General features: G+C 47.1%; 42 protein-coding genes, 3 tRNA genes and 1 pseudogene. 36 read left to right on the forward strand and 10 right to left on the reverse strand.

Annotated features, from left to right (window positions below):
- Positions 1 to 284 precede the first annotated feature (284 nt).
- The 8 genes from JJQ88_RS18795 to dnaA all read right to left on the reverse strand — a co-directional run bounded on the left by JJQ88_RS18795 (position 285) and on the right by dnaA (position 10565).
- Positions 285 to 1370 carry an HD-GYP domain-containing protein gene (locus JJQ88_RS18795; protein ID WP_210367579.1) on the reverse strand — a complete coding sequence of 362 codons (1086 nt, stop codon included), beginning with the start codon at positions 1368 to 1370 and terminating at the stop codon, positions 285 to 287.
- A 101-nt stretch (positions 1371 to 1471) separates the two neighbouring features.
- Positions 1472 to 4030 (reverse strand): DNA gyrase subunit A, encoded by a 2559-nt coding sequence (gene gyrA / locus JJQ88_RS18800; protein ID WP_210367580.1) that lies wholly within the window; start codon positions 4028 to 4030, stop codon positions 1472 to 1474.
- 123 nt (positions 4031 to 4153) lie between these two features.
- Positions 4154 to 6061: a DNA topoisomerase (ATP-hydrolyzing) subunit B gene (gene gyrB / locus JJQ88_RS18805; protein WP_481748321.1), complete on the reverse strand. Its 1908-nt coding sequence runs from the start codon at positions 6059 to 6061 to the stop codon at positions 4154 to 4156.
- 69 nt (positions 6062 to 6130) lie between these two features.
- Entirely contained in the window at positions 6131 to 6379 is a 249-nt protein-coding gene (remB, locus tag JJQ88_RS18810) for an extracellular matrix regulator RemB (protein WP_210367581.1), read from the reverse strand.
- A 10-nt stretch (positions 6380 to 6389) separates the two neighbouring features.
- Positions 6390 to 7508, reverse strand: coding sequence for a DNA replication/repair protein RecF (gene recF / locus JJQ88_RS18815; protein WP_210367582.1), 1119 nt, complete (start codon positions 7506 to 7508; stop codon positions 6390 to 6392).
- Positions 7509 to 7527: 19 nt separating this feature from the next.
- Positions 7528 to 7743 carry a S4 domain-containing protein YaaA gene (yaaA, locus tag JJQ88_RS18820; protein WP_210367583.1) on the reverse strand — a complete coding sequence of 72 codons (216 nt, stop codon included), beginning with the start codon at positions 7741 to 7743 and terminating at the stop codon, positions 7528 to 7530.
- Positions 7744 to 7897: 154 nt separating this feature from the next.
- Positions 7898 to 9034, reverse strand: a complete 1137-nt coding sequence (gene dnaN, locus JJQ88_RS18825) for a DNA polymerase III subunit beta (protein ID WP_210367584.1) — start codon at positions 9032 to 9034, stop codon at positions 7898 to 7900.
- A gap of 184 nt (positions 9035 to 9218) precedes the next feature.
- A complete protein-coding gene (gene dnaA, locus JJQ88_RS18830) occupies positions 9219 to 10565 on the reverse strand; it encodes a chromosomal replication initiator protein DnaA (RefSeq protein ID WP_210367585.1) in 1347 nt (448 codons plus the stop codon).
- Between the two features lie 590 nt (positions 10566 to 11155).
- Between dnaA and rpmH the strand changes: the two genes are divergently transcribed.
- From rpmH to JJQ88_RS18885, 11 genes are all read left to right on the forward strand, one after another.
- A complete protein-coding gene (gene rpmH / locus JJQ88_RS18835) occupies positions 11156 to 11290 on the forward strand; it encodes a 50S ribosomal protein L34 (protein ID WP_013059930.1) in 135 nt (44 codons plus the stop codon).
- A gap of 92 nt (positions 11291 to 11382) precedes the next feature.
- Entirely contained in the window at positions 11383 to 11745 is a 363-nt protein-coding gene (gene rnpA, locus JJQ88_RS18840) for a ribonuclease P protein component (RefSeq protein WP_210367586.1), read from the forward strand.
- A gap of 162 nt (positions 11746 to 11907) precedes the next feature.
- Positions 11908 to 12684: a YidC family membrane integrase SpoIIIJ gene (spoIIIJ, locus tag JJQ88_RS18845; RefSeq protein ID WP_210367587.1), complete on the forward strand. Its 777-nt coding sequence runs from the start codon at positions 11908 to 11910 to the stop codon at positions 12682 to 12684.
- A complete protein-coding gene (gene jag / locus JJQ88_RS18850) occupies positions 12681 to 13301 on the forward strand; it encodes an RNA-binding cell elongation regulator Jag/EloR (protein WP_210367588.1) in 621 nt (206 codons plus the stop codon). The genes spoIIIJ and jag overlap by 4 nt, the downstream gene beginning before the upstream one ends.
- 593 nt (positions 13302 to 13894) lie before the next feature.
- On the forward strand, positions 13895 to 15280 hold the full coding sequence (mnmE, locus tag JJQ88_RS18855) for a tRNA uridine-5-carboxymethylaminomethyl(34) synthesis GTPase MnmE (protein ID WP_210367589.1): 1386 nt from the start codon (positions 13895 to 13897) through the stop codon (positions 15278 to 15280).
- Between the two features lie 55 nt (positions 15281 to 15335).
- Positions 15336 to 17228, forward strand: a complete 1893-nt coding sequence (mnmG, locus tag JJQ88_RS18860; RefSeq protein WP_210367590.1) for a tRNA uridine-5-carboxymethylaminomethyl(34) synthesis enzyme MnmG — start codon at positions 15336 to 15338, stop codon at positions 17226 to 17228.
- A gap of 30 nt (positions 17229 to 17258) precedes the next feature.
- The gene (rsmG, locus tag JJQ88_RS18865) at positions 17259 to 17975 is read left to right on the forward strand and encodes a 16S rRNA (guanine(527)-N(7))-methyltransferase RsmG (RefSeq protein WP_210367591.1); all 717 of its coding nucleotides are present in this window, start codon (positions 17259 to 17261) and stop codon (positions 17973 to 17975) included.
- Positions 17976 to 18271: 296 nt separating this feature from the next.
- A complete protein-coding gene (noc, locus tag JJQ88_RS18870) occupies positions 18272 to 19144 on the forward strand; it encodes a nucleoid occlusion protein (RefSeq protein ID WP_210367617.1) in 873 nt (290 codons plus the stop codon).
- Between the two features lie 279 nt (positions 19145 to 19423).
- Positions 19424 to 20185, forward strand: a complete 762-nt coding sequence (locus JJQ88_RS18875; RefSeq protein ID WP_210367618.1) for a ParA family protein — start codon at positions 19424 to 19426, stop codon at positions 20183 to 20185.
- Entirely contained in the window at positions 20178 to 21023 is an 846-nt protein-coding gene (locus JJQ88_RS18880) for a ParB/RepB/Spo0J family partition protein (protein WP_210367592.1), read from the forward strand. The genes JJQ88_RS18875 and JJQ88_RS18880 overlap by 8 nt, the downstream gene beginning before the upstream one ends.
- 251 nt (positions 21024 to 21274) lie before the next feature.
- Positions 21275 to 21985 (forward strand): DUF554 domain-containing protein, encoded by a 711-nt coding sequence (locus tag JJQ88_RS18885; protein WP_210367593.1) that lies wholly within the window; start codon positions 21275 to 21277, stop codon positions 21983 to 21985.
- An 84-nt stretch (positions 21986 to 22069) separates the two neighbouring features.
- On the opposite strand, the gene yyaC is transcribed toward JJQ88_RS18885, so the two are convergent.
- On the reverse strand, positions 22070 to 22702 hold the full coding sequence (yyaC, locus tag JJQ88_RS18890; RefSeq protein WP_210367594.1) for a spore protease YyaC: 633 nt from the start codon (positions 22700 to 22702) through the stop codon (positions 22070 to 22072).
- A 243-nt stretch (positions 22703 to 22945) separates the two neighbouring features.
- On the opposite strand from yyaC, the gene JJQ88_RS18895 reads away from it, so the two are divergent.
- The 25 genes from JJQ88_RS18895 to rlmH all read left to right on the forward strand — a co-directional run bounded on the left by JJQ88_RS18895 (position 22946) and on the right by rlmH (position 47429).
- Positions 22946 to 23860, forward strand: a complete 915-nt coding sequence (locus JJQ88_RS18895) for a mechanosensitive ion channel family protein (RefSeq protein ID WP_210367595.1) — start codon at positions 22946 to 22948, stop codon at positions 23858 to 23860.
- A 13-nt stretch (positions 23861 to 23873) separates the two neighbouring features.
- Complete coding sequence (locus tag JJQ88_RS18900; RefSeq protein ID WP_481748320.1) at positions 23874 to 24068, forward strand: DUF951 domain-containing protein; 195 nt, start codon at positions 23874 to 23876, stop codon at positions 24066 to 24068.
- 72 nt (positions 24069 to 24140) lie between these two features.
- Positions 24141 to 26141, forward strand: a complete 2001-nt coding sequence (locus JJQ88_RS18905) for a molybdopterin-dependent oxidoreductase (RefSeq protein WP_210367597.1) — start codon at positions 24141 to 24143, stop codon at positions 26139 to 26141.
- A 170-nt stretch (positions 26142 to 26311) separates the two neighbouring features.
- Positions 26312 to 27412, forward strand: coding sequence for a redox-regulated ATPase YchF (ychF, locus tag JJQ88_RS18910; RefSeq protein WP_210367598.1), 1101 nt, complete (start codon positions 26312 to 26314; stop codon positions 27410 to 27412).
- Between the two features lie 135 nt (positions 27413 to 27547).
- Positions 27548 to 28066, forward strand: a complete 519-nt coding sequence (locus tag JJQ88_RS18915) for a phosphatase PAP2 family protein (RefSeq protein WP_210367599.1) — start codon at positions 27548 to 27550, stop codon at positions 28064 to 28066.
- A 437-nt stretch (positions 28067 to 28503) separates the two neighbouring features.
- The gene (gene rpsF / locus JJQ88_RS18920) at positions 28504 to 28791 is read left to right on the forward strand and encodes a 30S ribosomal protein S6 (RefSeq protein WP_210367600.1); all 288 of its coding nucleotides are present in this window, start codon (positions 28504 to 28506) and stop codon (positions 28789 to 28791) included.
- 67 nt (positions 28792 to 28858) lie between these two features.
- Positions 28859 to 29347 carry a single-stranded DNA-binding protein gene (ssb, locus tag JJQ88_RS18925; RefSeq protein ID WP_210367601.1) on the forward strand — a complete coding sequence of 163 codons (489 nt, stop codon included), beginning with the start codon at positions 28859 to 28861 and terminating at the stop codon, positions 29345 to 29347.
- Between the two features lie 53 nt (positions 29348 to 29400).
- Complete coding sequence (gene rpsR, locus JJQ88_RS18930; protein ID WP_210367619.1) at positions 29401 to 29637, forward strand: 30S ribosomal protein S18; 237 nt, start codon at positions 29401 to 29403, stop codon at positions 29635 to 29637.
- Positions 29638 to 29940: 303 nt separating this feature from the next.
- Entirely contained in the window at positions 29941 to 30879 is a 939-nt protein-coding gene (locus JJQ88_RS18935; RefSeq protein ID WP_210367602.1) for a YybS family protein, read from the forward strand.
- A 30-nt stretch (positions 30880 to 30909) separates the two neighbouring features.
- Complete coding sequence (locus tag JJQ88_RS18940; RefSeq protein ID WP_210367603.1) at positions 30910 to 32886, forward strand: DHH family phosphoesterase; 1977 nt, start codon at positions 30910 to 30912, stop codon at positions 32884 to 32886.
- On the forward strand, positions 32883 to 33332 hold the full coding sequence (gene rplI, locus JJQ88_RS18945; protein WP_210367604.1) for a 50S ribosomal protein L9: 450 nt from the start codon (positions 32883 to 32885) through the stop codon (positions 33330 to 33332). Before JJQ88_RS18940 ends, rplI begins: the two co-directional genes overlap by 4 nt.
- Before the next feature lie 219 nt (positions 33333 to 33551).
- Positions 33552 to 34916, forward strand: a complete 1365-nt coding sequence (dnaB, locus tag JJQ88_RS18950; RefSeq protein WP_210367605.1) for a replicative DNA helicase — start codon at positions 33552 to 33554, stop codon at positions 34914 to 34916.
- 217 nt (positions 34917 to 35133) lie between these two features.
- A complete protein-coding gene (locus JJQ88_RS18955; RefSeq protein ID WP_210367606.1) occupies positions 35134 to 36423 on the forward strand; it encodes an adenylosuccinate synthase in 1290 nt (429 codons plus the stop codon).
- A 909-nt stretch (positions 36424 to 37332) separates the two neighbouring features.
- Positions 37333 to 37408 (forward strand) — tRNA-Lys (locus JJQ88_RS18960).
- A gap of 15 nt (positions 37409 to 37423) precedes the next feature.
- Positions 37424 to 37495, forward strand: a tRNA-Glu gene (locus tag JJQ88_RS18965).
- Positions 37496 to 37529: 34 nt separating this feature from the next.
- A tRNA-Phe gene (locus tag JJQ88_RS18970) sits at positions 37530 to 37602 on the forward strand.
- Positions 37603 to 37993: 391 nt separating this feature from the next.
- Positions 37994 to 39469, forward strand: a complete 1476-nt coding sequence (locus tag JJQ88_RS18975; RefSeq protein WP_210367607.1) for a peptidoglycan DD-metalloendopeptidase family protein — start codon at positions 37994 to 37996, stop codon at positions 39467 to 39469.
- Between the two features lie 233 nt (positions 39470 to 39702).
- Positions 39703 to 40413 (forward strand): response regulator YycF, encoded by a 711-nt coding sequence (gene yycF, locus JJQ88_RS18980; RefSeq protein ID WP_210367608.1) that lies wholly within the window; start codon positions 39703 to 39705, stop codon positions 40411 to 40413.
- Between the two features lie 9 nt (positions 40414 to 40422).
- Positions 40423 to 42249 carry a cell wall metabolism sensor histidine kinase WalK gene (gene walK / locus JJQ88_RS18985; protein ID WP_210367609.1) on the forward strand — a complete coding sequence of 609 codons (1827 nt, stop codon included), beginning with the start codon at positions 40423 to 40425 and terminating at the stop codon, positions 42247 to 42249.
- On the forward strand, positions 42246 to 43571 hold the full coding sequence (locus JJQ88_RS18990) for a YycH family regulatory protein (protein WP_210367610.1): 1326 nt from the start codon (positions 42246 to 42248) through the stop codon (positions 43569 to 43571). The genes walK and JJQ88_RS18990 overlap by 4 nt, the downstream gene beginning before the upstream one ends.
- Positions 43552 to 44343: a two-component system regulatory protein YycI gene (locus JJQ88_RS18995; RefSeq protein ID WP_210367611.1), complete on the forward strand. Its 792-nt coding sequence runs from the start codon at positions 43552 to 43554 to the stop codon at positions 44341 to 44343. Before JJQ88_RS18990 ends, JJQ88_RS18995 begins: the two co-directional genes overlap by 20 nt.
- 6 nt (positions 44344 to 44349) lie before the next feature.
- Positions 44350 to 45144, forward strand: a complete 795-nt coding sequence (locus JJQ88_RS19000) for an MBL fold metallo-hydrolase (RefSeq protein ID WP_210367612.1) — start codon at positions 44350 to 44352, stop codon at positions 45142 to 45144.
- A 193-nt stretch (positions 45145 to 45337) separates the two neighbouring features.
- Positions 45338 to 46567 carry a S1C family serine protease gene (locus tag JJQ88_RS19005; protein ID WP_210367613.1) on the forward strand — a complete coding sequence of 410 codons (1230 nt, stop codon included), beginning with the start codon at positions 45338 to 45340 and terminating at the stop codon, positions 46565 to 46567.
- 120 nt (positions 46568 to 46687) lie between these two features.
- Entirely contained in the window at positions 46688 to 46849 is a 162-nt protein-coding gene (locus JJQ88_RS19010) for a CxxH/CxxC protein (RefSeq protein ID WP_210367614.1), read from the forward strand.
- Between the two features lie 100 nt (positions 46850 to 46949).
- Positions 46950 to 47429: a 23S rRNA (pseudouridine(1915)-N(3))-methyltransferase RlmH gene (gene rlmH, locus JJQ88_RS19015; protein ID WP_210367615.1), complete on the forward strand. Its 480-nt coding sequence runs from the start codon at positions 46950 to 46952 to the stop codon at positions 47427 to 47429.
- A gap of 328 nt (positions 47430 to 47757) precedes the next feature.
- On the opposite strand, the pseudogene JJQ88_RS19020 reads toward rlmH, so the two are convergent.
- A pseudogene (locus JJQ88_RS19020) lies at positions 47758 to 48381 on the reverse strand (IS3 family transposase); the annotation flags it as partial.

Raw genomic sequence — 48381 nt, forward strand, 5'->3', positions numbered from 1 at the left:
GTTGGCTCATGATCTTCATAAGAAGCCATGATGATTATTGTTTGTTGACGCTTGTTTGTTTAGTTTTCAAAGAGCAATTGTTACTCCGTCGCCCGGAAGCGACTTTATTAATATATCATTTTCAAACTATCAAAGTCAATAACTTTTTTTAAAAAAACACGACAAAAGCATTTTTTTCATTACTGACTTTGAAGATTATATCAAGCAAACGCCTATTATGCAATACTTTTTCAAAAAGAATCGCTTATAAAATCGCAATTCAAAAGCCAACCCTAAGGGCCGGCTTATTGGAGGACTTCTTCAATATACAAGTGCCTGTTTTGTTCCAGTGCGATAATTTGTTCCGTATCCAGCAGCCTGATCAGCGGCCTTGTCGGAGTTGTTTCGGAGGCGAAGAGGACTTCGGCATCATGACCATCGGATAGCCGAACCTTGCTTCCGATCGAAAAATTCATGACCGCTGTACTTAGTGCACTCAATACACCGATATCGAATTCACCGAACAAGTCTTCCTGGATCATTTCGAGGACCTTGAATGGGGAATTCTTCGGTTTATAGATCCTTTCTGATGTCATGGCATGGAAAGTATCGGCCACAGTAATGATCTTTGCGGATGGATCGATGCGATTTGCTTTTTCCCCAAACGGATACCCGCTTCCGTCGAGCCTTTCATGATGCTGCAGGATGGCCACCTTCGCACTTTCCTTCAACAGCGGGCTATTCTTGACCATTTGATAACTGAAGGTGGGATGTTTCTTGATTTCCTCGTATTCCTCTTCAGTCAGGGTCGATTCTTTGTTCAGGACAGCCTGGCTTATCTTTGCCATCCCACAGTCTGACAGGCAGCCTGCAAGGGCAACCTGGGTGATGTCTCCCTTACTGTGATTGAGTTTTTTGGCAATGAACGCACTTATGATCCCCACAGCGAGGGGGTGGTCATATAGATAATCCGCTTTCGTTGAGTAATGATGCAGATAAAGAATCGTCGAAGAGCTGAATTCAGGATGCTCGATCAGTGGAAGGATAATGCTTCTGACTTTCGAGACATCCATTTGTATGCCAGATTGCCATTTAATGAATTCTTTTTTGAATTCCTGCTTTTTGCGTAAAAATAAATCGATAAAGCTCAATTCACCCGGAACAGGTGCGCTCGTATCCGCTGTTTCCTTTCCAGTACGCGGAGCATAAAACGGTTCACCGTTTACCATCGTTTTTTCAACTTCAACTTCCTTTATCAGAAAAGCCTTAAGCACTTCTATCAGTTGATTGGTTAGCACAGTTTTCTTATTGATGATTGGCCTGTTGGTCCTGCTTACCACATCAGCCATGAGGATACAGCCCTCTTTCAGATTGTTGACATTTACGCGCAAGGCTTTTCCACCTCTTAACTCTAGTTTCTCACTTTCACTTTCAATTTTACTTTATTTTACCAAAAAAGAGGAACACAAATTTGTGTTCCTCCAAATGTTTTTTATTCATTGTCGGTTTCTGGCAGAGCTTCCGATGAATTTTCACTGGTTGCAGGTTCTGCGCCATCTTCATGTGCAGGCCCGTCACCGCCCTCTTCATCAGGATCGATTTCATCGAACTTCTCTTCTTCTTTTTCGACTTGCGCAACGGTCGCAACAAACTCATTTTCCGTCTTATCCAGGGCAATCAGCTTAACCCCCTGAGTATTCCGGCCGGTCACGGAAATCGAACCAACAGGAATCCGGATCAAGACCCCACCTGTGGTGATCAGCATCAAATCTTCCTCGCCGGTTACGACTTTCACTGTCACGAGGTCACCGTTCCTATCAGTAATGTTGCAAGTCTTGATTCCTTTTCCGCCACGGCCCTGCCTCCTGTATTCTTCTGCAGGGGTCCGCTTGCCGAAACCATTTTTGGTGACGACAAGGATCTCAGAGCCTTCTTCCAGGACTTCCATGCCAACGACTTCGTCCCCTTCAGAAAGCGCGATGCCTTTTACGCCCGTTGCGGTACGGCCCATTGAACGGACATCGGTTTCAGGGAAACGGATCAGGAGACCGTTCTTCGTGCCGATGATCATTTCTTTGTCGCCATCTGTAAGGCGCACGGAAATCAATTCATCGCCTTCCCTCAGGTTCAGGGCAATCAAGCCGTTGTTCCTGATATTCGCAAAGGAGGTAAGCGGCGAACGTTTGGAAATCCCCTCTTTCGTTGTGAAGAAAAGGAACCAGTCGTCGACGAATTCCTCGATTGGAATGATCGCATTGACCCATTCTCCCTTTTCGATTTCAAGCAGGTTGATGATCGGGATTCCCTTAGCAGTCCGGTTGAATTCCGGGATTTCGTAACCCTTCGAACGATAGACCTTGCCCTTGTTCGTAAAGAACAAGATCGTGTCGTGCGTCGAGGTTGTGATCAGATGTTCAACGAAGTCATCTTCATTCGTTCCCATCCCCTGGATGCCCCGGCCGCCACGGCGCTGCGCCCTGTAAGTTGACACAGGCAAACGCTTAATATAGCCATTGTGTGTCAGCGTGATGACAATGTTTTCGCGAGGGATCAAGTCTTCATCCTCGATCATCTCCAGCCCTCCGGAAACAATTTCAGTACGGCGCTCATCATTGAAGCGCTCTTTGATTTCCGTCAGCTCTTCGCGGATGATTTCAAGCACTTTTTCATTATCTGCAAGAATGGCTTTTAATTCGGCAATCAACTTCATCAGGTTCTGGAATTCTTCTTCGATTTTTTCGCGTTCCAGGCCTGTCAGCCTTTGGAGACGCATATCCAGGATCGCCTGGGCCTGCTTCTCAGAGAGGCTGAACTGTTCCATCAAGCCTTCCTTGGCGATTTCAGTCGTCCTCGAGCTTCTGATCAAGCTGATGACTGCATCAAGATTATCAAGGGCAATCCGCAATCCTTCGAGAATATGAGCCCTTGCTTCAGCTTTCTTCAAGTCGAATTCTGTCCTGCGGCGGATCACGACAACCTGGTGGTCAAGGTAGTATTTCAAACATTGCTTAAGGTTCAGCACCTTCGGCTGCCCTTCGACAAGGGCCAGCAAGTTGATCCCGAAGGTTGTCTGCAATGCCGTTTGCTTATAAAGGTTATTCAATAGCACATTTGCATTCGCATCTTTGCGGACTTCAATGAAGATCCTCATCCCATTGCGGTCGGATTCATCCCTCAAGTCGGTGATGCCATCGATTCTTTTATCGCGCACGAGCTCTGCGATTTTTTCGATCAGCTTCGCTTTATTGACCTGATATGGAAGCTCACTGACAACGATGACTTCTTTTCCGTTTGTTTTCTGTTCGATTTCAACTTTTGCCCTAAGCGTGATGGAACCGCGGCCTGTCTCATAGGCCTTGCGGATCCCGCTTCGTCCGAGGATCAGCCCGGCGGTAGGGAAATCAGGGCCTTTGATGATTTCCATCAGCTCCTGGATGGTAAGGTCAGGGTCCTTGCTGATTGCGAGGACGCCATCGATCACTTCTCCAAGCTGATGTGGCGGAATGTTCGTCGCCATCCCGACGGCAATTCCCGACGTACCATTGACAAGGAGGTTAGGGAACCTCGACGGCATGACGACCGGTTCTCTTTCAGCACCGTCATAGTTATCTTGGTAATCAATCGTATCCTTGTTGATGTCACGAAGAAGTTCCATCGAAATCTTTGACATGCGAGCTTCTGTATATCGCATCGCCGCGGCTGCATCGCCATCGACCGAACCGAAGTTTCCATGCCCATCTACGAGCATGTAACGGTAGTTGAAATCCTGTGCCATGCGGACCATTGTATCGTAAACCGCCGAGTCACCGTGCGGGTGATACTTACCGATTACTTCGCCGACGATCCTCGCTGATTTTTTATAGGCTTTGTCCGCATGCATACCAAGGTCATGCATGGCGTAAAGAATCCTTCTATGCACTGGCTTCAGGCCGTCACGCACATCCGGAAGCGCACGAGCGACGATAACGCTCATGGCATAATCCAGGAAGGATGAACGCATTTCCTGGCTAATATTAACCTCTTTCACACGATAATTGGGTGTTTCAGCCATTTTTAAGAGGAACCTCCTTTAGGAACTCTGTTCAAGCAATCGCCATGGCCCGCAGAAAACCAGTCCCATAGCGACTTAAGAAAAAGCAGGATAGAGGGAGAAACCACCTATCCTGGCCGTATATTAAATATCTAGGTTCTTGACGTAAATCGCGTTTTCTTCGATGAAATTGCGGCGAGGCTCTACCTTGTCTCCCATCAGGATTTCGAACGTCTCATCTGCTTCGATGGCGCCTTCAAGGCTGACCTGGAGCAATGTCCGCGTTTCCGGATTCATCGTTGTTTCCCAAAGCTGTTCCGGATTCATCTCGCCAAGACCTTTGTAGCGCTGGATTCCCGGCTTCGGCTGCTGCGGCAATTCAGCAAGGATCTCGTCAAGCTGCTTATCATTATAGGCATATTCGATTCGTTTGCCCTGCTGGATTTTATATAATGGCGGCTGGGCGATATAAACATAGCCAGCTTCGAGAATTTGCCTCATATATCTGTAGAAGAATGTCAATAATAACGTACGGATATGGGCACCATCCACATCGGCATCAGTCATGATGACGATCTTCTGGTAACGCGCTTTCGAAATATCGAAGTCCTCGCCGATTCCCGTACCGACGGCAGTGATGATCATCCGGACTTCGTTATTGGATAAAATTTTATCAAGGCGGGACTTTTCAACATTCAGGATTTTACCCCTGAGCGGCAAGATTGCCTGAAAATGACGATCGCGGCCTTGTTTCGCTGATCCGCCCGCTGAGTCACCCTCAACGATATACAGTTCACTGATTGAAGGATCCTTTGATGAGCAATCGGCCAATTTCCCCGGCAAGCTTGAAATTTCCAGCGCACTTTTCCGCCTTGTCAGTTCGCGCGCTTTCTTGGCGGCAAGCCTTGCCCGTGCTGCCATCAAGCCCTTATCGACGATTTTCCTTGCGACTGTCGGGTTCTCGAGCAGGAATTTTTCGAAATGGTCGGAAAACAGAGTATCCGTTACGGTACGGACTTCTGAATTCCCTAATTTGGTTTTCGTCTGGCCCTCGAATTGAGGATTCGGGTGCTTGATGGACACGATTGCTGTCAGGCCTTCACGCACGTCTTCCCCTGAAAGGTTGGCGTCATTTTCCTTGAAGATGCCATGCTTGCGGGCATAATCATTTATGACACGGGTCAGCGCAGTCTTGAAGCCGGCTTCATGCGTACCACCTTCGTACGTATGGATATTGTTCGCGAACGAATAGATATTCCCCGTGTAACTATCGTTGTACTGGATGGCAACTTCAACCGTGATGCCTTCCTTTTCGCCCTCAATGTAGATCGGGTCTTCATGGAGGACTTCCCGTGTGCGGTTCAAGTGCTCGACATACGATCTGATTCCGCCTTCGTAATGGTACTCATTCTTTTTATCCTCAACCCGCTTGTCTTCAATCGTGATACGGATTCCCCTGTTCAGGAATGCCAGTTCACGGATACGGGTAGCAAGTGTTTCGTAATCGTATTCAATCGTTTCTGTGAAAATTTCCGGATCCGGCTTGAAATGGACGGTTGTGCCAGTATGGTCCGTTTCACCGATTATCTTCAATGGATCTCCTACCGCGCCACGTTCGAATTTCTGGTAATAGACATTGTCATCACGATGGACAAACACTTCAAGATAGGTGGACAGGGCGTTAACGACTGATGCACCGACACCGTGCAATCCGCCTGATACCTTATAGCCTCCGCCGCCGAATTTCCCGCCGGCATGGAGGACCGTCATGATGACCTCAACTGCAGGCTTGCCCATTTTTTCATGGATCCCGACAGGAATTCCCCGGCCGTTATCCCTGACCGTGATACTGTTATCTTCCTCGATTATGACATTGATCTCATCACAGTAGCCAGCAAGCGCCTCATCAATACTATTATCAACGATTTCCCATACTAGATGGTGCAATCCTCTTGCACTCGTTGAACCGATATACATTCCCGGGCGTTTGCGCACTGCCTCGAGGCCTTCAAGCACTTGTATCTGGTTTTCGTCGTACGCTTGTCCCTGCATGGATTGCTCCATTGCCATATCGATCACCTACACTTTCCGTTATCCTTCTTTTGCATATACTAATCTATATTAAAACTCCTGGACTGATGATTTCATGGAGCGTTTCTTTAAAGTCCCTGATGCCAATGGCGAAAAATAAACAAGATCGCCAGTGACGACGATGGATTTGGCTGCGCCCTTTGCCAGATGGACGGCTTTCTTCTGCTGCCGTCCAATGAATTCTTCCATGAACGGAGAAGATTTTGCGCTGTCGATATCCAGGATTGCGATAATGTCCCGTGTCCTTACCAGGACTTCTTCGCCAACATGCAAGTACATTACATCCACCTCACTGGATTCTCGCCATATTTCCCGCTTCCACCCTGAAGGCAGCCGCTTCCTTCAGCGTCTGATGGTCGATTCCATCCACGCTCGTTGTCGTCACGAAGGTTTGGACTTTTCCCTGGATGGTGTTCAATAAGTGGGATTGGCGGTAATCGTCTAGTTCAGACAGCACATCATCAAGCAGCAGGATCGGATACTCGCCAATCTCGGCCTGGATCAGTTCGATTTCTGCCAGTTTCACCGACAACGCGGTCGTCCGCTGCTGGCCCTGCGATCCGAAGGTCTGGACATCGCGCCCATTCACAAAAAATTGCAGATCGTCCCGATGCGGACCGAACATACTCGTTCCACGGTCGATCTCCCTGTTTTTCACTTTCGCGAATTTTTCCTCATAGACTGCTATCATTTTCGACAAATCATCCCCTTCTGATACGTCTGCAGAAGGTTTATAGACAATTTCAAGGCTTTCGAGCCCTCTTGAGATGCCCTGGTGGATCGGCAATGCCCACTTTTCAAGCAGTTTCAGGAACTCGAATCTCTTTTCGACAATCTTTGCAGCTGACTGGATGAATTGTTCCGTCAGGATTTCTAGCATCGTCATATCAGTGCTTTTCTTGATTTGCAGCTGTTTGAGGTAATGGTTCCGCTGCTGCAGGATTTTGTTGTACTGGCTCATTTCATGCAAATAGACTGGAGATACCTGGCCAATCTCCATATCAATAAAACGGCGCCTAACTTGAGGACTCCCCTTTACTAGGTGAAGGTCTTCAGGCGCGAACATGACAACATTCATATTGCCTACATATTGGCTGAGCTTCCGCTGTTCGAGATGGTTCACCCTTGCTCTTTTTCCTTTTTTGGAAATGACCAGCTGCATGGGCAGCGAGCCGCTGCTTTTTATGATCCGTCCTTCTATTTTAGCATATTCCTCGTCCCAGCGAATAAGATCTTTATCATTGGAGGTCCGATGGGACTTGGCCATTGCCAGGACATAGATCGATTCCATCACATTCGTCTTTCCCTGCGCATTCTCCCCAAGGATCACATTCACCTTGTTTTCGAAGGGAATCTCGAGCTCAGGGTAATTCCGATAATTTTTCAATTTCAGATCTTCTATATACATGGACAGTCCATCCTCTGAATTATTGCGTTATGAGGAACTCCCCAAAACCGGGGATCCTCACTTGGTCCCCCGCACGAAGCTTCCTTCCTCTTCGCTGGTCCTGTTCACCATTGATAAAAACATCATGCTCGCTTAAAAACCATTTCGCCATTCCGCCTGATTGGATGACATCGGCTAGTTTCAAAAATTGGCCGAGGGTTATATATTCCGTATCGATTTTGATTTCTTCGTTCACGTCCTCACCCTTTTCTTCCAAAAAGACTTAATACTTTATTCTACTAAATTTTTACCAGGGAAACAAATATTCTAAATAGCCGCTCCAATCATAAAAAGGCCACCAGCGTCGAACTGGTGGCTCTATTCTAATCCGTGGCTGCATTTTCAAATGCTTAGTAGGTCCTTACTGGCAGGATCAGCTGCAGGATGGAATCATCATGCATTGGCCTGATGATGAATGGCCTCATCGCGCCGGTAAAGCTGATTTGGATCTCTGTACCTTCAAGCGCCTTCAAGGCATCCATCATGTATTTCGCGCTGAAGGAAATTTTCAGGTCTTCTCCTTCAATCGACTGGCTCTGGATTTCTTCCACAACTGTTCCGATTTCCGGTGTATTGGAAGATACCTCGATCGCCCCTCCCTCGATTATCGAGAACTTGACGACATTGTTCCTTCCTTCCCTCGCAAGCAAGGAAGCGCGGTCGATTGCATGCAGGAATTCCTTTGTATTCACAACGACATCCGTCTTGCTTTCAGTTGGGATTAACCTGGCTGTGTCAGGGTAATTCCCTTCAAGCAGCCTAGAGAAAAACAATAGATGTTTCGCCTTGAACAATACCTGGTTTTCAGTAATGACGATCTCGACAAGATCCGAGCTGTCATCAAGAATCTTGCTCAATTCTGTTAGGCTTTTTCCCGGAATGACAACATTATAGTTTTCGGAATTCTCTGCTTCCAGCTTCGCTTTTCTTAACGCAAGCCTGTGGCTATCTGTTGCAATACAGATCAATTCATTATTTTCGACCTTCCAGTTTACACCTGTCAAGATCGGGCGTGTTTCTGAGGTGGACACTGCGAACACAGTCTGGCGGATCAGGCTTTTCAGCAAATCAGTAGGAATCCTGAAAACATGTTCCTCCGAAATTTGCGGAAGGTGCGGATATTCCTCGGCATCCAGTCCGTTCAGGTTGAATTCGGACTTCCCAGAACGGATGACAGTCTGCAAATGGTTGTGGACTTCGATTTCCACAGTGTCTGTAGGCAGCTTCTTGACGATTTCGCTGAAAAAACGGGCCTGCAGTACGATCGATCCGGTCCGTTTTATTTCGACGATTTCATCGCCCGCCTCTTCCTTTGGAATGAAAGATTCGATTGAAATATCGGAATCGCTGCCTGTCAAGGTCACTCCATCCTCTGAAGCGACAATCTTGATTCCTGTCAAAATCGGGATCGTCGTTCTGCTTGTTACTGCCTTCATAACATCCTGGACGCTTTGCAGCAATGAATCGCGTTGGATTATAAATCTCATTTTTTTAATCCTCCGTTAAGTATATTTTCTCTGCGAAAATCATATAATTATTATGTTTTTAAAATAGTAGAAGTACTAGTAGTGCCTGTGGATTTGTGGATAAGTCGATTGATCAAAGGAAACACAGTCTATCCACATGTGGACAGACTGTGTGCAAACAGCGGATAGTTATTCACACTTTTCCTTATACTCTTAACTGTTCATTTATGTCTTTAAGCTGTCTTTGCAGCTGAGCATCGCTCGTGATCAGCTTCGAAATTTTCTCATGGGCATGGATGACGGTCGTATGGTCGCGGCCGCCGAATTCCTCCCCGATCTTAGGGAGTGAGAAATCAGTCAGTTCCCTTGATAAGTACATGGCGATCTGCCTTGGGAAAGCCACGGATTTGGTCCGCTTCTTTGCCTTGAAATCCTCCAGCTTCACATTGAAATGCTGACCGACTACCCGTTGGATATCAAGGATCGTGATCACCTTCGGCTTGGAGCTTGGGATGATATCCTTCAGGGCTTCCGCGGCAAGATCGGCGTTGATGTCCTTATTGATCAATGAAGAATAAGCGACAACCCGGATCAACGCTCCCTCCAGTTCGCGGATGTTGGAATCAATCTGGTTTGCGATATACAGCATCACTTCATTCGGGATATCGAGCCCTTCTGCTTTCGCTTTCTTCCGCAGGATCGCAATCCTTGTCTCCAGGTCAGGAGGCGTGATATCGGTGATCAAACCCCATTCAAATCGGGATCTCAGCCTGTCTTCCAAAGTCGGGATCTCTTTTGGCGGCCGGTCGCTCGAGATGACAATTTGCTTGCTTTCCTCATGCAATGTATTGAATGTATGGAAAAATTCTTCCTGCGTTTGTTCTTTTCCAGCCAGGAATTGAATATCATCTATGAGCAGGACATCGACGTTCCTGTATTTGTTTCGGAAATCGCCTGCTTTATTGTCACGGATTGAGTTGATGAATTCATTCGTGAATTTTTCGGATGATAAATAAACGACCTTGGCATTCGGATTATGGTCCTGCACGTAATGCCCGATCGCATGCATCAAGTGGGTTTTCCCGAGCCCGACTCCCCCGTAGATAAATAAAGGGTTGTAGGCCTTTGCCGGCGCTTCCGCCACTGCTAGTGAAGCGGCATGGGCAAACCTGTTCCCCGATCCTATGACGAAAGTATCGAATGTATACTTTGGATTCAGCATACTGACAGGGAATTCAGGTGTTTCTTCATCCTTCTTGATCCTCTTTGGCGGCAGCGGAAGATCCAGATCTTCCTCCTTTTGATTCTGGGGAATAATGAATTTCACAGAAAGTTCTTCGCCGGTGATTTCATACAGGATCCCGCTGATTAACTGGGAATAGCGTTCTTCAAGCCAATCACGCGCAAATTCGTTCGGTGCTGTGATTGTCAGTACATCACCCTGGAGAGTATGTGCTTTTGTCGATTTCAGCCATGTTTCGAAACTCGGCTTGCTGATTTTTTTCTCGATTTTCGCGAGAGCATTATTCCAGAGGTCTGTGATATTCTCCAACAATTGTCCCTCCTTTTCTGTCGGTTTCATAAAAAACCAGGTTATACAAGCTGTACAACCCCTTTGATTTATAAATATACGAAACTATTAATGTGGAAAAATATATAATAAGGAAACAAAGGAGGTTTTCGACATTATCCACGGATTGTGGACAAAGTTTTACAACAGGCCTGAATAACCTATCCACAGGTTATCCACACTTTGTGGATAATAACATATGCATGGTTAATTTATTAAGAGTGAAAACACAAATATAATACCAAATAATCTGGCTTGGCGCAACGCCTTTTCATACATTATCCACAATCCCTTCCCGATGTGGAGTATAATTGTCCACAGGCAGTTAGATTGTGTAGAAGTTGTCAAAACGGGCTGTGGATAAAGATAGAGCCTGTCGATTTTTGTCCACAGGCAAATGATTGAGCGGAAAAAAATGATTTTTTAGGTGGATCACCTTCCGGGATAATCAAGTATTTTCCTTTCACAGGGACAGGCAGTTTTTTTCATAGGCACTTGACAATCGAATACTCGCATCTTTATAATTACAAAGACTGTCTGTTACAGCTATTCCTCAGGGAGGTGTCACATATATGAAACGCACTTATCAACCAAATAAACGCAAACACAGCAAAGTTCACGGATTCCGTGCCCGCATGAGCAGTGCGAACGGCCGTAAGGTTCTTGCTCGTCGTCGTCGCAAAGGAAGAAAAGTATTATCAGCGTAGGCCACTGAAATGTCAGTGGTCTTTTTTCTCTTTGGGCACTACTAATTTTGAGGGAAAGATGAGATCCACTGGGAATTGAAGGTGTTATATAGATGAAAAAAGGGTTCAGAGTGAAAAAGAACAAAGAATTCCAGGAGGCTTTTAAGAAAGGGAAATCTTTTGCCAACCGCCAATTCGTCGTTTATGTGATGAAGAGACCTGGGCAGGAAAATTTCAGGATCGGTCTTTCGGTCAGCAAAAAAATCGGGAACGCGGTTGTCCGCAACCAGATCAAGCGCTATATCCGCCAGTCCTTCCATGAACTGCAGGATCGTGTACATACAGGGAACGATTACATCATCATCGCGCGTAAGCCGGCAGCTGAAATGGGCATGCATGATGTCAAAGCGAGCCTTGAACACGTGCTGAAGGTGGCCAGGGTTTTGAAGAAGCCGAGAGCTGTCGATAATGATTGAAATGAAAATCATCATGATTTGCATTTTTTAAAAGCGCTTCCGCTTAAAAGATGTTAAAATACTGTTGATTGCATTTTGCCGGTATTCTTAGGCAGACGATGCTTAATTTGGACAAACAATAAAAATATAGAAAACGTTGCTGCAGTTAGGAGGAAATAGAGTTTGAAAAAAAGAATATTATTGGTAATGGGCTTGCTTTTGGTGGTGACCCTACTGACAGGCTGTACGGAGTTTGACCAGCCGATCACGCCTGAGAGCAAGGGTTTCTGGAATGAATACATCGTTTATCCACTATCCATGCTGATCGTGAAAGTGGCTGAGATGCTCGGCGGCAGCTTCGGCTTTTCGATCATTGTTGTCACGCTGATCATCCGCCTGGCGATCCTGCCGCTGATGATCAAGCAAACCAAGAGTTCGAAGGCAATGCAGGCATTGCAGCCGGAGATGCAGAAGCTGAAAGAGAAATACAGTTCAAAGGATCAGAAAACACAGCAAAAGCTTCAGCAGGAAACAATGGCTCTTTTCCAAAAGCACGGGGTCAATCCACTCGCTGGATGCTTCCCGCTTTTAATACAAATGCCGATCCTGATCGGTTTTTACCATGCAATTTCAAGAACGAGGCAGATTGCCGAGCATAACTTCCTGTGGTTCGACCTTGGCTCACCGGATCCGTTTTACATCCTGCCGATTGTCGCGGGTATTACGACTTTCATCCAGCAGAAAATGATGATGGCTGGCCAGGAAAATAATCCGCAGATGGCGATGATGCTCTGGCTTATGCCGATTATGATCGTTGTGTTCGCGATCAACTTCCCGGCGGCCCTTTCCTTGTACTGGGTAGTCGGAAACCTGTTCATGATTGTCCAAACCTATTTTATTAAAGGGCCGGATCTGAAGAAGACAACAGCTGCCGGCAATGCGGGAGGAGCAAAGAAGTGAAACAAGTAACTGCTACAGGACAAACTGTCGACGAAGCAGTAGAATCAGCTTTAGCTCAATTAAACACAACAAAAGACCGCACAGAGATCAACGTAATTGATGAAGGCAAAAAAGGATTGTTCGGCCTGTTCGGCACGCGTCCTGCTGTCGTCAAGGTAACCGTCAAAATCGATGCCATCGAGGAAGCGGTGAAATACTTGAAGTCAGTTGGGGAGCAGCTGGGCGCACCAATCGATGTTGATGTCAAAAAGGACGGGAAGCACGTTCACTTTACATTATCAGGCGAGAAAATCGCGCTGCTGATTGGCAAGCGAGGCCAAACGCTGAATTCCCTCCAATATTTGACACAGCTTGTCATGAACCGGTATTCCGAACAGTTCTCCATTGTCCTGCTCGATGCCGAAGACTATCGCAAGCGCCGGAACGAAACACTCATCCAGCTTGCTGAACGCCTGGCGCAAAAAGCAATCAGGACGGGCAAGAGTGTTTCGCTCGAACCGATGCCTTCGTATGAACGCAAAGTGATTCATACTGCATTGATGTCCAACAACAAAATCAAGACCTATTCGGATGGCACAGAACCGCACCGTCACATTGTGATCACGCCATCGAAATAATCAGAAGGGAAGACCCGGTCCATGAACCGGGTCTTTTTTCGATGCTTTTTTCGGGTGGTGACGCCCTTTCAGCTTTGCTCTTTTTTATACGTTGATGCTTATCTCAGCAATGATGCTTTTTTTCAAGTGCTGAGCTTTTCTCCACGCTGATATCTTTTGCGGATTGATACCTTTATCTTTGCTGAAATTCAAGCTTTTGAACCGGAAAAAAACGATCTGTTTTTTCCAGTATCCCAGGATTTCGGCAAATGTTTGGGGGATTATGAAAATATTTATTCGCGGAAACAAGTTTTTTTTTGCGGGGTTTCGACAAATATTCGCTGAGACTCCCCTCGATTACCAGCATCTTTCCTTAACTCCCCGTCTGAAAAGTTCTCCACAGGCCTGCCAAAATACTTTCCTCCTCGGGTTTTATTGTTATTCACATGTGGATAAGTTAAAATTATAGATATTTAATTTTGTGATTGTGGATAATTTCAGTAAGTGTTTCTTTTTTAAAATATGATGATGTGGTATTCTATTAATTTGTAGAAAACAAACTTTATCATTGTTGAGTAATAGATGAATTTTTCCGAAGAAGCGGGGTGAAAGACATGGAATTTGATACAATTGCGGCGATTTCTACGCCGATGGGAGAAGGAGCGATTGCGATTGTCCGGTTGAGCGGTGACCAGGCTTTCGATATTGCGGATCGTCTGTTCAGAAGCCCTGGAGGCAAGAAGCTGGAAGATGCAGAATCGCATACGATCCATTACGGCCACTTGATCGATCCAAAAAGCGGACAAGTTGCCGAAGAAGTGATGGTTTCGGTGATGAGGGGGCCGAAAACGTTCACGAAAGAGGATGTAGTTGAAATCAATTGCCATGGGGGTCTTGTTTCTGTAAACCGCGTTCTCCAGCTGGTGCTTAATCAGGGTGCGAGATTGGCTGAGCCGGGTGAATTTACAAAACGGGCTTTTTTAAATGGAAGGATCGATTTATCCCAGGCGGAAGCTGTCATCGACCTGATCAGGGCAAAAACGGACCGGGCAATGAATATGGCCCTTGGCCAGATGGAAGGGCGCCTTTCAAGGCTGATCCAGAAGCTTCGCCAGGAAATTCTCGAGGTGCTCGCCCATGTCGAGGTGAACATCGATTATCCAGAGTATGACGATGTCGAAGAAATGACCCACAAAATGCTATTGGAAAAAGCGAATTACGTGAAGGCTGAACTGGAAAAATTGCTTCAGACATCCCAACAGGGGAAAATCCTGCGCGAGGGCCTGTCGACCGTGATCGTCGGCCGCCCGAATGTCGGGAAGTCGTCGCTGCTGAACAGCCTTGTCCACGAAAACAAAGCGATCGTAACAGACATCCCGGGGACAACGAGGGATGTCATCGAGGAATATGTCAACGTGCGGGGTGTGCCGCTAAGGCTCCTTGATACGGCAGGGATAAGGGAAACAGAGGATATTGTTGAACGGATTGGTGTGGAACGTTCCCGCCAGGTCCTGAAGGAAGCGGATTTGATCCTGCTCGTTCTGAACTATTCGGATGAGCTTTCGGAAGAGGATCGGAACATTTTCAAAGCAGTCGAAGGCATGGATGTCATTGTCATCGTCAACAAGACGGATCTGCCGCAGAAGATCGATATGGAGGAAGCCAGGATGCTTGCGGAGGATTACCCGCTAGTGACGACTTCGCTGCTCGAAGACAGGGGAGTAGACGAGTTGGAAGAAGCGATTTCTTCCTTATTCTTCTCAGGCTCGATTGAAGCTGGCGATCTTACGTACGTTTCGAACAGCCGCCATATTGCTTTGCTGAACCAGGCTGTCCATGCGATTGAAGAAGCAATCAGCGGGGTGGAAATGGGAACGCCGATCGATATTGTCCAGATTGATTTGACTCGATCTTGGGAGCTGCTTGGGGAAATCATCGGCGAAAGTGTCCACGAAAGCCTGATTGACCAGCTGTTCTCTCAATTTTGCCTAGGGAAATGATTTTTACAGGAAAATAATCAGCTGCGGCTGATGAACAACAAAAGGAGGCAGCAGGATGCAGCAATATGAAGCCGGAAATTATGATGTGGTTGTTGTCGGTGCCGGCCATGCAGGTGTTGAGGCAGCCCTCGCGGCGGCACGGATGGGTGCGAGCACGCTGGTTGTGACCATCAATCTTGACATGGTTGCTTTCATGCCGTGCAACCCGTCGATTGGAGGACCGGCGAAGGGAATTGTCGTCCGGGAAATTGACGCACTTGGCGGTGAAATGGGCCGCAATATTGATAAAACCTACATCCAGATGAGGATGCTGAATACAGGGAAGGGGCCAGCGGTAAGAGCGCTGCGTGCCCAGGCGGATAAACTTGAATACCAGAAAGAAATGAAGAAGACGATTGAAAATGAACCGAACCTGACAATTTTCCAGGGAATGGTCGAAAGCCTTGTCGTCGAGGACGGAGTCTGCAAAGGGGTCGTCACGAAGACGGGAGCCGTCTATCGGGCAAAAACAGTCGTGATCACGACTGGTACGTATTTGCGTGGCGAGATCATCCTTGGCGAGTTGAAATATTCAAGCGGGCCGAACAACCAGCAGCCTTCGATCAAGCTTTCAGAGCACCTCGAAGAGCTTGGCTTCGATCTTGTCCGTTTCAAGACAGGGACACCGCCGCGTATCCTCGGCAGCACAATCGATTATGACAAAACGGAAATCCAGCCTGGTGACAAGGTCCACCGCGCTTTTTCCTATGAAACAACGAAATATATCACCGACCAGCTGCCATGCTGGCTGACCTACACGAACGCGCGCACCCATGAGCTGATCGAACAGAACCTTCATCGTTCCCCGATGTATTCAGGGATGATCAAAGGCACCGGCCCTCGTTACTGCCCGTCAATCGAAGACAAGGTAGTCCGTTTCAATGATAAGCCGCGCCACCAGATTTTCCTGGAACCGGAAGGAAGGAACACGGATGAAGTCTACGTGCAGGGGCTTTCATCAAGCCTGCCAGAGGATGTCCAGCAAAGGGTCCTTCACACGGTCCCAGGCCTTGAAAATGCTCAGATGATGCGTGCCGGCTATGCGATCGAGTATGATGCGATCGTGCCGACACAGCTTTGGCCGACCCTCGAAACGAAGAAGGTCAAGAATCTGTACACTGCAGGCCAGATCAATGGGACATCAGGTTATGAAGAAGCAGCAGGGCAGGGGCTGATGGCCGGCATCAATGCCGGACGCCGGGCGCTGGGCAAGGAAGAAATCATTTTGAGCAGGTCGGAAGCCTATATCGGTGTCCTGATTGATGACCTTGTGACGAAAGGGACAAATGAACCGTATCGTCTGCTGACATCACGTGCGGAATATCGCCTGCTTCTTCGCCATGACAATGCCGACCTCCGTCTGACAGAAAAAGGATATGAGCTTGGTTTGATCTCAGAAGAACGCTACAGCAAGTTCCAGGCGAAAAAGGAAGCGGTCGAAGCGGAGAAAAAACGCCTTCGGTCCATCATCATCAAGCCTACAGAGGAAGTCCAGGAATTAATCCGGTCACTCGGAGGCAGCGCATTGAAGGATGGGACTCGTGCGTCTGATTTCCTTAAGCGTCCCGAAATCACATATGGACACATCAAGAGTCTTGTCCCACCGGAAAAAGAGCTGGAAGTTGAGATCGAAGAACAGACAGAAATCCAGATCAAATATGAAGGATATATCGAGAAATCGCTTCAGCAGGTAGAAAAACTGAAGAAAATGGAAGATAAAAAAATCCCCGAAAATATCGATTACGATGCGATATCCGGGCTTGCAACCGAAGCGCGCCAGAAGCTGAAGGAAGTACGTCCGCTTACGCTTGCCCAGGCCTCAAGGATAGCAGGCGTAAACCCTGCGGATATCTCGATTATGCTTGTTTACTTGGAGCATGGAAGGATCGCGCGCATTTCCAGCAACTGATTCCCAAGCAAAGACAGAAAGGGTTGGCTTATGAACACAGACCAATTTAAAGCATTGCTCGCCGAAAAGGGGATTTCCCTTTCTCGGCAGCAAATGGAGCAATATGAAACATACTATCAACTGCTCGTCGAGTGGAATGAAAAAATGAATCTGACGGCCATTACTGAAAAACCAGAAGTGTATTTGAAGCATTTTTATGATTCAGTTTCGGCGGCCTTTTATTTCGATTTCAATAAGCCGCTCAATTTGTGCGATGTTGGGGCGGGGGCGGGATTTCCAAGCATTCCGCTGAAAATTGCCTTTCCGGAAATCAAAGTATCGATCGTTGATTCACTGAACAAGCGAATCACTTTCCTGGAGCAGCTGTCAAAGGAACTTGGCCTTGAACAGACCGCCTTCATCCATGACCGTGCTGAGACGTTCGGAAAGAATCCCGCACACCGGGAAAAGTATGATGTCGTCATGGCACGCGCGGTTGCAAGAATGTCGGTGCTTAGCGAGCTTTGCCTGCCGCTTGTGAAGGTTGGCGGTACATTCATCGCCATGAAGGGCAATCAGGCAGGCGAAGAACTGCAATCTGGGGAAAAGGCGATCAAGGTTCTCGGCGGAAAGCTTGAGTCCGTCCATTCTTTCACCCTTCCGGTGGAAGAAAGCGAACGAAACATCCTGCTCATCAAGAAGCAAAAGCCAACCCCTAAACAATATCCAAGGAAGCCAGGTACTCCGAACAAAACACCGATCGAATAAACTGTTATTTTAGAAACTAGTTGGGCATGACGAAAGGTAATAGGAATTGCTTTCTTCCATGGGCTGCTGGATTGCGGGAAGGGAGCGGATTCCCATCCGACACGGTAATGGATTCGGAAAAAGCGCTCCAGTGCCCGGGCATTCCCAAAGGGAAAGATCCTAGCCTGCCGGGGTGCTTGCGCTTGTTTTGTCCTATTTTGAATCTTGAATTTAGTTTATAATAGAGTCAATAGGCAGGAACTTGTCATTTTTATAGAGAATATGTAATAGGGAGTTCATAAAGGTGGTGTAGGGTGATGAAGCCTTCTCTTTCGCGCTTTTTTGGCCTAGGGGAAAAGGAAGAACGGACCGATGCGGAAAAAACGGTTGAGAATATCGACGACGTGGAGAACGAAGAAATCAAAAAGATTCCAATTGACCAAATTATTCCAAATAGATACCAGCCGAGAACTATTTTTGATGATGAAAAAATTGAAGAATTGGCCCGTACCATTCACATACATGGCGTGATCCAGCCAATCGTTGTCCGTGAATTCGAGCAGGACAAGTATGAAATCATTGCCGGGGAGCGGCGCTGGCGGGCAATGAAGAAGCTTGAGTGGGAAGAGGTTCCCGCGATCATCAAGAATCTGTCGGATTCAGAAACAGCATCCGTTGCCTTGATTGAGAATCTTCAGCGGGAAGAATTATCGCCAATCGAAGAGGCAATGGCTTATGGGAAATTGCTGGAAATTCATGATCTTACCCAGGAAGCTTTGGCACAAAGACTGGGAAAAGGGCAATCAACTGTTGCCAACAAGCTAAGACTTCTTAAACTCCCGCAGGAAGTCCAGGAAGCGCTGTTGAATAAGGAGATTTCCGAACGCCATGCGCGTGCGTTGATCCCGCTCAAGGATCCACAACTCCAGGTCCTGGTCCTGGGAGAGATTATTGAAAAATCACTCAATGTCAAGCAGACGGAGGAACGGGTCGTCAAGCTTTTAAACCAGGGAGAAGAAAAACCAAAGCCTAAGCGCAAGGCATTCAGCAAGGACATGAGGATTGCAGTCAATACCATCCGCCAGTCCCTTTCGATGGTGTCGGACAGCGGCATCAAGCTTGATTCGGAAGAAGAGGAATTTGAGGAATTTTATCAATTCACGATTCGCATTCCAAAAAAGAAATCATGATGGAAGCAGAGTGGGGGACATGCCGTTCCCCGCTTTTTTCATTTAATCAAGAGATCTGCCGCCATTCTTGGGAGCGGGTTGACAGCCTATGGATACAGGTTTTTTTGCAAAAAACAAACGAATGTTACGGAATATGTCTTTTTCAGAAAAATTCTATCAACGTTATTATTTCATGATAAAATAGGATACATGATTGCTTTTTTGCCGTTTTCTGAATGGAAAGCCGCAGAAGCTTAATGGTTTGGAAAGCGATCGATGGTTTCGAAAGTAGGTGGAAAAGTGGGAAGGATTATTGCGATTGCGAACCAAAAAGGAGGGGTCGGCAAGACGACTACCTCGGTGAATCTGGGCGCGTGCCTTGCTTACATAGGAAAAAAAGTATTGATGGTAGATATAGATCCACAAGGAAATGCGACAAGTGGAGTCGGGATCGAAAAAGCGGATGTGGAGCATTGCATTTATGATGTGCTTGTTGATGATGTGGAAGCCAGGACAGTGGTCCATCCGACAACTGTAGAAAACCTGTATGTCATTCCCGCAACAATCCAGCTTGCCGGAGCGGAGATTGAGCTTGTGCCGACAATCTCACGCGAAGTGCGGCTCAAACGGGCATTGGAGGAAGTGAAAGGGGATTTCGATTATATTTTGGTCGATTGCCCGCCATCCCTTGGCTTATTGACACTGAATGCCCTGACTGCTTCGGATGCTGTTATCATTCCGGTCCAGTGCGAGTACTATGCGCTCGAAGGGTTGAGCCAGCTCCTCAACACGGTCCGTTTGGTGCAGAAGCATCTGAACCAGGATTTGAAAATCGAAGGCGTGTTGCTGACGATGCTGGATGCACGGACCAATTTAGGGATCCAGGTCATTGAGGAAGTGAAGAAATACTTCCAGGATAAGGTGTACAAGACTGTCATCCCGCGGAACATCAGATTAAGCGAAGCTCCGAGCCACGGGGAACCGATTATCATTTATGACCCGAAATCCCGAGGGGCCGAGGTTTATTTAGAACTTGCAAAGGAAGTGGTTGCAAATGGCTAAAGGCCTAGGAAAAGGATTGAATGCTTTTTTCAAAGAAATCGAAAAAGAAGAGAAGGTCCAGGAAATCAATGTCAAGCATATCAGGCCGAATCCTTACCAGCCACGAAAAGTCTTTCAGCCCGAAGCGATAGAAGAATTGAAGCAGTCGATCATCGAACACGGCATCCTTCAGCCAATCATCGTCAGGAAGACGATCAAAGGCTATGAAATCGTCGTTGGCGAAAGACGTTTCCGGGCAGCGAAAGAGGCAAAGCTTGAGAAAATCCCGGCTGTTGTCCGCGAACTGGACGAACAGCAGATGATGGAGCTTGCCGTACTTGAAAATCTGCAGAGGGAAGACCTCAACCCAATCGAAGAAGGAGTAGCCTACCAGACACTGATGGACAAGCTGAAGCTTACCCAGGAAGAACTGGCAAAAAGGCTGGGCAAGAGCAGGCCGCACCTGGCCAATCATATCAGGCTGCTGTCCTTGCCTCCGCAAATCCAGCAGCTGATTTCCGACGGAAAGATTTCAATGGGACATGGTCGGGCGCTGCTCGGCTTGAGAAAAAAAGACAAGCTTCCGCTTGTCGTTGAAAAAATCATGAAAGAAGGCATGAACGTCCGCCAGCTTGAACAGCTGATCCAGCAGATGAACGAGGTTGTTCCACGTGAAACAAAGAAAGACAAGCCGACAAAGGATATTTTCATCAGGGAACGTGAATCCTCACTGCGGGAAAGGTTCGGAACAACGGTCAATATCAAGCAAACGAAAAATAAAGGAAAGATTGAAATCGAGTTCTTCTCAAAGGATGATCTCGAGAGAATCCTTGAACTTCTCGATCAGCAACACTCTTAAGCTATCAGGCTGGATAGCTTCTTTTTAAAACTTTTTTTTCGTTCATACCACGCAGCCCCCTTCCGAAAATGGAACCAGATGGCTTCATGATGGCTGCCAGTAATGCCTGGAATATCCGGTCATGTGGAAAAATCCGGCGTTCCGGGACAGGGAGGGTCTGGCGGTCCGACCAAAAACGGGCGCTAAAGCGGAAACCTATAAAGAATGGATCTTTCGTGCATCAAAATAAATGGAACGACAGGGTGAACAAAATGTTTCTGCTTGGCACAATTGTAAATGGCTTATTGATCATAGTCGGGACATTCCTTGGCGTGCTTTTGCACAGGATTCCCGAAAATATGAAAGTGACTGTCATGAATGGGATTGGATTGTCTGTCATGGTGCTCGGCCTGCAGATGGGATTCAAAAGCGCCAATTTCCTCATTGTCATCCTCAGCCTTGTGATCGGGGCGGTCATCGGGGAAGCGATGAAGCTGGAAGATCGTCTGAATGCCGCGGGTGAATGGCTGGAACGCAGGATTGGTTCGAAGGGGAAAGGAAGCATTTCCCAGGGGTTCGTGACAGCGACGCTGATTTTCGTCATCGGTGCGATGGCAGTCATCGGTGCGCTGGATAGCGGGATTCGCGGCGATCATGATGTCCTGTATACGAAAGCCATTATCGATGGATTCACGGCGTTAATCCTTACTACTACGCTAGGGATTGGTGTCCTGTTTTCAGCCGTTCCTGTCATGCTCTACCAGGGAACGATCGCCTTGTTCGCAACACAAATTGACAGGCTTGTGCCCCAGGCATTGATGGATAGCTTCATCCTGGAGCTGACCGCAACCGGCGGTGTGATGATTTTTGCGATTGGCCTGAATATGATTGGCCTGACAAAGATCAGGGTGGCTAATCTGCTTCCGGGTATCCTCGTCACGGGCATCCTTGTGACCATTTCCCATTTTTTTATTGGAAGTTGATTTAGAAGCGCCATGGCCAGACAAGTTAGAGAGAGACGCAACAAGAAGAAAAGGAAGGGTCAATGAAGACATCCTTCCTTTTTGTTATTCGGCAACGGTTGGCCGCTCAGTATCGAGATCCCAGCTCAATTTTGGCCATTCATGCTGCTTCGGGAATTTCAGGCTGCTCTCGGATATCCCATTCGCAATCGTCCTGGCCATTTTCAGGACGAGATTAAGCCTGGTGTTCTGCAATACAAAAAACTCCATGAAGCCGCTCACATTGACGATCCCGGTGATATGCATATGGCCGATTTCCGGGAGCTGTTTATTCACTCCTGCGCCTGGCTTCACGGGGCCATTGCCTACCTGGATGGATCCGACGCTTTTCAGCCGCCCAAGGCAGGCATCGATGCCGATGATGAATGGATTGATATGCTTCTGTTTTATTTCGGAGAGTCTTTCTTCCATATTGACAGCGTGGATCGGATCATCAAGCGTTCCATACACATAAAAAGGGGCGATGTCCTTTTCCTCAAGCAAGGTGCCAATCAGAGGACCCAATGAATCACCTGTGGAGCGGTCGGTTCCAATGCAAACAAAAACAATCGGGCGCGTGGTGAATCCAGGCAGAAGCTCGATGATTTCGTTTGCCAGCTTCTCGGATGCCTGTGCATCCTCATGATTGATTCTTGCCACATTGCCCCTTCGGTCAAAAAAATGGTTTTTGAGATTCATTGGATCCACTCCTTAAAATTCGTACTATCAGTATACGGAGAATCATTGTAATCTATACATACCTGTTAACAGAAAGATTTAAACAAGCGCATGAAGGCGGAACGGGATTAATTGGCGCGAGTCTAACAGGGAAATATAAAAGCGAAACCAGAATGGTTGACAGTTGTGGGCACTATTTCTTTAATATCATTATAAAACTTGTTAAAATGATTGTGTTTTAATTTATCTCGGGCAGGTGTAATTATGAGCGTACTGGAGAAAAGTGAAAGCATCAAGGAAACAACAACCTTTCTGAATACATTGACCGAAAAATTGATGAGTGAACAATTATGGTTTAACGTCGCGGAAAGCATCCTCAAGATCGTGCTCATCCTGATTGTCTCAGGGATCCTGATCCGGATCGGGAAGCTGGCAATCAGCAACTTTTTCAAAATGAGGACAAAATATCCGCTGAGGATCTCAGACCGGAGGGAAGCTACGCTTATTAAGCTGCTTCAAAATGTCCTTTCCTACGTTATTTATTTCATTGCTATTGTGATGATCCTTTCGGTGCTAACGATCAATGTCCAGGCGATGCTGGCTGGCGCGGGAATTGTCGGTCTGGCTGTCGGATTCGGGGCCCAAAGCCTTGTCAAGGATGTGATCACCGGTTTCTTCATCATCTTTGAAGATCAATTCTCGGTTGGCGACTATGTCAGGATCGGCCAATTCGAAGGGACGGTCGAGGAAATCGGGCTGCGTACGACAAAGATCAAGAGTTTCACGGGGGAAATCAACATCCTGCCGAACGGAAGCATCGTTGAAGTCACGAACTACTCATTGTATAACAGTGTGGCAGTGCTTGATATCGGAATCGCCTATGAAGGGGATATCCAATACGCGGAAAAGGTGCTTCAGGAGTATTTGGAAACGACGCCTGCCAAGTATGAAGAGCTTGTGAAGGCACCTGAGCTGCTGGGTGTCCAGCAATTCGCCGCCTCGGAGGTCATCCTCAGGATCGTCGCCGAAACGTTGCCGATGAAGCATTGGTATATCGGACGGCAGCTGCGCAAGGACATCAAGCTTATCCTTGATGAACATGGCATTGAAATCCCATTCCCAAGGATGGTCATGTACTCCAGGCAAGAAGGCGGGCAGCAAAAAGAATTAGGAAAATAAAGGGGGGTTGCAATTGGAACACGAATTCCAACTGAATGATGTTGTCGAAATGAAAAAACCACATCCTTGCGGCACGAATAAGTGGAGAATCATCCGCCTAGGCATGGATATCCGAATCAAATGTGAGGGCTGCCAGCATAGTGTTTTGATCCCGCGGAAAGAATTCACGAGGAAAGTGAAGAAGGTTTTATCAAGGCAGGAAGAATAAATCCTGCTTCTTTTTTTTGCCTGATTGTATTATCCTAGTTTCAAGATAGAGATTTTTAGGGGGGATGTGGAAGTGGCACCAGTGCACCATTCAGCATGTCCATTAAATTGCTGGGATAGCTGCGGTTTCGTTGTCACCGTTGAGGCTGGAAAGGTAGCGAAAGTCGAGGGGAATCCCGACCACCCGGTTACACAGGGGAAGATTTGCGGCCGCGGGCGGATGCTTGAAAAGCGTGCGAATTCCCCGGAACGGCTCCTGCATCCCTTGAAAAAAGAGGCGGATGGGTTCCATCCGATCCCGTGGGGCCAGGCACTCGATGAAATAGCTGAAAGGCTATCCTATTATAAAAAAACTTACGGAACGACTTCTATACTGCATAGCCATGACTATGCCAACAGCGGCCTGCTGTCGAATTTGGACAGCCGTTTCTTCAATCTGTATGGCGGCGTGACCGAATTGACGGGTTCGATTTGCTGGGGTTCGGGAATCGAGGCGCAAAGCTGGGATTTCGGGGATGCATATAGCCATGCCCCTGAGGACCTTGCCAACAGCAGGCATGTCGTAATCTGGGGCAGGAATGCCGCCCGGACGAACATGCATCTCTACCAAAAGCTGCAATCTGTTAAGAAGAACGGCACAAAAATCTATGTCATCGATCCAATTTTCAACGCGACCGCGAAGCTGGCGGATGAGTATATCTCTATCAAGCCGGGATTCGATGGCCTCCTGGCTGCTGGCGTCATGAAAGAAATGCTGCGCCTTGGGCTGCAGGATCAGGGATTTTTAACGGACCATACAGTCGGCTTCGATGATTTGAAAGCACTGCTAGATGGCGTTTCACTGCAATATATCAGTGAAGTAACTGAGGTTCCGGCCGAAACAATCACTCATCTGGCCCATGTGTACGCTGACCGACCTGTATCAAGCATCATCGGGCTTGGGATGCAGCGCTACCGGAACGGCGGCAATACAATCAGGCTGATCGATGCCCTGGTGGCGGTCAGCGGCAATATCGGCATTCCCGGCGGCGGCGCCAACTATGCGAACAGGCAGGTTGGGCAAAGCTTCAATTATGGCGTTCTTGGCATGCCTTCACAAAAGAAGTCCTATCGTTCCTTCACGATGATGCAGCAGGCGGAAGGAATTTTATCTGCAATCGATCCGGAAATCAAAATGGCAATTGTCACCTGTGGCAACCCGCTGACCCAGATACCGGATACGAACAAGGCCAAGGCCGCTTTTTCGGCGCTTGAGACGGTTGTCGTCATCGATCAATATATAACGGACACGGCATTGCTCGCGGATTATGTGCTACCGTCTGCAGCTGTTTTTGAAGTCGAAGATGTATATTATTCATCGATGTACCATCATTATGTGAATCACGGGCCTAAGCTTGTTGAACCGCCGGGAGAAGCGAAGCCGGATTCCTGGATCTGGGCCCAGCTGGCTAAACGGCTGGGTTTTGGCGAAGAATTTTCACACAGCCGCGAGGAATTCCTGGAAATGGGGTTGTCATCCCTGGAAGAAAAGGGCATTACGCTTGAAAAACTGCGGACGGAAAAATTCATGGAGCTGCCTGTCGACAAAATCCCGTGGAGCGACAGAAGCTTCAAAACGCCAAGCAGCAAATTCGAATTCACTTCTTCGAAGACAGCGGATGGAGCGATCAAGCTGTCGTTGCCCGATGAAACGAAATGGACCAATCCGGAGCTGGCAAGGAAATATCCTTATTCATTGCTCTCGATCCATCCGTTGCGTTCCAATCACTCGCAGCATTATCAGCTGTTCAGCCAGACTCCTTATGTGAAAGTCGAAATCGCTGAAAGCGTGGCTCGGGAAAAAGACTTGAGAAACGGAGAGCAGGTACGGGTGTGGAATGACAGGGGTGAAATCAAAGGGTATATCTCTGTCCTGAAAAATGCCCATCCAGGGACCATCAATATCGATGAGGGCCTGAGCGCAAGGTTCGGCGGGTCCGTCAACCAGCTGACCTCAAGCAGGGTATCGGATAACGGACTCGGCAGCACTCTCTATGACTGCCTTGTGGATATTGAAAAAGTGGAAACGGAATAGCAGGCAGCCGCGCTTCTCTAAAGGGCGCGGCTTTGCTTGTTTGAGGTCAAGAACCGGGCTTGTCTTTTCAGCGGCGAATCTCTATAATTGTGGGAGGCAAAATCGTTTTAAAATATAGAATGATTCCAGCTTGCATAGATACATTTTTAATAAATTGAGGAGTGACATGGATGGCTTTAACAGCAGGTATTGTCGGTCTTCCGAACGTTGGGAAATCGACTTTGTTCAATGCGATCACACAGGCAGGGGCGGAGTCTGCGAACTATCCGTTCTGCACAATCGACCCAAACGTCGGAATCGTTGAGGTTCCCGACCACCGTTTAACAAAATTGACTGAGCTTGTCCAGCCGAAGAAAACGGTGCCGACAGCTTTCGAATTTACTGATATCGCCGGGATTGTAAAAGGAGCAAGCAAAGGGGAGGGGCTCGGGAACAAGTTCCTTTCCCATATCCGCCAGGTAGACGCGATCTGCCAGGTGGTGCGCTGCTTCGCTGATGAGAACATCACTCACGTTGCAGGAAAAGTAGACCCTGTAGCCGATATTGAAGTCATCAACCTGGAATTGATCCTTGCCGACCTTGAATCGGTCGAAAAAAGAATCGGCCGTGTCGAAAAGCTTGCCAAGCAAAAGGACAAGGAGGCTTCCTTCGAATTGCCGATCCTGATCCGGCTCCGCGAGGCGTTTGAAGCGGAAAAGCCAGCTCGGGCGGTTGAATTCACGGATGAAGAGATGAAGGTCGTCAAGCAAATGCATTTGCTGACAATCAAGCCGATGCTTTACGTTGCGAATGTCGGCGAAGAGGATGTTGCCGATCCAAGCAGCAATGAATATGTCCAGAAGGTCCGCGAATTCGCGGAAACGGATAATGCGGAAGTCATCGTCGTTTGCGCGAAAATAGAGGAAGAAATCGCGGAGCTTGAAGGCGAAGAGAAAGAAATGTTCCTCGAAGAGCTAGGAATCGAAGAATCCGGGTTGGATCAATTGATCCGCGCGGCATACAGTCTTCTTGGACTGGCGACTTATTTCACCGCTGGTGTCCAGGAAGTCCGGGCATGGACTTTCCGCCAGGGCATGAAGGCCCCTCAATGTGCTGGGATCATCCATTCCGACTTCGAACGCGGCTTCATCCGCGCTGAAACTGTCCATTACGATGATCTGCTTGCTGCTGGCTCCATGACAGCCGCGAAGGAAGCAGGCAAAGTACGCCTTGAAGGAAAAGACTATGAAGTAAAAGACGGAGATATCATCCACTTCCGTTTTAATGTATGATTCAACAGCCCTGCAGTTTTCCCTGCAGGGTTTTTTTCAGTGGGAAAATTAACACTTCCTTAACGCATGCTTCATCTGCGGCAAATAAAGTTGATTTACGATAGGAAAGAAGAAGCTGATAAAAGGAGGATGTTCATGGAACGGACGAAGCTCTGGATTACCAAATACGATGAATCCTGGTATTATTTTTGCAATCGCTGGCCAGCCAGCCTTGTCCACTTTTTCAAGTGGATCACCCATCTTGGCGGTTCAAGGGTGACCGTCGGCATTCAGGCAGCCTTCTTGTTCTTTGCCCCACTTTCGTGGCGGGAAGTGGCAGTCGCGGCTACACTTTCCCTCGTCATCAGCCATTTGATCATGGCCGCAATCAAAAAAATGGTCAGGCGTATCCGTCCATATCTTGCCTTGCCCGAAGCAAAAGTCCACGGGTACCGGTTTAAGGACCACTCCTTCCCGTCTGGACATGCAACCGCAATTTTTTCGTTAGTGTCCACCTATATTTATTTCTTTCCCTTCCTCGCGCCAGCCTTGCTGCCTGTGGCCTTCCTCGTCGCTTTTTCACGAGTGGTCCTCGGTGTCCATTACCCGAGCGATGTAGCAGCAGGCGCCATTCTAGGTATGCTGGCGGCTGTTATGGTAAGTTCATTATTTTAAGCAGCTATTCTATCCGCATTTACCCCATTTGGATTCCCCGCTGCCGGCACGATTTCCAGTACCGGGATAGGGTAAATCACAAATTGTTTGTCTTACGATAGATCCGGATGGAGCGTCTGAAAATGGTTGAAAGAACGGAAAGAAGACTCCCGTCCGGATAGCCGCCGGCTGCACGGAAACAGAGGCCTTGTATAAGTGATTGGAAGAAAAGAGACAAGCTTCATCGCGATCTTAAGGCGATGATTTTTTTGTTCCAAAAAAGGCGAACATATGTTAGTATTTAGATATCGGGTTTGTATATGGGACACTATATGTCAACCGTTTGAAAAGCCATTGCTTTTGAAAAAAGTGTATGATATAATTTTACCTTGTGAGTAATGAATAATTATTCCTTGCCCTTTCATTAGGGCCGTTTAGACCAGAAGGAGGTGACAGTGATGAGAAAGTACGAAGTTATGTACATCATCCGCCCAAATATTGAAGATGAAGCTAAAAAGGCTCTTATTGAGCGTTTCAGTGGAATTTTGACAGAAAACGGTGCGGAAATTGCAGAGACTAAAGACTGGGGCAAGCGCCGTCTTGCTTACGAAATCAATGATTTCCGCGATGGCTACTACCAGCTTCTTAAGGTGAATGCTGAACCAGCGGCAGTTGAGGAGTTTTCCCGCCTTGCCAAGATCAGCGAAGATATCATTCGCCACATCGTTATTAAAGAAGAAGAATAAAAATTAGACATAAACTTTCAGCTTACGTTCCACGTGGAACAGGGCTGGAGGGAAGGAGTTGATTCTGATGATGAATCGTGTCATTCTAGTCGGCCGTTTGACTAAGGATCCTGAATTGCGCTTCACACCGAATGGAGTCGCTGTTGCGACTTTCACTCTTGCCGTAAACCGTACGTTTACCAACCAGCAAGGTGAGAGGGAAGCTGATTTCATTAACTGTGTGGTATGGCGACGCCAAGCTGAAAATGTTGCCAACTTCCTGAAGAAAGGCAGCCTAGCAGGTGTTGACGGACGCATCCAGACCCGAAATTATGAGGGACAAGATGGTAAGCGTGTATACGTTACAGAAGTTCTGGCTGAGAATGTTCAGTTCCTTGAACCAAAGGGTCAAACTTCAGACAGGGATAGCAGCTATTCCCGCCAGACTGATCAAAGCTCCCCGTTTGGGAATCAGAATCAGAATCAACGCCAAAATACAGGCTATACAAAAGTAGATGAAGATCCATTTGCAGGTGGCGGCCAGATCGACATTTCAGATGATGATCTTCCATTCTAATATCGACTCGGACGATTAGATAAAGCACAGCAAGGAGGGAAATGACCATGGCAATGGGTGGACGCAGAGGCGGACGCGCGAAGCGCCGCAAAGTTTGCTATTTCACAGCGAACGGAATCACTCACATCGACTACAAAGATGTGGATTTGCTCAAAAAATTCATCTCTGAGCGCGGTAAGATTTTACCACGTCGTGTAACTGGAACCAGCGCTAAATATCAGCGTAAATTGACAGTTGCAATCAAACGTTCTCGTCAAATGGCATTACTGCCATACGTTTCAGGCGAATAATGTTCGGACATAGAAGGCAGCGGGTGTTACCCGCTGCCTTTTAATTTTCATTAGGAAGCCCTGCAGCGATTGATTTTCCCAATAGCTGAACCCCTCCTTATGCTGACTGCCCCATGGCCTGACTCCGGTAAAGCCAATCGGCGGGTTTCCTTTATGCAGAAGATTGCACTTCGGTTGATTGTCGAGTCCATTGTGGCTAAAATAATGGTTATCGGTTATTTTTACTTTCAGGAACCGGATTACCGTCTAGCTCCGGCGCCATGACTTTGAAGGCGCTGTGCTTTACGCATGAAGAGGTGTAATATGAAAAATACATACAAACTAACACAAGGAGCCATCCTGCTGGCGATATTCGCTGTCCTGCTGCTCATCACGCTCTATGTCCCAATTCTCGGTTCCGTGCTGAATCTGTTCCTGGCGCTGCCATTTTTGTTGTTCGGCGCGAAATATGACTGGAAAAGCACAGCAGTTTTTACCGTCGCAGCCATCCTCCTCTCAATGATTCTTGGGTCGATATTCGCTATCCCGCTTGCGCTCACATATGGCATTTCAGGTGCAGTGATGGGAGTGATGATCCGGGAAGAAAAAAGCAGGATTAGCATAACTGCGGCAGGGGGCGCAGCTTTTCTCATTAATCTGGTAGTGGTCTATGCAGTGTCCGTTGCGCTTTTTAACATGAATTTCATCCAGGAAACATTTGAGATGATGCGTGCCTCGTTTGAAAAATCCCTCGAAATCTTGAAAGGGTTGGGACAGGCTCCGGATGAAAACTATATCAAGCAGTTCCGTGAAGCGTTCGGAATGCTGGAGACCCTGGTGCCAAGCTTTTTTGTCATGATATCGTTCTTTGCGGTATTTTTGATCCAATTAGTCTCTTTTCCGTTTTTGAAACGTTTCGGCATCGAGACTCCTAAATGGAAGCCATTCAGGGAACTGGTCCTGCCAAAAAGTGTTTTATGGTATTATTTATTTACGATGCTGGCCTTGATGATCATGAGGCCTGAAGAGGGAACGTATTGGTTCTGGGCACTGGTGAATCTGTCCTTCATCCTTCAGGCGCTGATGGTGGTCCAGGGGATATCGTTCATCTTTTATATTACCCATGCAAAAAAATACCCTAAAGCTCTGCCAATCATAGTAGTTGTCCTTCTGTTCCTGCTTCCATATATGCTTTCCATCGTAAGGATATTAGGTATAATTGATTTAGGATTCGATTTGAGAAAACGTCTTGAAGAGAAGTAACCAGAAATAACTGCTTTAGGAGCTGAGCACATGCCTTCTTATTTAGAGAGGCGGCAAATACGTTATCCACTATATGGATTAATGGCCGTTACACTGGTGCTTATTGGATTCCTGTCCTACTATAACTGGATCGCGGGGGCAGCAGGATTCATTCTCACTGGCCTGTTGATATATCTTATTTTTCAAGTGAACCACAAGATAAAGCAAGAGATGGAAGCGTATATCTCCACCTTGTCCTACCGGGTAAAAAAAGTCGGCGAAGAAGCGCTGATGGAAATGCCAATCGGGATCATGCTGATCAATGATGAATATTATATCGAGTGGACAAATCCATTCATCGCATCCTGCTTCCAGGAAGACACCCTTGTAGGAAGGTCTCTGTATGATGTGGCGGATTCTGTGGTGCCATTGATCAAGCAAGAGGTTGAAACGGAAATCGTCTCCCTGCATGACCGCAAATTCAGGGTCATCCATAAACCGGAAGAGCGGCTTCTCTACTTTTTCGACGTGACCGAACAAGCGGAAATCGAAAAGATGTACCATGACGAAAGAACCGTCATTTCAATCATTTACCTTGATAACTATGAAGATTTGACCCAGGGGATGGATGACCAGACGAAAAGCAGCTTGAATAGCCTGGTGACCTCGATCCTGAATAAATGGGCAACGAATAATGGTGTATTTTTCAAGCGTGTGTCCTCAGAAAGATTCATTGCCGTGTTCAGTGAGCGGATCCTCCATCAGCTGGAAAAAGGGAAGTTTTCGATCCTGGATGAAGTAAGGGAGACAACCTCGAAGCAGAATGTGCCGCTCACCCTTAGCATCGGTGTCGGTACAGGGTCGGCATCGCTTCCTGAGCTTGGCACGCTGGCACAATCCAGCCTTGACCTTGCATTAGGGCGGGGAGGCGACCAGGTGGCGATCAGGCAGCCGAATGGAAAAGTAAAGTTCTATGGTGGAAAGACGAACCCGGTCGAAAAACGGACAAGGGTGAGAGCGCGAGTCATTTCACATGCCCTGAAGGAACTCGTCCTTCGGAGCGACAAGGTGCTGATCATGGGCCACAAACATCCGGACATGGATTCAATTGGGGCTGCAATCGGCATTTTGAAGGTCGCACAAATGAATAAGCGTGAAGGATACATTATTTTCAATAAGAATGAGATCGATACCAGCGTTTATCGTTTGATGAAAGAAATCAAACAAAATGAAGAACTGTATTCCAGGTTCATCTCATCAGAACAGGCCTATGAAATTGCTACGGACGACACATTGCTGGTCGTTGTCGATACACATAAACCATCGCTCGTCATTGATGAGCGGCTGCTGAACCGGATCGACAATGTCGTCGTCATCGACCACCATCGGAGAAGCGAGGATTTCATCAAGAACCCTCTGCTTGTCTATATGGAGCCGTATGCCTCGTCGACAGCGGAGCTCGTCACGGAACTGCTCGAATACCAGCCGAAGAACAACAGCAAGCTCCAGATGCTCGAAGCGACCGCCTTGCTCGCGGGCATCATCGTCGATACGAAAAGCTTCACATTACGGACCGGGTCGCGGACATTCGATGCTGCATCCTACTTGCGCAGCCACGGCGCTGATACCGTCCTTGTCCAGAAATTCCTGAAGGAAGACATCGATACGTATCTGAAAAGAGCAAAAATCATTGAGAATGTTTATTTATACCGGAATGGCATCGTCATTTCGAAAGGGAAAGAAGATATCGAATGCGACCAGGTGCTGATTGCTCAGGCAGCTGATACCTTGCTGACGATGGATGGAGTCGCGGCAGCATTCGTCATTTCGAAAAAGCCCGATGACTCCATCGGGATCAGCGCAAGGTCTCTTGGCGAAGTGAATGTCCAGGTCATCATGGAGCATTTAGAAGGTGGAGGGCACCTGACCAATGCCGCCACCCAATTATACGACGTGTCTTTGGATGAGGCCGAGGACATGCTGAGAAACGCCATCGATGAATACTTAGAAGGGGGACAAAAGGAATGAAAGTCATTTTCTTGAAAGATGTCAAAGGCAAAGGCAAAAAAGGCGAGGTCAAAAATGTGGCGGATGGCTATGCACATAACTTCCTGATCAAGCAAGGCCTGGCTGTCGAAGCGAGCCAGAGCGCATTAAGCTCCTTGAAAGCCCAGCAGAAAAAAGAAGAGAAGCTGGCAGCAGAAGAATTGGAGCAGGCGAAAAAGCTTAAAGAAACACTTGAGAAGACCACTGTCGAGCTCACTGCCAAGTCAGGGGAAGACGGCAGGCTGTTCGGCTCGATCACAAGCAAGCAAATTGCCGAAGAACTCCAGAAAGGGCATGGAATCAAGCTTGACAAGAGAAAAATCGAGCTTGAAGACGCCATCCGTTCCCTTGGTTATACAAAGGTGCCTGTCAAGCTCCATAAGGACGTCCAGGCCACTTTGAATGTGCATGTAAAAGAAGGAAAATAAATTAAAGTTCCATCTAGTCATAAACATGATAAACTAATATAGTTAAGGAAAATGGTGATCGGTCATAGCTGGTCACTTTTTTTCAGTTAAGGCGAAGGCGAATCAGCGCCAAATAAGGGAACGCTCCCGCGGAAACGGTGAGGCATAGGCAGCCGTCTGCGGAAACAATGAACCGGGCGCTAGTGAAAAAGAGAGATACCATTGTAAGGGGGCAGGCAGATGAGTGAGTTATATGCGGACAGACTTCCGCCTCAGAATACCGAAGCGGAACAGGCCGTGCTAGGTGCGATTTTTTTTGAACCATCGGCTTTGACTCTTGCTTCGGAAATTTTGATCCCTGAAGATTTTTACCGTGCGGCGCACCAAAAAATCTTCAATGTCATGCTCGAATTGAATGACAGCGGAAAAGCAATCGACCTGGTAACGGTGGCGGAGGAGCTGGCATCATCCAAGCTGATCGAGGATGTTGGCGGCGTAAGCTATTTGAGTGAATTGGCTGCATCCGTCCCTACTGCAGCGAACATAGAATATTATGCTAGAATCGTAGAAGAGAAGTCTTTGCTCAGAAGGCTGATCCGTACAGCTTCGGGCATTGTCGAAGATGGCTACATGCGCGAGGATGAAGTGGAAACCCTTCTCAGCGAAGCAGAAAAGAGCATCATGGAGGTTGCCCAGCGCAAGAATGCAGGAGCGTTCCATGATATAAAAGATGTACTGGTAAGGACTTACGATAACATCGAAGAAATGCATAACCGCAAAGGGGATATCACTGGCCTCGAGACAGGTTTCACAGAGCTGGACAGAATGACAGCCGGCTTCCAGCGAAACGACCTGATCATTGTCGGTGCCCGTCCTTCCGTTGGTAAAACAGCTTTCGCGTTGAACATAGCCCAAAATGTCGCGAAGAAAACAGGAGAAAATGTCGCGATCTTCAGTCTCGAGATGGGAGCTGAGCAGCTCGTCATGCGTATCCTTTGTGCGGAAGGGAACATCGATGCCCAGAGGCTCCGTACAGGGTCCCTGACAGATGAGGACTGGGGAAAGCTTACCATGGCCATGGGGAGCCTATCCAACGCGGGAATTTACATCGATGATACACCTGGTGTCCGGATCACTGACATCCGCTCAAAGTGCCGGCGTTTGAAACAGGAGCGCGGCCTGGGAATGATCCTGATCGACTATCTGCAGCTCATCCTCGGGAGCGGCCGAGCCGGTGAAAACCGCCAGCAGGAAGTTTCCGAAATTTCCCGTTCCCTGAAGCAGCTGGCGCGTGAACTTGAAGTGCCGGTCATCGCTCTGTCGCAGCTCTCCCGTGGTGTCGAGCAGCGGCAGGACAAACGGCCAATGATGTCAGATATCCGTGAATCCGGTAGCATCGAGCAGGATGCTGACATTGTCGCATTCCTGTACCGTGATGACTATTACGACAAAGAATCCGAAAACAAGAACATCATCGAAATCATCATCGCAAAACAGCGTAACGGCCCGGTAGGAACGGTCCAGCTCGCGTTTGTGAAGGAATATAATAAGTTCGTGAACCTTGAGCAGCGCTACGATGCATCATCCGTGCCGCCAGGGGCATAATGAGGATTAATCCAGGATGGATTAATCCTTTTTTTTGATAAAAATTCCAGGAATTTTTATCCGGAAATGCAGGAAGATGCTCTTATTTTTTACGAACGAATATATTAAATTGATATTAAATGTTCGTGTTTTATTGACTTTCCACCTGAAATACTGGTAAGCTTTATATGTTCAAAACGGAAAAATCAAACGGATACCTTTGGAGGTGCATTTTTATATGTCATCAGTAGTCGTAGTTGGAACACAATGGGGAGATGAAGGAAAAGGAAAGATCACCGATTTCCTATCAGAAAATGCGGAGGTCATCGCCCGTTACCAGGGTGGGAATAACGCTGGCCACACTATCAAGTTCAATGGTGAAACATATAAACTGCATTTGATTCCATCCGGAATTTTTTATAAGGATAAAATCAGCGTGATCGGCAACGGCATGGTTGTGGATCCAAAAGCGCTCGTCAAAGAACTTGCTTACCTTCATGACAAAGGCATATCGACGGATAACCTGCGGATCAGCAATCGCGCCCATGTCATCCTTCCTTACCACCTGAAGCTCGATGAAGTCGAAGAAGCAAGCAAGGGAGCGAATAAGATCGGCACGACGAAAAAAGGGATCGGCCCTGCTTACATGGACAAGGCAGCGCGGATCGGCATCCGCATCGCCGACCTGCTTGACCGTGAAGTATTCGAGGAGAAGCTCGCCCGCAATCTTGAGGAAAAAAACCGCCTGCTTGAGCGAATCTATGAAACCGAAGGCTTCAAAATCGAAGATATTCTCGATGAATATTATGGGTACGGACAGCAGATCAAGGAATATGTCCAGGATACTTCAGTTGTCCTGAATGATGCGCTTGACGAAGGACGCCGCGTGCTGTTTGAGGGAGCACAGGGAGTCATGCTCGATATCGACCAGGGTACATATCCATTTGTCACTTCCTCCAACCCAGTTGCCGGCGGTGTGACAATCGGTTCAGGGGTAGGGCCAACGAAAATCACCCATATCGTCGGCGTTTGCAAGGCTTATACCACACGTGTCGGCGATGGTCCATTCCCGACAGAGCTTAACAATGAAACTGGCGATCAAATCCGCGAAGTCGGCCGGGAATATGGCACGACAACAGGGCGTCCGCGCCGTGTCGGCTGGTTTGACAGCGTTGTCGTCCGCCATGCGCGCCGTGTCAGCGGAATCACCGACCTTTCATTGAACTCGATTGATGTTTTGACTGGTATTGAAACGTTGAAAATTTGTGTCGCGTATCGCCATAATGGAAAAGTCATGGAAGAGTTCCCGGCCAGCCTCAAGATTCTTGCAGAATGCGAACCGGTATATGAAGAACTGCCAGGCTGGACAGAAGACATCACAGGCTGCAAATCACTGGATGAGCTTCCAGAGAACGCAAGGCACTATCTCGAGCGCGTATCCCAGCTGACAGGCATCCCGTTATCCATTTTCTCTGTCGGACCTGACCGCACGCAAACAAATGTCGTCCGCAGCCCATGGAGATCCTGATAGTAAGCAAGATAAAAAACCCCCGCCAACAGTGAGTTTGGCGGGGGTTTTTAGATGGAATGATCAGGCTCCGGATGGGGGAAAACCGTTGAAAATTTCCAGTTTGCGATATTTCGACAAATTCCTGCGGAATCCCTTCGGCTGGCTTCCATTTACTCGATAGATAAAAAAATTGGAACCCACAATCCTCCCACATATTGTAAGGGAACCACCGGACGACCCACAATTCCAGCAAGAAAAGAATAAAAAACTAAAAAAATTGAAAAAAGGATGTACAAATAGCAATTTATTATGTTAATATAAACAACGTTGTCACCAATTCGACAAATTATGATATGGAATGTTCCACGAATCATAAAAATGAGCCATTAGCTCAGTCGGCAGAGCACGATCGAATATGCTCCCTGAGAAGCTTCAGCACACCTGCCGAGATGCATCTTGGATAGGCTTCCTGAGGCAGGGGTGTCAACTACGAGCTGAGCAGAATGAATTACATTCCAGATTCATAGAAACAGCGATAGTCAGTGCAAATTAAACAGGCAGAGCAGATGCGAAAAGCAAAAAAAGCTGTGGAGTCCAAGCTAATATTAAATAATATCGAGAGCCATTAGCTCAGTCGGTAGAGCAGATTGCTCACTTCTCTGAGGATTCTTCCCTGGCAATCTGCGAGGAAGACCGTAAGGTCTTTCGAGCATCGTAGAAGCGAAAAGCAAAAAAAAGCTGTGGAGTCCAAGCTAAGTATTAAATAATATCGAGAGCCATTAGCTCAGTCGGTAGAGCAGATTGTTCACTTCTCTGAGGATCCTTCCCTGGCAATCTGCGAGGAAGACCGTAAGGTCTTTCGAGCATCGTAGAAGCGAAAAGCAAAAAAAAAGCTGTGGAGCCCAAGCTAATATTAAATAATATCGAGAGCCATTAGCTCAGTCGGTAGAGCATCTGACTTTTAATCAGAGGGTCGAAGGTTCGAGTCCTTCATGGCTCACCATTTCCATCATAATCAGGCCCCTTGGTCAAGCGGTTAAGACACCGCCCTTTCACGGCGGTAACACGGGTTCGAATCCCGTAGGGGTCACTTACATATAGATTTTGAATTTCCGTATTAATACGGCTCAGTAGCTCAGTCGGTAGAGCAAAGGACTGAAAATCCTTGTGTCGGCGGTTCGATTCCGTCCTGAGCCATTAAAAAAGGGAGCGTGTCGAAAGGACATGTTCCTTTTTTTGTAATCTTTTTGTAATCTCACTGATAATTTCACTATTCATCATTCGACAATGGTGTAAAATAAAAAAAGTTCAGGTATTATGCTCCAAAAGTAGGAGAATAACCTGAATATACCTGGGTTTTTGGCTTATTTCCAATTAAAAAAAGGGGACTTTTGGTGATGGTATATTACCAATTGTTTTACATTAATCGTAATAAAATGTCAGCTATTATACATTTTTGTTACATAATGAATACTCGTATTCTCACTAAATCATTTTATGGTAAAGTATAGAAGTACGTTTTTTCTTATCGTGGTTAAATAGTACTATATTTTTACAATTGTGTTTGACCTGGTTTAGGAGGATCAGAATGAAGAGTTTAAAACAGAAGCTGTCCAATCTAACGGGCAAAACAACAAGAGAGTACAAACCGGCAATCAAAAAGTCATTCATTGCTGCATTGACAGTGGCAGCCTTGTCCTTTTCAGCAGAGGGAGCTGCACATGCAGGCGAGTCTGACTTGACAACCGTATATTATGTATATTTAGAAGATGACTTTGTAGGAACCGTGGCTGATAAGACAGAAGTTGAAAAGCTATTGGACGAAAAGCTTGCAGCCGTCAAGAACGAGCATAAGGACCTGAACGTGGACCTTGGCCTTGATGTGTCTTTTGTTCCTGAGCAAGTTTTCCGCTCTGCAGCAAAAACGGATTCAGGAAAAGTGCTGGAACAGCTCAATAGCGAGATGGATGTCCAGGCGGAAGCAGCCGCTATCGTGATTGGCAATCAGCCTGTAGCTTACCTGAAGGATGAAGCCGCATCCAGGGAAGTCATCAAAAAGCTGATGCTTGAATATGTTTCAGAAAAAGAATTAGCTGATGTGGAGAACAGAAAGAAATCTCCTAATCTTCCAATACCCGAACTGAAAGAAAATGAAACTCGCATATTAGACGTACGACTATCGGAGAATGTTTCATATTCCTCTGAAAAAGTTGATCCAAAGCAAGTTTTATCCGTTGAAGAAGCAATCAAACTGCTTAAGAAAGGTACGTTGGAAGAGAAGAAATACAAAGTAAAAGATGGCGATGTCCTTGGAAGCATTGCAAATTCCCATAACCTGAAGCTTCAGGAACTGCTTTCCTTGAATGGCAATTTAAAAGAGGATGCTGTTTTGAAGCCGGGGACAGAGCTGAATGTAACCGTCCTTAAGCCTTTTGTCGAAGTCATCGTGGAACGCCAGGCATACGTGAAGGAAGATATGGCCTTCAAGAAAGAAGTCGTCAAGGATTCTTCCATGCCTAAAGGCGAGACGAAGAAAAAGCAGGAAGGCAAGAACGGCGTGAAAGGTGTCGTCTATACGACATCCGAGAAAAACGGCCAGGTAACCAAAAAAGAAGCGATCAAAACAGAAGTGCTTCAGGAGCCGGTTGATGAAATCACTGTGAAGGGCACGAAGGTCATTCCTTCCCGCGGAGACGGAAGCTTTGTTTGGCCTGCATCCGGAGGCTATATATCCAGCAAGATGGGCTACCGCTGGGGAAAAATGCATAAAGGAATCGACATTGCGAGGCCAAGTAACCATACAATCAAGGCAGCGGATAACGGAGTCGTCGTATCTGCAGGCTATGATGGCGGCTATGGCAACAAAGTCGTCATCGACCACAGGAATGGATACCGCACGGTGTATGCACACCTTGCGTCCATATCAGTAAGTGCCGGCCAGACTGTGCAGGGAGGCTCCAAAATCGGCGTCATGGGACGTACAGGCGATTCAACAGGAGTCCACCTTCACTTTGAAGTCTACCAAAACGGCAAACTGATCGATCCATTGACGAAACTTCGATAATAAATTAATCCTGAACTAAGTCTCTAGCAATCTAGGGACTTTTTTCTTTTATGGCAGGTTGGATTTTCTTTTCAAGGGGTGGATTGGTACAATTGGAAGAGAAGAATCGCAGGAATGGCAACGGATGAATTTCGTTTTTTGCCGATATACAGTAAAATAGATAAGATAGCATTGAAAATAGACAGAAAAAGATGAATAGATGGTTACTATTTGGCTAAAAAAGGAGAATTGGTATGGAGAAAAAGATCTTAGTTGTAGATGACGAGAAACCCATTGCTGATATTTTGCAGTTCAATCTAAAAAAAGAGGGCTATGAAGTACATTGTGCCTATGACGGAAATCAGGCCATCGAAATGGTCGAGGAAATCCAGCCAGATTTGATCCTCCTCGATATCATGCTCCCAATGCGCGATGGCATGGAAGTGTGCCGTGAAGTCCGCAAGAAATATGAAATGCCGATCATCATGCTGACGGCAAAAGACTCTGAAATTGATAAGGTCCTTGGGCTTGAGCTTGGTGCGGATGATTATGTCACAAAGCCTTTCAGCACAAGGGAATTAATTGCCCGTGTCAAAGCGAACCTGCGCCGCCATCAGCACAATGCGGCTAAAACGGATGAAGAGGATGAATCGAATGAAATCACGATCGGTTCGCTGACCATCCATCCTGACGCTTATGTCGTATCAAAAAGAGGAGAGACAATCGAACTGACTCACCGGGAATTCGAGCTGCTCCATTATCTTGCCAAACATATCGGACAAGTCATGACAAGGGAACACCTTCTCCAGACTGTGTGGGGATATGATTATTACGGCGATGTCCGAACGGTTGACGTTACTGTACGGCGCCTCCGGGAAAAAATCGAAGACAATCCTAGCCACCCAACCTGGATTGTGACAAGGCGAGGGGTAGGCTACTATCTGCGAAACTCTGAACAGGAATAAGGTGCCAGAATGAAAAAAGTTGGTTTTTTTCGATCGATCCACCTGAAGTTCGTGATTATTTACGTTCTGCTGATCCTGGTTGCGATGCAGATCATTGGCGTGTACTTTGTCCGCAAATTGGAAACGACACTGATGACGAATTACCAGAATTCTGTCAAACAACGGGTGAATCTGCTTGTCTATGATATCCAGGAAGAGATGGTAAAGGAGCGCGGAAAAGAGGATCCGACCAAGGAAGATGCCATCAGAGAGATTTTAAAAGGCTATAGGTCCTCGGATATATCCGAGATAAGGGTGATTGATGGCGGAAGCTTCAAGATCCTTGGCACTTCGAATTCGAACAACCAGGGGATTGTCGGCCAGAGGACGCCAGACCTGAAAATCAAACGCTCCATCGTTTTTGAAGAGGATGAAGACGCCATCCAGATGGACAAGAAGAGCACCAAAAGGGTTTGGGTGCTTTCAACGCCAATCATGCATAACAACGAAGCGATTGGCGCTGTCTATCTGGTGGCGAAAGTGGAAAATATTTTTTCCCAGATGAAGGATATCAATAAAATCCTGGCTACCGGGACGGCAATCGCCTTGATTTTCACCGCAATTCTCGGTATATTGCTGGCCCAGACCATCACAAGGCCAATCTCGGATATGCGCAAACAGGCATTGGCGATGACGAGAGGGAACTTCTCCCGGAAGGTCAAAGTATATGGATATGACGAAATTGGCCAACTGGCCCTGACTTTCAATAACCTGACAAAAAAGCTCCAGGAAGCCCAGGCAACGACTGAGGGAGAAAAACGGAAGCTTTCTTCTGTCATTTCGCATATGACGGACGGCGTCATTTCCACTGACCGTAAAGGGAGGATCATCCTGATTAACGCACCAGCAGAGGAGATGCTGGGTGTTTCACGTGAAACAGTGCTTTCACAGCCAATCGTGTCTGTTCTCGGACTCGATGAGGACTACACTTTCGATGATTTGCTGCAGGAAAAAGATTCGATCATCCTGGATTACAGCACGAAAGGCAAACCGTTCATTTTGCGTGCCAACTTTTCTGTCATTCAAAAGGAAAGCGGGTTTGTCAACGGATTGATTGCCGTACTCTATGATGTCACGGAACAAGAAAAAATCGACATGGAGAGGCGCGAGTTCGTTGCCAATGTATCACATGAATTGCGTACGCCTTTGACAACGATGCGCAGCTACCTGGAGGCACTGGCCGAAGGAGCGTGGAAGGACGAAGAAATCGCACCGAATTTCCTTGAAACGACCCGGAATGAGACGGAGCGGATGATTCGCCTTGTCAATGACTTGCTCCAGCTTTCGAGGATGGACAGTGTTGACTACCGGCTTTCTAAAGAATGGGTGAATTTCCCGGTTTTTTTCAACCGGATCATTGACCGGTTCGAGATGACAAAAAGCCAGTATGTCACATTTGTCCGCGAAGTGGATGAGGATGCTATTTTTGTGGAAATCGACGAGGATAAAATTACGCAGGTACTCGATAATATCATTTCAAATGCGATGAAGTATTCGCCAGAAGGCGGAACCATCACCTTCCGGACAGAACTTTCCGAGGATAAAATCACCCTCAGCATTTCCGATGAAGGCGTAGGGATACCAAAGGATAATCTGGAGAAAATTTTCGACCGTTTTTATCGGGTTGACAAGGCAAGGACAAGGAAGCTTGGCGGAACAGGACTCGGCCTGGCGATTGCAAAGGAAATGGTCAACGCCCATGGCGGGGAAATTTGGGCAACGAGTGTGGAAGGGAAAGGGACAACGATCTTCTTCACCCTTCCTTATGACCAGAATGCAGAGGATGATTGGTCATGACATATGAAAACATTAAAACCACGATTCTGACAATCCTTGTCCTCCTAAGCGGGATCCTGACATGGAATATCTGGACATACCAGCCAAAGTACGAGATCGTCCCTAGCGAAAAGACCGTTGAGGAAGTAAGCATTGGGATGAAAAAAGAAATCAGGAAAGTCGTGAAGCCACATCAGGTCATTTACCATATTGGCGGGGAACAATATGGAACGATCGATAATGAACATATTGATAACATGATTGCCACGATCTCGAAGTGGAAGTTTTTCGATGTCAATAAATATCCGGGACGCATAGCGGATTTCAATGAAAAACTTGTCTCAGGGTCCAATACGGAGATCATTTTCCCGGATGAAGTCCCGATCGATCTTTTTAAGCGAGTCTTGAATATCGACGAAAAGGATTTGCCGAAGTTTGATTTTGACCGGATCATCATCCATGCTGAAACCCAGGAAAAACAGGATGGCATCATTTATTTCTACTCGCAGCAAAACCAGCAGATCTTTGAAAGCAATGTCAATCCAACTTTCATCAATCAATTTGCAGAAAAATTTTACAAGCGGGCAGGAAAGCTAACTCCATATTTCCTTTATTCCTTATCAGACACCAAGCGGATTTATTTGCCAGCCGGCGAAACGGAAATGATGAAATACACGTATTATCGTATCCCCTTGGAAATGGAGCAATTCAAGGAAGCCCTGTTCAATGATCCAAGCTTTGTGCAGCGGAACATCATGGCAGACAGGGAGGAATACATGGATGATTACAGCAAGATGACCTTCGATAGGACGACGAAGATGATTTCATATGTTAATCCAATCCGTTACAATGATTCAGTGATTGGCACAAGCAACGTGCTGCAAAAGAGCATCGAATTCATCAACAGCCATGGGGGATGGACGGATGCATACCGATACGTCTATAAAGATGATTTTAACCAGAAGGTGCGGTTCCGGCTCTACAGCAAGGAAGGCTATCCAGTATTCAACTCCATAGGGATGTCGGAAATCCACCAGCAATGGACACAATCGCAAATCAGCAGATATATACGTCCAGGTTTCCAACTGGAGCTGCAGTTGAAACAGGATATGGAAACGGAAAAACTTCCTTCCGGTTATGAGGCCCTGAAAATGCTGGAGGCAAAGAAAAACTTCAAGCCGGAGCTGCTCGGCAATTTGATGCTGGGATATTATATGAGGGAAATACCAACAGATGAAAGGCTGATCTCGTTGGAACCGGGATGGTTTTATCTATATAACCAGGAATGGCGGCGGCTGATATCGGAAGAGGAGGCAAGGAATCTTGGATTGGAGCAGAATTAAAACAATCTTTATTTTGACCTTCCTTGTCCTGGACATATACCTTGTGTACCAATTCATGAATACAAGGAGTGCGGCACAGTATGAAATTCCCAAAGAAGCTTCCCTGGAGGAAAAATTGAAAAATGACGATATCCGGTATGAGACGCTTCCCGAAGTGGTAAAGGAACAATACATCAGCGTAAAGGCGAAGGTGTTCACCGACGAGGATATTAGGAAGGCAAAGGGACAAGCAGCCATCCTTGGGGAAGGGACCTTGCTCCAGGTCGAGCTGGAAGAGCCGTTCACGCTGTCGAGCAGTTTTAAACCATCGGAAGTCAGCCCGTATGTAAAGGGAAATATCTTTTCAGGCGAACAATACGATTTCTGGAAAAAGGATGATGAAGAACGGACACTTACCTATTACCAGAAGCATAAAGGCAAAACGTTCTATTACAATAACAGCGCGAAGCTGACGCTTTATTTCAATGAAAAAAATGAAGTGACTTCCTATCAGCAAACCTACTTGGAGGTCATGGATGAAATCAGCGAGCAAGAGGAAGTCCTGCCGCCATTGCGGGCACTTGAAAACCTCTATAAAAAGGGTCTGCTCAAGCCGAAAAGCAAGATCACGAAAGTGGAGCTTGGCTACTCGACCCTTGTGCAGCTGACGGCTTCCCATGTCCTGACCCCGACATGGAGGATTGTCGTCGACGGCAAAGAAAATCTCTTTGTCCATGCATTTGACGGACGGGTCATCCCATTGACAGAAAATGAGACTAACCTAACGGAGTGAAGAGATATGACATTGCATTTTAGTGTTCTCGCCAGCGGGAGTACGGGAAATGCGATCTTTGTGGAGACGGAGGACCAATCGTTTTTGGTCGATGCCGGCTTGAGCGGGAAACAGATGGAAGCTTTGTTCAAGGGCATCGGCCGCGAGATGAAAGACCTTTCGGGGATATTCGTGACGCATGAACACAGCGACCATATCAAAGGCCTCGGGATCGTTGCGAGGAGGTACAAGCTGCCGATCTACGCGAATGAAAAAACGTGGAAAGCGATGGACGGTTTGATTGGGGAAGTCCCTCTTGACCAGAAGTTCAGCTTTGATATGGAAACCGTGAAATCGTTCGGCGGCCTTGATATCGAGTCTTTTGGTGTTTCGCATGACGCTGCCGAACCGATGTTTTACGTATTCCACAAGGATGGCAAGAAACTAGCCCTGATTACCGATACAGGCTATGTCAGCGACAGGATGAAAGGCATCATCTCCAACGCGGATGCTTATGTATTCGAAAGCAATCATGATGTCCAGATGCTGCGGATGGGACGCTATCCATGGAACGTCAAACGCCGCATCCTGAGCGATTACGGCCATGTATCGAATGAGGATGCCGCCATCGCGATGAGCGAAGTAGCCGGCGACAAGACCAAAAAAATCTATTTGGCGCATTTAAGCCTGGATAATAACATGAAGGAGCTTGCCCGGATGTCCGTTGCCCAGACATTGGAAAGCAGGGGGATCATCGTCGGCGAGCAATTCGACCTGATTGATACAGATCCGAAGACTCCGACAGCGCTGACAGCGATTTAGCAAGTTTACACCAAAAATTCAAATGGGTATTAAAGGAGTAAAGGCATCTGATCGGATTCGCTTTTACTTCTTTTTTTCGGCAAAAATTGTCCAAGCTATAAAAGAAGGGCTTTCGTTTCAGGAAGCCGCTGTTTTGGTAGTATAATGAAAGATAGAAGAATGTGATGGAGTTCAAGGAAAGGGTTGGTAGACATTGGGATATTACGATGAAGATCAAAGCAGGTATCAACCGCAAAAAGGAAGGAAGGGCGGCTTTTTCGCAGCAGGCCTGGCAGGTGCGCTTCTTGGAGGATTGCTTGTGATTTTTTCAATTCCAGCCTTATCGAATTATGACCTGCTTCCGTACGATATCGAGCCGGACAACCAGCCGGTCTCCGTAGAAGACGGGAAAGGAAACGAGGAAAAACAAACGGCAACAAGAAATGTCTCCATCGATGTTTATTCCGGCGTTACAAAGGCGGTGGATAAAGCCGGGGATGCAGTAGTCGGCATCACGAATATCCAAGAGAGGACGGATTTCTGGGGACAATCGCAGTCAGAAGCAGGAGGGACTGGTTCTGGCGTTGTTTACAAAAAAGAAGGCGATAAGGCTTATATTGTGACAAACCACCATGTGGTCGCAAACGCACAGGAGCTTGAAGTCAACTTGAGCGATGGCACGAAAATCCCCGCAAAGCTGCTTGGCAGCGATATATGGACAGACCTTGCCGTACTTGAAGTGCCGGCAGAAAAGATTAAAGTTGTCGCGGAATTCGGCGATTCCGATAAGCTGAAGCCCGGCGAACCGGTCATAGCCATCGGTAATCCGCTTGGCCTCACATTTTCAGGTTCCGTGACGCAGGGAATCATCTCAGGAACGGAGCGCGCGATCCCAGTCGATATCAACCAGGACGGGACACCGGACTGGCAAGCCGAGGTCCTGCAGACTGATGCCGCGATCAATCCAGGGAACAGCGGCGGCGCGCTGATCAATATTGCCGGCCAGGTAGTCGGAATCAACTCCATGAAGATCGCCCAGCAGGAAGTGGAAGGAATCGGATTATCGATCCCAATCAATTCTGCGTCCCCTATTATTGACGACCTCGAAAAGACCGGGGAAGTCCAGCGACCGGTCATGGGTGTAGTATTGGCATCGGTGAGTGAACTGTCACTCTACAACCAGCAGAAAGTGCTGAAGCTTCCAGAGGACGTGAACTATGGAGTAGCGGTCAGGAGCGTCCAGCCTGGTTCGCCAGCAGATAAAGCAGGTTTGCGCGAGCTTGATGTCATTGTCGAGATGGACGGAGAAAAGATCAGCGATGCGGTTGATCTGCGGAAGCATCTGTATAACAAAAAGAAGGTCGGCGAAGAACTCAAAATCAAATATTACCGAAATGGAAAGCTTAAAGAAACAAAGATGACGTTAGCAGGCGAAACCATGTAGGTGCCAAGAAAGCAGGGAAATCGCTCCCTGCTTTTTGTGTTAAAATGGTCTGTGGATAATTTTTGATTACATTTTGGCAAATGGTACAATAAATAAAAAGAGGCGAAAGGATGAGGGAAAATGGTTTACTGTTGCGAAGAACATGTAGAACTGGCGCTGGATGAAGCGATCGATGAGTTCGAAGTCGCCCCGGAATTAATCAAGCTTGACGATGTGGACAAGTCAGGGTTTGCTTGTGGATACTGTGGAAAACCCGCTGCATATATTGTAGCGAACGGATGATCTCCCACTAAATGTGGATTGCGATGTGAATATGTGGATAACTTCTGTGGGTATCTTGTTTGTAAACTGTTCGTAAATTGTTTGTAAAGTGGGGATGACTGTGAATATCTCGATCGTGACGGTTGGAAAACTAAAAGAAAAATACCTCAAGCAAGGAATAGAAGAATACCTGAAACGGCTCGGCAGCTATGCAAAAGTGGAAGTGATCGAGGTAGCAGACGAAAAAGCCCCAGAGGAACTGAGCGAAACGGAAATGGTCCAGGTCAAGCAAAAGGAGGGCGAGCGCATCCTTGCCAAGATCAGCCCAGATGCGCACGTCATCGCCCTCGCCATCAACGGCAAACAAAAATCCTCCGAAGAACTCGCCGACACCCTCGACAAACTCGCCACCTACGGCAAAAGCAAAATCGCCTTCATCATCGGCGGCTCCCTCGGCCTCAGCAACGAAGTCCTCAAGCGCGCTGACGACCAGCTCAGCTTTTCAAAGATGACCTTTCCCCATCAGCTGATGAGGCTGATTTTGGTGGAGCAGGTGTATAGGGCTTTCAGGATAAATCGGGGTGAACCGTACCATAAATAAAGGTAAACTATTAAGGGACTCAAGCATGTCCCTTTTATATTTACCGTATAATATGGAGCTTGTTGACCAGGTATCTAGCTGCTGCTCAAGGTCTGGATAAATCTTTTGCAACAATTCGTAGCTGTCGGCCATAGCATCGATGGTGAAATCAAAGAAAAGGTTAATTTTTGTAATATGACGACCTATCCCACGCGGTGCTTCTATGCTTATCTGAATGTGATACTACGTCAAGAAAATAGACACAGATTTTTCTACCGCGCTTTCGCTTGGTGGCCTTCATAAAAAAGTTTAAATTAAGTGCGGTTTAAACTTTTTTATAAAGTTAAAATCAGGCCGCAGGACATCCGTTCATTTGTTCAAATTCATTCGGCGTATGATAGCCCAAAGTCGAATGGATCCTCTTAGAATTGTAGAAAAACTCAATGTACTCAAACAATGATTTTTTGGCATCTTCCCTAGAAATATACTTAGTCTGATAAACGAGCTCATGCTTAAGAATGCCGTGAAAAGACTCGATACAAGCATTGTCATAACAGTTCCCTTTTCGGCTCATGCTTCCTACCATATCGTACTTTTTCAATAATGCTTGATACTCTAAGGAGGCATATTGGACTCCCCGGTCAGAGTGGTGAACGACTCCTTTCCCTGGCTTTTGACGCTTGTACGCCATCTTTAACGCTGAGAGGACCAGCTCCTTTGTCATGGTCTTATCCATCGCCCAGCCCACTATTTTACGAGAATATAAGCCCATTACGGTCGCCAAATACAACCAGCCCTCATTGGTCGGAATATAGGTGATATCCGTTACTCATAACTGGTTTGGCCTGCTTGCTTTAAATTGACGATTCAAGACGTTTTCACTTACTGGATGCTGGTTCGAGTTCGTCGTTGCCTTGTATTTCTTGACCGTACAAGACTTCCATTGGTTCTTCGTCATAATGCGGGAGACCGT

Source organism: Bacillus sp. REN3 (genome assembly GCF_017912555.1).
In the GTDB taxonomy this organism is placed as follows: Bacteria; Bacillota; Bacilli; order Bacillales; family Cytobacillaceae; genus Mesobacillus.

Bases quoted from the DNA above. Each gene is read 5' to 3' on its own strand.
- mnmE (WP_210367589.1), top strand. From the start codon at position 13,895: ATGGAATTTGATACAATTGCGGCGATTTCTACGCCGATGGGAGAAGGA.
- yycF (WP_210367608.1), top strand. From the start codon at position 39,703: ATGGAGAAAAAGATCTTAGTTGTAGATGACGAGAAACCCATTGCTGAT.
- dnaN (WP_210367584.1), bottom strand. From the start codon at position 9,034: ATGAGATTTATAATCCAACGCGATTCATTGCTGCAAAGCGTCCAGGAT.
- rnpA (WP_210367586.1), top strand. From the start codon at position 11,383: ATGAAAAAAGGGTTCAGAGTGAAAAAGAACAAAGAATTCCAGGAGGCT.
- JJQ88_RS18935 (WP_210367602.1), top strand. From the start codon at position 29,941: ATGAAAAATACATACAAACTAACACAAGGAGCCATCCTGCTGGCGATA.
- rplI (WP_210367604.1), top strand. From the start codon at position 32,883: ATGAAAGTCATTTTCTTGAAAGATGTCAAAGGCAAAGGCAAAAAAGGC.
- JJQ88_RS18940 (WP_210367603.1), top strand. From the start codon at position 30,910: ATGCCTTCTTATTTAGAGAGGCGGCAAATACGTTATCCACTATATGGA.
- rsmG (WP_210367591.1), top strand. From the start codon at position 17,259: ATGAACACAGACCAATTTAAAGCATTGCTCGCCGAAAAGGGGATTTCC.
- JJQ88_RS18915 (WP_210367599.1), top strand. From the start codon at position 27,548: ATGGAACGGACGAAGCTCTGGATTACCAAATACGATGAATCCTGGTAT.
- walK (WP_210367609.1), top strand. From the start codon at position 40,423: ATGAAAAAAGTTGGTTTTTTTCGATCGATCCACCTGAAGTTCGTGATT.
- ychF (WP_210367598.1), top strand. From the start codon at position 26,312: ATGGCTTTAACAGCAGGTATTGTCGGTCTTCCGAACGTTGGGAAATCG.
- recF (WP_210367582.1), bottom strand. From the start codon at position 7,508: ATGTATATAGAAGATCTGAAATTGAAAAATTATCGGAATTACCCTGAG.
- gyrA (WP_210367580.1), bottom strand. From the start codon at position 4,030: ATGGCTGAAACACCCAATTATCGTGTGAAAGAGGTTAATATTAGCCAG.
- JJQ88_RS18880 (WP_210367592.1), top strand. From the start codon at position 20,178: ATGGCTAAAGGCCTAGGAAAAGGATTGAATGCTTTTTTCAAAGAAATC.
- JJQ88_RS18975 (WP_210367607.1), top strand. From the start codon at position 37,994: ATGAAGAGTTTAAAACAGAAGCTGTCCAATCTAACGGGCAAAACAACA.
- gyrB (WP_481748321.1), bottom strand. From the start codon at position 6,061: ATGCAGGGACAAGCGTACGACGAAAACCAGATACAAGTGCTTGAAGGC.
- rpsF (WP_210367600.1), top strand. From the start codon at position 28,504: ATGAGAAAGTACGAAGTTATGTACATCATCCGCCCAAATATTGAAGAT.
- noc (WP_210367617.1), top strand. From the start codon at position 18,272: ATGAAGCCTTCTCTTTCGCGCTTTTTTGGCCTAGGGGAAAAGGAAGAA.
- ssb (WP_210367601.1), top strand. From the start codon at position 28,859: ATGATGAATCGTGTCATTCTAGTCGGCCGTTTGACTAAGGATCCTGAA.
- rpsR (WP_210367619.1), top strand. From the start codon at position 29,401: ATGGGTGGACGCAGAGGCGGACGCGCGAAGCGCCGCAAAGTTTGCTAT.
- JJQ88_RS18955 (WP_210367606.1), top strand. From the start codon at position 35,134: ATGTCATCAGTAGTCGTAGTTGGAACACAATGGGGAGATGAAGGAAAA.
- JJQ88_RS19000 (WP_210367612.1), top strand. From the start codon at position 44,350: ATGACATTGCATTTTAGTGTTCTCGCCAGCGGGAGTACGGGAAATGCG.
- JJQ88_RS18990 (WP_210367610.1), top strand. From the start codon at position 42,246: ATGACATATGAAAACATTAAAACCACGATTCTGACAATCCTTGTCCTC.
- JJQ88_RS19010 (WP_210367614.1), top strand. From the start codon at position 46,688: ATGGTTTACTGTTGCGAAGAACATGTAGAACTGGCGCTGGATGAAGCG.
- rpmH (WP_013059930.1), top strand. From the start codon at position 11,156: ATGAAACGCACTTATCAACCAAATAAACGCAAACACAGCAAAGTTCAC.
- yyaC (WP_210367594.1), bottom strand. From the start codon at position 22,702: ATGAATCTCAAAAACCATTTTTTTGACCGAAGGGGCAATGTGGCAAGA.
- JJQ88_RS18895 (WP_210367595.1), top strand. From the start codon at position 22,946: ATGAGCGTACTGGAGAAAAGTGAAAGCATCAAGGAAACAACAACCTTT.
- mnmG (WP_210367590.1), top strand. From the start codon at position 15,336: ATGCAGCAATATGAAGCCGGAAATTATGATGTGGTTGTTGTCGGTGCC.
- remB (WP_210367581.1), bottom strand. From the start codon at position 6,379: ATGTACTTGCATGTTGGCGAAGAAGTCCTGGTAAGGACACGGGACATT.
- JJQ88_RS18885 (WP_210367593.1), top strand. From the start codon at position 21,275: ATGTTTCTGCTTGGCACAATTGTAAATGGCTTATTGATCATAGTCGGG.
- dnaB (WP_210367605.1), top strand. From the start codon at position 33,552: ATGAGTGAGTTATATGCGGACAGACTTCCGCCTCAGAATACCGAAGCG.